The sequence below is a fragment of the Vibrio sp. MMH1-50 genome (genome assembly GCF_022347645.1).
In the GTDB taxonomy this organism is placed as follows: Bacteria; Pseudomonadota; Gammaproteobacteria; order Enterobacterales; family Vibrionaceae; genus Vibrio; species Vibrio harveyi.
Window position 1 is genome coordinate 57,672 of record NZ_JAKRGG010000001.1, and the last position, 57,671, is coordinate 115,342.

The 57,671-nt window shown below is 44.2% G+C and carries 56 protein-coding genes (2 of these 56 cut by a window edge); 29 read left to right on the top strand and 27 right to left on the bottom strand.

Going from position 1 to position 57,671, the window contains the following annotated elements:
• The 14 genes from MHO32_RS00250 to MHO32_RS00315 all read right to left on the bottom strand — a co-directional run.
• Window positions 1-888 carry the 5' portion of a uracil-xanthine permease family protein gene (locus MHO32_RS00250; RefSeq protein WP_050922472.1) on the bottom strand. 504 nt of this gene lie to the left of the window's left edge, so only the first 888 of its 1,392 coding nucleotides appear in the window; the start codon lies at window positions 886-888; the stop codon falls past the left edge of the window.
• 252 nt (window positions 889-1,140) lie between these two features.
• Window positions 1,141-3,102 carry a S9 family peptidase gene (locus MHO32_RS00255; protein WP_239210483.1) on the bottom strand — a complete coding sequence of 654 codons (1,962 nt, stop codon included), beginning with the start codon at window positions 3,100-3,102 and terminating at the stop codon, window positions 1,141-1,143.
• Between the two features lie 205 nt (window positions 3,103-3,307).
• Window positions 3,308-5,389 (bottom strand): ATP-dependent DNA helicase RecG, encoded by a 2,082-nt coding sequence (gene recG / locus MHO32_RS00260; protein ID WP_017189969.1) that lies wholly within the window; start codon window positions 5,387-5,389, stop codon window positions 3,308-3,310.
• 131 nt (window positions 5,390-5,520) lie between these two features.
• Entirely contained in the window at window positions 5,521-6,204 is a 684-nt protein-coding gene (gene trmH / locus MHO32_RS00265) for a tRNA (guanosine(18)-2'-O)-methyltransferase TrmH (RefSeq protein WP_005448464.1), read from the bottom strand.
• 53 nt (window positions 6,205-6,257) lie between these two features.
• Window positions 6,258-8,378: a bifunctional GTP diphosphokinase/guanosine-3',5'-bis pyrophosphate 3'-pyrophosphohydrolase gene (gene spoT, locus MHO32_RS00270; protein WP_239210484.1), complete on the bottom strand. Its 2,121-nt coding sequence runs from the start codon at window positions 8,376-8,378 to the stop codon at window positions 6,258-6,260.
• A 39-nt stretch (window positions 8,379-8,417) separates the two neighbouring features.
• On the bottom strand, window positions 8,418-8,690 hold the full coding sequence (gene rpoZ, locus MHO32_RS00275; RefSeq protein ID WP_005379346.1) for a DNA-directed RNA polymerase subunit omega: 273 nt from the start codon (window positions 8,688-8,690) through the stop codon (window positions 8,418-8,420).
• A gap of 163 nt (window positions 8,691-8,853) precedes the next feature.
• Complete coding sequence (gene gmk / locus MHO32_RS00280) at window positions 8,854-9,477, bottom strand: guanylate kinase (RefSeq protein WP_005430186.1); 624 nt, start codon at window positions 9,475-9,477, stop codon at window positions 8,854-8,856.
• 364 nt (window positions 9,478-9,841) lie between these two features.
• Window positions 9,842-11,056, bottom strand: coding sequence for a tetratricopeptide repeat protein (locus MHO32_RS00285; RefSeq protein WP_050907056.1), 1,215 nt, complete (start codon window positions 11,054-11,056; stop codon window positions 9,842-9,844).
• Window positions 11,057-11,067: 11 nt separating this feature from the next.
• Window positions 11,068-11,697 carry an energy transducer TonB gene (locus MHO32_RS00290; protein ID WP_005430078.1) on the bottom strand — a complete coding sequence of 210 codons (630 nt, stop codon included), beginning with the start codon at window positions 11,695-11,697 and terminating at the stop codon, window positions 11,068-11,070.
• Window positions 11,698-11,701: 4 nt separating this feature from the next.
• Window positions 11,702-12,109, bottom strand: a complete 408-nt coding sequence (locus tag MHO32_RS00295; RefSeq protein ID WP_005430119.1) for an ExbD/TolR family protein — start codon at window positions 12,107-12,109, stop codon at window positions 11,702-11,704.
• Between the two features lie 25 nt (window positions 12,110-12,134).
• Window positions 12,135-12,662, bottom strand: coding sequence for a MotA/TolQ/ExbB proton channel family protein (locus MHO32_RS00300; RefSeq protein ID WP_005448458.1), 528 nt, complete (start codon window positions 12,660-12,662; stop codon window positions 12,135-12,137).
• A 9-nt stretch (window positions 12,663-12,671) separates the two neighbouring features.
• Window positions 12,672-14,033, bottom strand: a complete 1,362-nt coding sequence (locus MHO32_RS00305) for a MotA/TolQ/ExbB proton channel family protein (protein WP_005448456.1) — start codon at window positions 14,031-14,033, stop codon at window positions 12,672-12,674.
• A 3-nt stretch (window positions 14,034-14,036) separates the two neighbouring features.
• Entirely contained in the window at window positions 14,037-14,801 is a 765-nt protein-coding gene (locus MHO32_RS00310) for a DUF3450 domain-containing protein (RefSeq protein WP_005448454.1), read from the bottom strand.
• A gap of 69 nt (window positions 14,802-14,870) precedes the next feature.
• Window positions 14,871-17,354: a TonB-dependent receptor gene (locus MHO32_RS00315; protein ID WP_005448453.1), complete on the bottom strand. Its 2,484-nt coding sequence runs from the start codon at window positions 17,352-17,354 to the stop codon at window positions 14,871-14,873.
• Window positions 17,355-18,175: 821 nt separating this feature from the next.
• Here MHO32_RS00315 and MHO32_RS00320 point away from each other — a divergent pair.
• From MHO32_RS00320 to MHO32_RS00355, 8 genes are all read left to right on the top strand, one after another.
• Window positions 18,176-19,201 (top strand): ABC transporter permease subunit, encoded by a 1,026-nt coding sequence (locus tag MHO32_RS00320; RefSeq protein WP_005434432.1) that lies wholly within the window; start codon window positions 18,176-18,178, stop codon window positions 19,199-19,201.
• Between the two features lies 1 nt (window position 19,202).
• Window positions 19,203-20,246 (top strand): ABC transporter permease, encoded by a 1,044-nt coding sequence (locus MHO32_RS00325; protein ID WP_005449386.1) that lies wholly within the window; start codon window positions 19,203-19,205, stop codon window positions 20,244-20,246.
• A gap of 38 nt (window positions 20,247-20,284) precedes the next feature.
• Complete coding sequence (locus MHO32_RS00330) at window positions 20,285-22,111, top strand: extracellular solute-binding protein (protein ID WP_239210485.1); 1,827 nt, start codon at window positions 20,285-20,287, stop codon at window positions 22,109-22,111.
• Between the two features lie 9 nt (window positions 22,112-22,120).
• Window positions 22,121-22,978: an ABC transporter ATP-binding protein gene (locus MHO32_RS00335; RefSeq protein ID WP_005449382.1), complete on the top strand. Its 858-nt coding sequence runs from the start codon at window positions 22,121-22,123 to the stop codon at window positions 22,976-22,978.
• A gap of 36 nt (window positions 22,979-23,014) precedes the next feature.
• Window positions 23,015-23,854 carry an ABC transporter ATP-binding protein gene (locus MHO32_RS00340; RefSeq protein ID WP_005449380.1) on the top strand — a complete coding sequence of 280 codons (840 nt, stop codon included), beginning with the start codon at window positions 23,015-23,017 and terminating at the stop codon, window positions 23,852-23,854.
• A gap of 162 nt (window positions 23,855-24,016) precedes the next feature.
• Window positions 24,017-24,442, top strand: coding sequence for a phosphate-starvation-inducible protein PsiE (locus MHO32_RS00345; protein ID WP_005449378.1), 426 nt, complete (start codon window positions 24,017-24,019; stop codon window positions 24,440-24,442).
• A gap of 174 nt (window positions 24,443-24,616) precedes the next feature.
• Complete coding sequence (locus MHO32_RS00350; protein ID WP_239210486.1) at window positions 24,617-24,988, top strand: hypothetical protein; 372 nt, start codon at window positions 24,617-24,619, stop codon at window positions 24,986-24,988.
• Between the two features lie 198 nt (window positions 24,989-25,186).
• Window positions 25,187-26,140 carry a DMT family transporter gene (locus tag MHO32_RS00355; RefSeq protein WP_239210487.1) on the top strand — a complete coding sequence of 318 codons (954 nt, stop codon included), beginning with the start codon at window positions 25,187-25,189 and terminating at the stop codon, window positions 26,138-26,140.
• A gap of 54 nt (window positions 26,141-26,194) precedes the next feature.
• On the opposite strand, the gene MHO32_RS00360 is transcribed toward MHO32_RS00355, so the two are convergent.
• The 3 genes from MHO32_RS00360 to MHO32_RS00370 all read right to left on the bottom strand — a co-directional run bounded on the left by MHO32_RS00360 (window position 26,195) and on the right by MHO32_RS00370 (window position 29,269).
• A complete protein-coding gene (locus MHO32_RS00360) occupies window positions 26,195-26,671 on the bottom strand; it encodes a hypothetical protein (protein ID WP_239210488.1) in 477 nt (158 codons plus the stop codon).
• Window positions 26,672-26,857: 186 nt separating this feature from the next.
• Window positions 26,858-28,276, bottom strand: coding sequence for a winged helix-turn-helix domain-containing protein (locus tag MHO32_RS00365; RefSeq protein ID WP_239210489.1), 1,419 nt, complete (start codon window positions 28,274-28,276; stop codon window positions 26,858-26,860).
• Window positions 28,277-28,402: 126 nt separating this feature from the next.
• Entirely contained in the window at window positions 28,403-29,269 is an 867-nt protein-coding gene (locus tag MHO32_RS00370) for a YicC/YloC family endoribonuclease (RefSeq protein ID WP_009698958.1), read from the bottom strand.
• Window positions 29,270-29,443: 174 nt separating this feature from the next.
• Between MHO32_RS00370 and rph the strand changes: the two genes are divergently transcribed.
• Window positions 29,444-30,160 carry a ribonuclease PH gene (gene rph / locus MHO32_RS00375; protein WP_005430192.1) on the top strand — a complete coding sequence of 239 codons (717 nt, stop codon included), beginning with the start codon at window positions 29,444-29,446 and terminating at the stop codon, window positions 30,158-30,160.
• 104 nt (window positions 30,161-30,264) lie between these two features.
• On the top strand, window positions 30,265-30,906 hold the full coding sequence (pyrE, locus tag MHO32_RS00380) for an orotate phosphoribosyltransferase (protein ID WP_005379384.1): 642 nt from the start codon (window positions 30,265-30,267) through the stop codon (window positions 30,904-30,906).
• 188 nt (window positions 30,907-31,094) lie between these two features.
• Here pyrE and MHO32_RS00385 read toward each other — a convergent pair whose 3' ends face one another.
• The 3 genes from MHO32_RS00385 to coaBC form a co-directional block, all read right to left on the bottom strand.
• Window positions 31,095-32,045, bottom strand: coding sequence for a Kdo(2)-lipid IV(A) acyltransferase (locus tag MHO32_RS00385; RefSeq protein WP_009701742.1), 951 nt, complete (start codon window positions 32,043-32,045; stop codon window positions 31,095-31,097).
• 5 nt (window positions 32,046-32,050) lie between these two features.
• Window positions 32,051-32,641 carry a nucleoid occlusion factor SlmA gene (gene slmA, locus MHO32_RS00390; RefSeq protein WP_005449362.1) on the bottom strand — a complete coding sequence of 197 codons (591 nt, stop codon included), beginning with the start codon at window positions 32,639-32,641 and terminating at the stop codon, window positions 32,051-32,053.
• Window positions 32,642-32,800: 159 nt separating this feature from the next.
• The gene (coaBC, locus tag MHO32_RS00395) at window positions 32,801-34,000 is read right to left on the bottom strand and encodes a bifunctional phosphopantothenoylcysteine decarboxylase/phosphopantothenate--cysteine ligase CoaBC (protein WP_009701743.1); all 1,200 of its coding nucleotides are present in this window, start codon (window positions 33,998-34,000) and stop codon (window positions 32,801-32,803) included.
• A 207-nt stretch (window positions 34,001-34,207) separates the two neighbouring features.
• On the opposite strand from coaBC, the gene MHO32_RS00400 reads away from it, so the two are divergent.
• The 9 genes from MHO32_RS00400 to MHO32_RS00440 all read left to right on the top strand — a co-directional run bounded on the left by MHO32_RS00400 (window position 34,208) and on the right by MHO32_RS00440 (window position 41,973).
• Window positions 34,208-35,881: a methyl-accepting chemotaxis protein gene (locus tag MHO32_RS00400; protein ID WP_239210490.1), complete on the top strand. Its 1,674-nt coding sequence runs from the start codon at window positions 34,208-34,210 to the stop codon at window positions 35,879-35,881.
• A gap of 113 nt (window positions 35,882-35,994) precedes the next feature.
• Window positions 35,995-36,669 (top strand): RadC family protein, encoded by a 675-nt coding sequence (gene radC / locus MHO32_RS00405; RefSeq protein WP_005449356.1) that lies wholly within the window; start codon window positions 35,995-35,997, stop codon window positions 36,667-36,669.
• A 303-nt stretch (window positions 36,670-36,972) separates the two neighbouring features.
• Window positions 36,973-37,209: a 50S ribosomal protein L28 gene (gene rpmB, locus MHO32_RS00410; protein WP_005384783.1), complete on the top strand. Its 237-nt coding sequence runs from the start codon at window positions 36,973-36,975 to the stop codon at window positions 37,207-37,209.
• Between the two features lie 13 nt (window positions 37,210-37,222).
• Window positions 37,223-37,393, top strand: coding sequence for a 50S ribosomal protein L33 (rpmG, locus tag MHO32_RS00415; protein WP_004410866.1), 171 nt, complete (start codon window positions 37,223-37,225; stop codon window positions 37,391-37,393).
• A gap of 87 nt (window positions 37,394-37,480) precedes the next feature.
• Window positions 37,481-39,013: a phosphoethanolamine transferase gene (locus MHO32_RS00420; RefSeq protein ID WP_239210491.1), complete on the top strand. Its 1,533-nt coding sequence runs from the start codon at window positions 37,481-37,483 to the stop codon at window positions 39,011-39,013.
• 69 nt (window positions 39,014-39,082) lie between these two features.
• A complete protein-coding gene (locus tag MHO32_RS00425) occupies window positions 39,083-39,559 on the top strand; it encodes a hypothetical protein (RefSeq protein WP_005449354.1) in 477 nt (158 codons plus the stop codon).
• A gap of 103 nt (window positions 39,560-39,662) precedes the next feature.
• Window positions 39,663-40,472, top strand: coding sequence for a bifunctional DNA-formamidopyrimidine glycosylase/DNA-(apurinic or apyrimidinic site) lyase (mutM, locus tag MHO32_RS00430; RefSeq protein WP_009698952.1), 810 nt, complete (start codon window positions 39,663-39,665; stop codon window positions 40,470-40,472).
• Between the two features lie 96 nt (window positions 40,473-40,568).
• Entirely contained in the window at window positions 40,569-41,051 is a 483-nt protein-coding gene (coaD, locus tag MHO32_RS00435; protein WP_005449352.1) for a pantetheine-phosphate adenylyltransferase, read from the top strand.
• Window positions 41,038-41,973 carry a glycosyl transferase family 90 gene (locus tag MHO32_RS00440; RefSeq protein ID WP_045490674.1) on the top strand — a complete coding sequence of 312 codons (936 nt, stop codon included), beginning with the start codon at window positions 41,038-41,040 and terminating at the stop codon, window positions 41,971-41,973. The genes coaD and MHO32_RS00440 overlap by 14 nt, the downstream gene beginning before the upstream one ends.
• A 48-nt stretch (window positions 41,974-42,021) precedes the next feature.
• Here the strand turns inward: MHO32_RS00440 and MHO32_RS00445 are convergent, their stop codons facing one another.
• Genes MHO32_RS00445 through MHO32_RS00455 form a run of 3 tightly spaced genes read right to left on the bottom strand, consistent with a single transcriptional unit; the run spans window position 42,022 to window position 44,698 of the window.
• Window positions 42,022-42,810 (bottom strand): glycosyltransferase family 2 protein, encoded by a 789-nt coding sequence (locus MHO32_RS00445; protein ID WP_005535598.1) that lies wholly within the window; start codon window positions 42,808-42,810, stop codon window positions 42,022-42,024.
• Window positions 42,807-43,574, bottom strand: coding sequence for a glycosyltransferase family 2 protein (locus MHO32_RS00450; protein ID WP_239210492.1), 768 nt, complete (start codon window positions 43,572-43,574; stop codon window positions 42,807-42,809). Before MHO32_RS00450 ends, MHO32_RS00445 begins: the two co-directional genes overlap by 4 nt.
• Before the next feature lie 38 nt (window positions 43,575-43,612).
• Window positions 43,613-44,698, bottom strand: coding sequence for a glycosyltransferase family 9 protein (locus MHO32_RS00455; protein WP_239210493.1), 1,086 nt, complete (start codon window positions 44,696-44,698; stop codon window positions 43,613-43,615).
• Window positions 44,699-44,802: 104 nt separating this feature from the next.
• Between MHO32_RS00455 and MHO32_RS00460 the strand changes: the two genes are divergently transcribed.
• The 8 genes from MHO32_RS00460 to MHO32_RS00495 all read left to right on the top strand — a co-directional run bounded on the left by MHO32_RS00460 (window position 44,803) and on the right by MHO32_RS00495 (window position 51,443).
• Complete coding sequence (locus MHO32_RS00460) at window positions 44,803-45,207, top strand: diacylglycerol kinase (protein WP_005449346.1); 405 nt, start codon at window positions 44,803-44,805, stop codon at window positions 45,205-45,207.
• Between the two features lie 24 nt (window positions 45,208-45,231).
• Window positions 45,232-45,942, top strand: a complete 711-nt coding sequence (locus MHO32_RS00465) for a 3-deoxy-D-manno-octulosonic acid kinase (protein ID WP_199449591.1) — start codon at window positions 45,232-45,234, stop codon at window positions 45,940-45,942.
• A gap of 146 nt (window positions 45,943-46,088) precedes the next feature.
• Window positions 46,089-47,153 (top strand): dTDP-glucose 4,6-dehydratase, encoded by a 1,065-nt coding sequence (gene rfbB, locus MHO32_RS00470; protein WP_239210494.1) that lies wholly within the window; start codon window positions 46,089-46,091, stop codon window positions 47,151-47,153.
• Window positions 47,153-48,019, top strand: a complete 867-nt coding sequence (rfbA, locus tag MHO32_RS00475; protein ID WP_009698946.1) for a glucose-1-phosphate thymidylyltransferase RfbA — start codon at window positions 47,153-47,155, stop codon at window positions 48,017-48,019. The genes rfbB and rfbA overlap by 1 nt, the downstream gene beginning before the upstream one ends.
• On the top strand, window positions 48,020-48,445 hold the full coding sequence (locus MHO32_RS00480) for a sugar 3,4-ketoisomerase (protein ID WP_009698945.1): 426 nt from the start codon (window positions 48,020-48,022) through the stop codon (window positions 48,443-48,445).
• Between the two features lie 127 nt (window positions 48,446-48,572).
• Window positions 48,573-49,412: a GNAT family N-acetyltransferase gene (locus MHO32_RS00485; protein ID WP_239210495.1), complete on the top strand. Its 840-nt coding sequence runs from the start codon at window positions 48,573-48,575 to the stop codon at window positions 49,410-49,412.
• Complete coding sequence (locus tag MHO32_RS00490) at window positions 49,405-50,511, top strand: DegT/DnrJ/EryC1/StrS family aminotransferase (protein WP_009698943.1); 1,107 nt, start codon at window positions 49,405-49,407, stop codon at window positions 50,509-50,511. Before MHO32_RS00485 ends, MHO32_RS00490 begins: the two co-directional genes overlap by 8 nt.
• Before the next feature lie 14 nt (window positions 50,512-50,525).
• Window positions 50,526-51,443, top strand: coding sequence for a glycosyltransferase (locus MHO32_RS00495; RefSeq protein ID WP_009698942.1), 918 nt, complete (start codon window positions 50,526-50,528; stop codon window positions 51,441-51,443).
• A gap of 3 nt (window positions 51,444-51,446) precedes the next feature.
• Here the strand turns inward: MHO32_RS00495 and MHO32_RS00500 are convergent, their stop codons facing one another.
• The gene (locus tag MHO32_RS00500; RefSeq protein WP_033008834.1) at window positions 51,447-52,703 is read right to left on the bottom strand and encodes a CDP-glycerol glycerophosphotransferase family protein; all 1,257 of its coding nucleotides are present in this window, start codon (window positions 52,701-52,703) and stop codon (window positions 51,447-51,449) included.
• Window positions 52,704-52,776: 73 nt separating this feature from the next.
• On the opposite strand from MHO32_RS00500, the gene MHO32_RS00505 reads away from it, so the two are divergent.
• Both MHO32_RS00505 and MHO32_RS00510 read left to right on the top strand, forming a co-directional pair.
• Entirely contained in the window at window positions 52,777-54,393 is a 1,617-nt protein-coding gene (locus MHO32_RS00505; protein ID WP_239210496.1) for an asparagine synthetase B family protein, read from the top strand.
• Complete coding sequence (locus MHO32_RS00510; protein WP_069218240.1) at window positions 54,390-54,818, top strand: adenylyltransferase/cytidyltransferase family protein; 429 nt, start codon at window positions 54,390-54,392, stop codon at window positions 54,816-54,818. The genes MHO32_RS00505 and MHO32_RS00510 overlap by 4 nt, the downstream gene beginning before the upstream one ends.
• Before the next feature lie 61 nt (window positions 54,819-54,879).
• On the opposite strand, the gene waaA is transcribed toward MHO32_RS00510, so the two are convergent.
• The 3 genes in view from waaA to MHO32_RS00525 are tightly spaced (each overlapping or abutting the next) and all read right to left on the bottom strand, a layout consistent with a single transcriptional unit that may run on beyond the window.
• Window positions 54,880-56,145 carry a lipid IV(A) 3-deoxy-D-manno-octulosonic acid transferase gene (waaA, locus tag MHO32_RS00515; RefSeq protein WP_239210497.1) on the bottom strand — a complete coding sequence of 422 codons (1,266 nt, stop codon included), beginning with the start codon at window positions 56,143-56,145 and terminating at the stop codon, window positions 54,880-54,882.
• Window positions 56,139-57,194 (bottom strand): lipopolysaccharide heptosyltransferase II, encoded by a 1,056-nt coding sequence (gene waaF, locus MHO32_RS00520; RefSeq protein ID WP_010645842.1) that lies wholly within the window; start codon window positions 57,192-57,194, stop codon window positions 56,139-56,141. The genes waaA and waaF overlap by 7 nt, the downstream gene beginning before the upstream one ends.
• Window positions 57,191-57,671, bottom strand: the 3' portion of a protein-coding gene (locus tag MHO32_RS00525; protein ID WP_172580328.1) for a glycosyltransferase family 25 protein. 242 nt of this gene lie beyond the right edge of the window; only the last 481 of its 723 coding nucleotides appear in the window; its start codon lies beyond the right edge, outside the window; its stop codon occupies window positions 57,191-57,193. The genes waaF and MHO32_RS00525 overlap by 4 nt, the downstream gene beginning before the upstream one ends.

Here is a 57,671-nt window from a genome sequence, read left to right on the forward strand (position 1 = left end):
GATGCGCTTCATGTAAACCGGACCTTTTACAGGCTCGCCGGAAACTTCAGACGTTGCGGTAATGTCACCAATTGCTTCTAGTGCCGTAATGAAGAAAATCAGAACCAGTGGAATAAACAGCGACCAGTCGAAGCTCAAGCCGTATTGCATTGGGATCGGCAGTGCGATGAGGTCAGTTTCGCCCAGTGTTGAGGTGTCGACCATGCCCATGAAGTACGCCATGACGTAGCCAACCAGCATTGCAATTACAATTGATGCAACACGTAGGTATGGGTTCTTTGAACGGTTAAGAATTACGATCAAGCCAAGTACTGTGCCAGCGAGTGCTAACTTGTCTAGGCTACCGAAAGAGCCATCGCCCATCGCCGCGTAGCCACCGCCCATTGAGACTAAGCCCACTTGGATAAGCGTCAGACCGATAAGCGTCACGACAATGCCAGACACCAATGGCGTGATGATGCGGCGTGCGTGTTCTAGGACGCGAGATAGCAGGATTTCAGCAAAAGACGCTACCAAGATAGTACCGAAAATCGCTGCCATCATGGTGCTAATGTCCGCGCCGCCGGCTTTAAGAGAAAGACCCGCACCAATGATTGGACCAAGGAAGTTGAAGCTGGTGCCTTGCACTGAAAGCAAGCCAGAGCCGATAGGACCAAAGGTACGAATTTGAATAAAGGAAGACACGCCAGATGCAAACAGCGACATGCTGATGATGGTGTTAGTTTGGTCAGCAGGCACACCCAAAGACTGACAAATGATCAGAGAAGGGGTGATAACGGCTACGAACATCGCCAATAAGTGCTGAAGTGCAGCAAAAATGGTCTGCGGTAGTGGTGGACGATCGTTTAACTGATAGACCAGTTCCGAAGTTCGGTTTGAAGTTGTCATGTTTGTCTCGCTAGTCGCAATAATTCTTGCCCCAGAGCTCGCTGAATGGGAGTGCTGGGTGGAGTTGACGTTATGACCTGTGATTGCTGTTAATCAGTGTCAACTCAGGTTGGTTTGATGTGACAAGGTGCACACCATAAATTTTGAGCGCGATTATAGAGGGATTTATTCAAAAAGCAAACGTTTGCTTTAGGCTAAAAAGAAAAGGCGATAACGGAATGGTTATCGCCTTTAAGGTTTTACGTTGGGAGGTTAGTTTTTTAAGTGTTTATCGAAGAACTCACCAATTTGAGTAAGGTACTTGGCTTGGTGCTCATCATTATAAAATCCGTGCCCTTCATCGCCGATCACCATTGTTTTGTGCGGATAATTGATCGCTTTGAGCGCTTCCACTAAGGCGTCAAATTGTTCAATTGGTGCTCGTTCATCTTTGGCTCCGTGGACCAACATAATGTCTGCTTTTAGCTTGTCGACATGATGAACGGGTGACATAGATTGAAGCTCTTTCTTATCACGACCGATCACTTCTTCTAGATAGTTAACGCCTGACTTGCGGTCTTTTACGTCGCCTTCAGTGTAAAGCATTTCAAGGTCATAGACGCCAAAGCTGCCTACTGCACACTGGAATAGATCCGGTTCGACGATGGCACTTTGAAGCGCGCTGTAGCCGCCAAAACTACCGCCAGAAATACAAATACGATCGGCATCGGCAATACCTTGCTTGATGATATGGCGAGTGGCATCAATGATGTCGTATTGAATATTGGTACCCCATTTACGGTATCCAAGTTCTTCAAAATTATCTCCAAAGCCACCACTACCACGGAAGTTGATTTGCAGAACAGCATAGCCCTTTTGAGCTAAGAACTGGTTCTCTGGATTGAATTCCCACCAGTCACGCGGTCCGTGAGGTCCACCGTGCGGGTTCACAATCAAAGGTAGGTCCTTTTCCGCTTTACCCGGTGGAAGTGTTAGCAAGGCATTGATTTCCTGCCCGTCTCTTGCCGTGAAAGCAAATGGACGAACTTCTGCCATTTTTTTCGGGTCGTGCCATTTCTGTGCAGAGAAGAGGTATCGACCTTCGACAGGATCGGTGTTGAATAGGTAATAATCGCCGGGATTACGGTCATTAAATGCCAGAGCAATGAATTTATCGCCATTTTCTGTTTGGCTAAGAATACGGACTTGATGACCTTCAAATGTCGCCAGTAGTTGCTTCAACTGCTTGCTCAGCGGGTGCTTGTCGTCCACGAAGGCATAGGTTGGATAGTCTTTTTCATATTCAATGGCGTACAGTTGCTTGGATTGCTGATCAAGCCAAAAGTTATGTGGTGAAACCTTTTCGCCAGCAACCACTTCTTTGTATTTTCCTGTTTTTAAATCAACATGGTAAATCGCTTGGGGTGAGCCGTCTTTACTTGCTGCGGCATAAATCGAATGGTTGTTTTCGGCGAAGGAAATGGGGGTTAGTTCTTCTAAATTGAGTTTGTCTAATGTCGCGATGGATCGCCACTTGTTGCCGTTGCGATAGAAAGACTTGAGTTTGAGATCATCACCAGAGCCCGTTACAAAGCCGACTTGGTTATCATGGTTAACTAGGAAATAGCTATTTCTGATAGGGGCGGACATCTGCTTGGTCGTGCGACCGTTGTAGATATTGACTTTGTAGACGTCTTTTTCCTCTTCCATGTCAAATGAGCGGTTGTATGGAATCGCAGCAATCAGCATGTGCTTTTCGTCATTTGGCATTGGGTCTAACATGATGCCGAAGGCGCGAGTTGCTTTGCCTCGTTTAGAAACGCTGCTGCCGCTTTGTGGTGGTTGAGGACCGAACAGGTAGGCGGTTTTAGAACCGTCGACATTCGCGGCAACAAATTCACCTGTGGGTGAGGGTTGAGTAAACCAGCCCGTGAAGGTTTCTTTTGAAGCGACAACGCGCTCATTGTTGACCCAGTAATAATCGGCGACTTGCTCGTTGTCTGGGAATCGAAGCATGTTGGTTGGCTTCATTGTTTGTGCGTCGAGAATAACCAGCGCATCTTTACCATCCACTTTGGATTCGACCCCAAGGTATTTACCATCAGGGGAGAGTTTTGGGTTAAAAAAGCTCGATCCTTTAGCGAACAATTTCGCCATATCTGAGGTGTCAGCAAATGCTGAACCACTACTTAGAATACAGGCTGAAGCCAACAGCCTAAGGCAGGTACTCTTCATTTCTACTCCTTGAAACGTATTTATTATCAGAGTGGAGGTTAGCAGTAGTGCTTAACTAACCTAGCCGATAGCACAACGCATCTGTGTGTTGTGTTAATAAAACGTTATTGATTTTACATATTTAAAATCAATAGAATAGGAATTTAGATGTGATTTAGTTATCGAATTGGTGAAAGAAACGTCTTACTACTAAGGCGCAGCCCGTTTACGCCTTAGAATAAATGTCACGCTCGCCTAACCAACGATCAATAATTGCGGTCGCATTTGTCGGGTAGTTGTCATGAATGTAACGTGCAATGCGTTGAACTTCCGGAATTAAGCGCTGATCTCGCACTAAGTCGGCAATTTTAAAATCTGCCAAGCCAGTTTGCTTGGTACCAAGAAGCTCACCCGGTCCACGAATCTCTAAGTCTTTCTGTGCAATCACGAAGCCGTCGTTGCTTTCTCGTAATACGCCTAAACGTTTTTGGGCGGTTTTTGATAGTGGCGAGTGATACAGCAACACACAATGGCTCGCCACTGAACCTCGACCAACACGACCTCTAAGCTGGTGCAACTGAGCTAAACCTAAACGCTCTGGGTTCTCGATGATCATCAGGCTGGAATTGGGTACGTCTACGCCTACTTCAATCACTGTCGTTGCGACCAGTAAATGCAGCTTGTTGTCTTTGAAATCCTGCATCACCGCTTGCTTCTCAGCTGGCTTCATTCGTCCGTGCACGAGACCAATTTTTACGTCAGGCAGTTTACGTTGCAGCTCTTCTGCAGTGTCGGCAGCAGCTTGAGCCTCCAAGACTTCGGACTCATCAATTAAGGTACATACCCAATACGCTTGTTTGCCTTCGTTTAAGCAGGCATTGCGCACTCGTTCGACGATATCATCGCGTTTGGTGTCTGGAATCGCGACGGTCTGGATTGGTGTTCGACCTGGCGGTAACTCATCAATCACCGACGTTTCTAAGTCGGCATAAGCAGTCATGGCTAATGTTCGCGGAATTGGCGTTGCTGTCATGATGAGCTGATGTGGATAAGCGCCTTGTTTTGCGCCTTTCTCGCGTAGCTCTAAGCGCTGGTGGACACCAAAGCGGTGCTGTTCATCAATAATGACCAAAGCAAGATGATGGAACTCAACATGTTCTTGGAAGAGGGCGTGAGTGCCCACGACCATTTGCGCTTCACCACTGGCAATACGCGCCAATTCGGCTTCTTTGGCTTTACCTTTTAATTTGCCCGCCAGCCAACCGACTTGAATGCCCATTTTCTCAAACCAATTAGCGAAGTTAATCGCGTGCTGTTCGGCGAGCAGCTCGGTCGGTGCCATTAAAGCGACTTGATAGCCGTGTTCAATGGCTCTGACGGCAGCAAGCGCAGCAACTAGAGTTTTCCCCGAGCCTACGTCACCTTGAACAAGGCGCATCATTGGGTGCGTTTTTTCTAAGTCAGCTTCAATTTCTTTAACGACTCGTGCTTGAGCATTGGTCGGCGAGAAGGGCAATTGAGCCAGTAGTTGCTTTTTCAGCGAGTCACACGACGCCAAAGGCAATGCAACGTCCTGTTGTCCTTTGCTGCGCACTGCCAACATAGAGAGGTTCTGCGCCAGTAATTCTTCCATGATCAAACGAATTTGAGCTGGGTGTTTACCTTCATCAAACTCATCCAAATTAATGGTTGGAGGCGGTCGATGAATCGTATGCAATGCTTGCGACATGGTGATCTGGTGATTGTACAAGCCAGAAGGCAGCAACTCTTGCACTGCGGCTTTATCGAGGAGTGATAAGGCTTGTTCCGTCAGGTTACGCAAAGTGATTTGACGTAACCCATCGGTGGTTGGATAAACGGGGGTTAAGCTTTGTTCCACATCCGGCTTTTGTTCACTTACATAAAACTTGTAGTCAGGGTGAACAATCTCTAAGCCCATACCACCACGCTTTATTTCACCGTAAGCGTGTACTAACTTACCATTCGAGAAATTGTTCTTCATCGCGGCAGTAAAGTTAAAAAAGCGTAGAGTAATGGTGCCATTGCCGTCGCTGATTTTTACTGTCAGCATTTTGCGTTTGCCGAAAGTAGTATCGACAGCCATGACTTTGCCCTGTACTGCCGCCCAGAGCCCGGCATGCAGCTTGGCTATTGGGTAAATGCGAGTGCGATCTTCGTAACGAAGAGGAAGGTGGAACAGTAGATCTTGAACGCTATGCAAGCCAACTTTGGCGAGTTTTTCTGCGACTTTGGCGCCAACTCCAGACAGAGAGGTTAAAGGAATAGCAGATAACATTTGGGCAGACATAGTGGGCTCAAGAAAATAGTTAACATAGCAGTATGTTAACCACGAAGCTGTGTTTTTGTACAGGGAAAAATACAGCTTCGTGAGGAGTTGAATTTCGCTCCTTCGTCGCTATTCAGGACAACAAAAGTTGATTATTTACTTTGCATCTCTTTCCACCACGATTCGTCAGCCACAATTTGGCCTTCGTCATCAAGTTGTGGATATTCTAGCCCTTTGCGTTTCGCTACTTTTGCTAAGACCGGATGTCCTCGCTCAAACAGAATGCGGTTGATGGTCTCTTTTGGCAGTGCGCTTTCATCACGTTCGTACATACCAGCGGCTTCACGCTGACGCTGCGCTTCATAAAGAATCACAGCACTGGCGACTGAGACATTTAAAGACTGCACCATACCGATCATTGGAATAATGATGTCTTGGTCTGCGAGTTTCTTCGCTTGCTCTGAAGCGCCAATTTTTTCGCTACCCAGAATGATTGCCGTTGGCTTGGTGTAGTCGATCTCACGAAAATCGACCGCGGTGTCCGAAAGGTTGGTGACCAGAACTTGCATGCCTTGTGCTTTGAGCTCGGTAATCGCAGTTTCAATCGAATCGTGAGTATCCACTTCAACCCAGTTGCGTGCCCCTGCTGAGGTGTGGGTCAGTGTGCGCATTTTGTCGGGCCAAATCGCATGAACTTTGTGTAAGCCTGTTGCGTCAGCGGTACGGATCACTGCAGAAACGTTGTTCGGCTTATGAACTTCTTCAAGGCACAGGGTGAGGTCGGTTTGGCGTGCTTTTAACACCTGATGGATGCGGTTGTAACGTTCTAAATTCATAATAAATAGAGATATAAAAAAATCGCCACCCAGAGTGTGGGTGGCGATAGAGTTTAGTTCTTTCTTCGTCTGACTCGAGTCGCCTGTGGCATGGTCTTAATCTTACGCATGATGCCAGCAAGGTGAACACGATCTTTGGTGGTTAGCAGAACGGTAACGGTGTACAAGCGACCGTCGCGTTCTTCGGTTGAAAGACCGTGAATGTTCGAACCGGTTTTCGAAATCACATTGGTCAATTCCGCTAACGCACCTTGGTTATTGAGCATATCGACTTTCAGTTCAGCAATGAACTCTTTGTCGTACTCTTCAGACCAAGCGACTGCCATGTATTTGTCCGGCTCTTTCTGGTATCCGCGAACGTTTGGACACGTTTCACGGTGAACCACAAGACCACGACCTGGCGATACGTGAGCGATAATGTGGTCATCCGGGATAGGGTGACAACAATTTGCGAAAGTCAGTAGCAGACCTTCTGCCCCACGGATTGGCAGTTTCTTGTTAGATTCGTTTGGAATTGAGCTTGTGGTGGTCAATTCATCAGTGTCACCCAATAAGCGACGTGCGATGACGATACTCATCAACTCACCCAAACCAATTGCTGCTAGCAGATCATCGATGCTTTCTAGGCGCAGATCAGTCAGCACTTCTTGGATGTTTTCTGGGTAGATTGAATCAATCGAATGACGACCTAAAGCGTGATTCAGTAGACGACGACCTAAGGTAATCGATTCTTCACGACGCATGGTCTTCAATACTTGACGAATCTTAGTGCGAGCGCGAGAAGTCACGACATAGTTTAACCAAGCCGCGTTTGGACGCGCACCTGGTGCACTGATGATTTCTACTGTCTGACCGTTCTTCAGTGCCTTACTTAGTGGGTAAGGGTTACGGTCAACACGAGCACCAACACAAGAGTTACCGACATCAGTATGTACGGCATAGGCAAAGTCGACAGCCGTTGCGCCTAATGGCAATTCAACGATACGACCTTTTGGTGTGAAGACGTAAATCTCATCTGGGAAAAGATCCGATTTTACGTTTTCAATGAATTCGAATGAGTTACCAGCGCTTTGTTGTAGCTCAAGCAGGCTTTGCATCCAACGCTGAGCTTTCACTTGCGCTGTTGTGCCAGATTTGTCGCCCTTGTCTTTGTATGACCAGTGCGCAGCGACACCTTTGTCCGCCATTTGATCCATATCTTCGGTACGGATCTGAACTTCAACTGGCACGCCATGTGGGCCAACCATAGAAGTATGTAGCGATTGGTAGCCGTTCGCTTTTGGTACCGCAATGTAATCTTTCATACGACCAGGACGTGGCTTATACAAGCTGTGCACTTGGCCTAGAACGCGATAACAAGTATCGGCAGTATCAACAACCACTCGGAAAGCGTAGATATCCATGATGGTGTGGAAACGCTGTTCTTTGGTTTTCATCTTGTTATAGATGGAGAACAGGTTTTTTTCACGACCTAACACGCGCGCATTCAAGCCAACATCTTCGAGTCGACCTTCAATTTCGCTGTGAATACGTTGGATCATCTCTTTACGATTACCACGTGCCGCTCTTACCACTTCTTTTAGAACGCGGTAGCGGTTCGGGTAAAGCGCTTCGAAGCCAAGCTCCTCAAGTTCCGTTTTGATATTGTGAATACCAAGACGGTGAGCCAGCGGCGCGTAGATTTCCAGTGTTTCGCGAGCAATACGGCGTTTTTTGTCGGGGCGCAGGGCACCTAACGTGCGCATGTTGTGCGTACGGTCAGCCAGTTTGATCAGGATAACGCGGATGTCTTGCACCATCGCCAGAACCATCTTACGGAAGTTCTCGGCTTGAGCCTCTTTCCTATCGCGGAATTTGAGTTTGTCCAGTTTAGATACACCATCAACCAGCTCAGCGACGGTATTGCCGAATTTCTCTTCGAGATCTTCTTTTGTAACGTCACAGTCTTCGATGACGTCATGCAGCAAAGCAGCTTGGAGGGTTTCGATATCGAGGCGCATTTCGGCCAAGATTCGAGCCACAGCGACTGGGTGGATGATGTATGGTTCACCGCTTGAGCGGGTTTGCCCTTCATGGGCATCTCTTGCTACCACATAAGATTGACGCAGAGCCTCAATTTGAGGCTCTGTTAGGTATTCTTGGGCAACGTCTTTGAGGCTATCGAATAGATACAAATTATAGGCCCGGGAGGTTGTTGAATTCTAAAGTCAGAATTAACGGTTGTGAGCGATGCTGCTTACTGCCGCTAGCTCTGCCGCTTCTTGCTCTTGCTGTTCTTGACGTTCACGAGCGTCTAGAACTTCTTTAGTAATTAAACCTTCTTCGATTTCGCGTAGAGCGATAACCGTTGGCTTATCGTTCTCTTCTGGCACTAGTGCATCTTTACCGCCAGTTTGCATTTGACGAGCGCGGCGAGCCGCAATCAGTACTAGGTCGAAACGGTTGCCAACTTTTTCAACAGCGTCTTGAACAGTTACGCGTGCCATGAGGACTCCAAATAGTTAACTAAATTTTGAATGACGAGAAAGTATACAGTCTCAGCGTAATATTTACTAGCGATAAGACGTGCAACAACAATGACTTTCTATATAAGCAATATAAGCTTCCTTACCGTAATAAAGAAGCGAAAATTTGTGTTTCAGTGCAGAATTACTCTGCTAGAAGCGCATCAAGCATACCTTTATATTTAGCAGCTTGCTTTTCTTCCTTCAATCTTTCCGCACGTAGGATGGCTTTAAAGTCCATTAATGCAGTATCGAAATCATCGTTTACGATTACGTAATCGTACTCGTTGTAGTGTGAGATTTCAGATTTTGCTTCTGCCATGCGTTTTGCGATCACTTCTTCGCTGTCTTGACCACGAGTGTTTAGACGGCGTTCTAGCTCACCATTTGATGGTGGCAGGATAAAGATGCTTTTCGCTTCTGACATTTGCTCACGGATTTGACGTGCACCTTGCCAGTCGATGTCTAGGAAAACGTCGATGCCTTTGTTTAGCGTTTCTTCAATCCATACGCGTGATGTGCCGTAATAGTTACCAAACACTTCTGCGTATTCTAGGAAGTCGCCTTGTGCAATCAGAGCTTCAAACTCTTCTTTTGCAACGAAATGGTAGTGGATACCGTTTTCTTCGCCAGGGCGCATGCCACGAGTAGTATGAGACACAGACACTTTCATTGCATATGTTGGGTTACGTTCCAACATTGCTGAGATCAAGCTAGATTTACCTGCGCCGCTAGGTGCAGATACGATATAGAGAGTACCTTTGCCCATTGTACTGTTCCACTTTTGGTTGGATTGAGTGAATGCCGAAAGAAGTCTCGACCTTGTTGTCATGCCAACGACGTTTATTCACGAGATTGGTATAACGATAGCACTGGCGTTGATGATTTCTTCATCAAACTGCTTGAGATTGGTGATAAACCCGCCAGAAAAATGGAGGCGAAGAGTATCATGATCTCCCAGATGTTGCTAGCCGATCTTTTGGATCTTTGAGGTGTGGTATGAATTCACCCTCTATATATAGAAGCGAAAAAAGGGGAAGCTTTCACTTCCCCAGGCGTGCGACTGACTCACACTTAATTTTCGGAGCAACCACAACCACTTTGGTTACTACTTTGCAGATGATGAGCGCCTATTAGCCTTGCGACTCTAGGTAGTTGATCCATGGACTCACTACTTGTCTCATCGAATCCGATTGTGCTGCTTTCTTCATTGATTTAAGCGCCTGAGTTGGCTGATTCAATTCAAAGAAAGCCATGCCGCGGATGTATTGCAATTCTGCGGCTTGCGAGCGCGATGCATCAGAGGCAGGCGTCGCAGCAAACTTAGAAGCAGCTTGGTATTGCTTCGCTTGAATCATCAAACGGGCAATTTTTAGCTGGCTTTTTGTCTTAGGAGCCAGTTGATAAGCGGTTTGATAGGTATCAATCGCATTATTAAGCTCTTTCGACTGCTGCCAAAATGACGCTAAACGCTCTAAGTTTTCTTGGTTTGTTTCGATATTACCGTTTGCCATTTCATCTTTTAGAATCTTCGCCGCGCGGTAAGGTATCTCTTGATAAGCAAGGAAGTTGACTAGACGTAAGTACTCTTTCTCTTCTTCAAACAAGCCCAGTTTGTACGCCATTTCTAAAGCAGAAAGTGCATTCTTGTCTTGGTTTAGCTCCATGTAAGTACCAGAAAGTTGCATCCAGTAGCGCTTTTTCTGTGGGTACTTAGTGGTTAGGATCTTAAGAACACTAGCAACGCTCTTCATTTGACCTAGCTCGTAATGAGAAGCCATCAGAAGCATGTACCACGATTCACTTGGATTCTTCGTCATTGCAATCGCTTTTTTAGTTGGTGCGATTGCTTTACGGTAGTCTTCCATTTGAACGTAAGCACTTGCTAGCGTGATGTAAGCGTGTGCTTGTGGTTTTTCTTTCGTTGTTTCAGCTACGGCAAACCACTTTTCCATGGTTTTAACCGATTTCTTAAACTGTTCTTCAGCAAGATATAACTGAGCAAGGCTGTAACGAACTTGTTGTGCAACGGGTACTGGAAGAGCATCCAGAGAAAGCGCTTCTGCAAAGTACTTAGATGCCTTTACATAGTCGTCTCTCATTGAGTACAAGAAGCCCATCTGTTGCAGCAGTACTGCACGGTCATACTTCTTTGAAGTTTTACCGAGTGCCTTGTTCAACCTTTCGATTGCATCAGAGTATTTCTCAGTCGCAATCAGTTCTTGAACTTTGTTAACGACTTTAAATGTTTTATCAGAAAGCTGTGGCGAATCTTTGGCAACAACAGGTGTGCTAAGCACACCCATTGTTAACGCAACAGAAGCCAGCAATGTCTTGAGTAATTTCATATTGTGACTCCCTAGTTGGTGGTGAACTCAATTTCTTGAGCCATGCGCGAGGCCACCGGTTGTCCATCAACCATCTTAGGTTTGAAAGTCCATTTCGATACGGTCTTTCTTGCTGCTTTACCTAAACCAAGTCGACGAGGTGTCTCTTTTACTACCTTGATGTCTTCAACCGCGCCGCGAGCGTTAACGGTGAATTCAATCAATACCACGCCTTTCTCTAGACCTGACTTCGCCGCTTTACGAGGCATTTGAGGTTGGAAAGTCGCCAATGGTACTGGACCACCCGATCCCGCAACTGAACCACCGCCCTGAGAGTAGTGACCAAGTACTGAGCCACCCGTAACATTAACTGGTAGATCAAGTTTCGGCATGTCCATCGGGATTTGATCCATCACCGGTTTGACCGTTGACGTCACCTTCATTTCAGGTGGCGGTGGCGGACGCTTCGGCGGTGGTGGTTTTGGTAGTTCGCGCTTTTTCTCCTGTATTTTTTCGTCCGGTTTAATGCGAATGAATTCAACCATACGTAGATCATCATTCGACACTAGCTCGTGGCGCTCTTTGTTTACTAGCTTGTCCATCCCCCAGAACAATCCGAGGGAGACAATGAGCGCCAGTGCAATTGAGGCCAGATACCGCATAGGCTTAATCCTTATTGGTTGCGGCAATGGAGATGCTTTCTACACCTGCCATCTTAATCTGGTCCATAACCTTCACGACTACACCAGCGTTAGCTTCAGTATCCGCTTGGATAACAACTGCACCATCTGGGCTTTCTGCACGTAGACGTTCGATGTTTGCACGTACGGCGTCTACTTCGATGCGACGTTTATCAACCCAAACGTCACCAGCGGCACCAATGGCAACCATGATGTTACCTTTCTTCACGGTTTGCGCTGAGCTAGCCGTTGGGCGATTTACTTCTAGACCAGCTTCTTTAACGAACGATGTTGTTACGATAAAGAAGATCAACATGATGAAGACGATGTCGAGCATCGGTGTCATATCGATAGCAGCTTCATCACTGCTGTCATTGCTATAGCGTCTCTTCATGACCTATACCTCTAATTCCGTTTACTCAGGCAATGTGCTTTAGCTTGTCTTCAAGCTTCTGCGTGGTGACTTTGGCTAAATGATCAAGACGAGTACTAAAGAACAGTCCTGATAGTGAAGCCACCATTCCCGCTAATGTTGGGATTGTTGCCTTTGAGATCCCCGAGGCCATTGCTCGAGGGCTTCCTGTACCTGTAACCGCTAAGATATCGAATACTTGAATCATGCCGACAACGGTGCCGAGTAGACCAAGTAGGGGACAAAGCGCAATCAGTACTTTAACGATTGGTAGTCCCTTTTTATTCTCAATATCCTGACGAGAAACGATTTCTTGTCGGATCATCTTAGCGTTCCAGCTTTTATGTTCTGAGCGCTCTTCCCAAAAGCCAACGGCTTTTTTCATTGCTTTTGGAGCGACGGCAGCGAAGTAAAACCAACGTTCTAGCAATACTGCCCACAACATGAAGCTGAGGATAAAGATGGCGACGAGTACATCACCACCCATTCCCAAGAAGCGTCTGATTGATTCAAGTTCTCCAACTAACCACCACATAACGCCTCCTTAGCTTTCGGCTTTATGCAGTTTTTCCTGATAGCGAGCGATGAAGCCTGCACTCTGTTCTTCAAGAGTTTGAACCAAACGACGACCTTTACTGTGTACGATGGTGTACAGGAACAGTAGAGGAATTGCGACAACCAGACCAAGCATCGTAGTAACAAGTGCTTCTGAGATACCGCCAGCCATTAGCTTAGGATCACCTGTACCAAATAGTGTGATTGCTTGGAACGTACCGATCATACCCATAACCGTACCCAGTAGACCTAGAAGTGGTGCTACAGAAGCGAACAGTTTGATTGAGCTGATAAAGCGTTCAATGCTCGGTGCGTTACGTAGGATGATTTCGTCCAGTTTCGCTTCAAGATCTTCAAGGTTGTCACCTTTGTGTTCTTGGTAAGCTTGGATAACTTCACCCAGAGGGTTGCCAGGAATAACAGTGTCTGATTTCGCTTGCTTACGCATTTTGCCACCGATAACGAGTAGGCGTAGGTAACAAACGAGTGCGATCAGTGCACCAATTGCACCCATAGCTAGGATTACGTAACCAACGATACCACCTTGGTCAATACGCTCCTGAACGGTAGGGCTTTGTACTAGTAGAGACAGAATCACACCACGAGATGGGTCGATAAATAGTGGTTCGTATGTGCCTTCTGCTGCCTCAAAACCGCCAACTAGGCGAGTGATGTTCTTGCTCGGTTGACGTGATAGCTCTTCGAACTTACCAGTTTGAGGTACGTAAGTTACGTATTTGCCATCTGCGATTGCGTTAAACTCACCCACTAGGGTTACGTCACGTACCGCTTCTTTACCTTCGCCGTATACAACGGTCGCTTGAGCTGTTGTTGTATCACCTGATGCGACTACTTGTTGTAGGATTGTGTGCCAAAACGCTTCAAGTTCTTGCGTAGATGGCAGTTCTTTACTTTCCGCTAGTTTAGAAAGTAGTACGTCACGCTCAGGGAAAAGAACGGCGTTTTGCGAAGCTGCAAATAGACCTTTAAATTCACCCGCATATTGGCGAACCACACCAAACATCTCACCTAAAGTACCTGAACGAACGCGAAGTGTTTCAGTTAGCTCAGTTAGCTGCTTGTCGTTTTCATCAAATGTTGCTTTTAGCTCATCACCAAGTGCTTGTTGGGCAGCTAGCTCGTCACGAGCTTGTTGTAGCAATGCAGCTTGCTTGTCGCGGTTGTTTTTGAACTCAGCTTCACGAGCTTTGTTCTCTTTTGATTCAACAATACTTTCTGATTTTACGTTTTTCAGTAGCTCAGATAGGTTTTTAGGTGCTTCAGCTTGCGCACCAGAAATCATGAATAAGCTCGCTAGCAAACCAGCGGCTAGAGTTTTGAATCCTTTCATTTCTTATTCCTCCCCAGCAAATACAGGCAGTTTGATCAGCGCTGGTGGCGCTTGTTTCTTAGCGATACGAAGGCCTTGCTGTACAGCGATACGGTAGTTTTCAGGTAGTGATTCCCATTGACGGGTTTGTTGATTCCACATGCCTGTTTCACCGCCATCCGGAGATTGGAATAGAAGCGCAGTACGACCAATACGTAGGAAGTCGTAAGTCACGGTTTCACCGTTGCGCTCTAGGCTAGCTTTGTAAGATTCAATGGAGCGAGAGAAGCCTTCTTCGATTTGATACGCTTCCATCACTTTACGGAATTTTTCTGAAGTCGTTACATCTGCACGATCCATTAGGTCACGCAGCTCAGTAACACGTTTGGTGCGCTCTTCTTTTTGAAATGGAAGATCAAGAGTAACGAACTCATCTAGGGCATCGATCATTTTAAGCGTTAGAGGTACAACTTCTGTCGCTGTTTGGTCGATTTGAGCAATCTGGTTGTTTAATGAATCCAACTCGCCTTGTTGCGATTGAACCATACGATTGATTTGCTCGTTGTAGACTTTCATGCTGTCGATTTGGCGAAGCAAGCCTTTGTATTCAGCTAGCATGCTTTCCGCGCTTTCAGCATATCCGTCGATTTTTTGTTGAGAAACTTGTGCAGAGGTGTTGGTTTTTGCTTGAGTAGAAATTACCGAACCTGAATCTGCCGCTATAGAACCAGCACTTACAGACAGCAGTGCAGCGGTAATAGCACTCACGCCAAATCTCTTTAACGTCATAGTAGCATCCTTGTCAGTGTATAAAGTCAGTCGATAAGGGCGCGGGAAAGCCCCGCGCCAAAAAGGTTTTTAGAAGCCGTATTCAAGTTGTAGGTAGTAGAAACGGCCTGTGTTGTCGTGGAATGCGAAGTGGTAGCCTTCTGCTTCATTGTAGAATGGCGCCAATTCGTCAGTTACGTTACGGATACCAACAGCAATCGTTGCATTTTCGATACCTGTGTACGCAAGCTGTGTATCCCAAGTTGTTAGAGCGTCAACTTCAGAGTGCTCTGCAGTCTCGTAACGAGTGTCGTAAGAGTGCGTGTAGTTCACGATGTTTGTGAATGCGAAGTCTTCGTAGCCGTAACCAAGCGTTGCTTTACCTTTGAAGCGAGGACCACCGAAGTAAGTACCAATGTAATCTTCTAGGTTGCCGTCTGAGTCACTTTGCTTGTACTCAATGTTGTAAGTACCAGCTAGTTTCACTAGGAAGTCACCGTAGCTATCAGTTGATAGGTCGTACTTCACTTCACTATCGATACCGCTTACTTGTTGCTTAGCAACGTTCACGTACTCATCTAGGATGTAGTCGATATCACCGTTCGCTTTACGAACAACATTAGGGCTGTTTTCGTCGATAAGCTTCTGTGCACCTAGTGTGTCGATCTTGTCATCGTTCACAATGTAGAAGTAATCAACTTTTACAGAGAGGTCTTCAAGCGGCTCGATTACAGTACCGATGTTGAATGACTGTGCTGTTTCCGCATCTAGGTCTTTGTTACCTTGGCTAACAACGCGGTATTGACCACGAGTGTCAGTTTGCGGGTCGTAAAGTGTTTGGTAGCTTGTAGATGCACCCGCGTTAACTTCTGGTAGAGTCGGTGCTTTGAAGCCGTGGCTGTATGATGCACGGAATAGCACTTCATCCATTGGTTGGTAACGAACTGCCACTTTCGGGCTGAATGCTGAACCAAAGTCGCTGTAGTGCTCTGCACGACCAGCAAGTTGTACTTCCACTTCTTCGATAACCGGTGCAACAAGTTCTACGTAACCTGCAAATACAGTACGGTCACCATCAGAGCTTGTGCCACCACTACCAACGATTTGGTTTGCTTCAACACTTGCGTCTGGCGTATCAGAACCTGCTTCGTAACGGAACTCACCACCCACAGCAACGTATGCGTCACCGCCTGATAACTCGAATACTGGGAAAGAAGCACCAGCATTGATGAAGCCAAGTTTAGATTCACCCTTACGTTTTGTTTCAACGCGAGCACCGTCTAGTGATGATGATGGGTTGTTCGTAACGAATGGGTTGTAAGCACCGCTGTCGATCGCCGCTTGGTAGCCTGCGATTGTTAGGTAGTTCTTACCTACGTTTTCGGTTTCTGTGTAGTGGTAACCAGCATCAGCTGTCCAGTCTACGTCAGTATCAAACCAGTTTGCGTAACCTTCTGCACCTGCCACAACGCGGATAGAATCTGTTGTGATTTCGTTGATACGGTTACCAGCTTCAAGAATACGGTGACGCATAGTGACGTCTTCACCGTACGTGTTGTTCGGGTTGTCTTTCGAGATAGTCACGTTTTGGAAGTCTGGCGTCGGTGCCGAGATAGTTGTTGACTCAACTCGGTTTAAACTTAACTCCGCAAACAGGTTGGTATCTTCGTTTAGTTGGTGGTTAAGGCTAGTTAGGAAGTTGTAACGATCACTTTCTGGGATCATTGCAATTTCTTCGTTGTAGTTGTAGTTACATTCTGCGCTACCACCAGTACATAGTGATTCCCATGTACCATCTTCTTTGTAAACACGACCTGGTGTACCTGCAGAGCTACGCCAGTCATAACCACCTTGAGAAGAGTGGTCAGCAGTTTTCGTGTTTGGACGATCTTTCATCATGATGTTGCCTTTTTGGACAACGTTTAGAGACGCCATGATGTTTGTTGCGTCATTGAATGTTTTACCGCCAGTTAGCGTAACATCTAGGTCTTCACCATCGCTGTAAGATGTTTGACCACCGTTTAGGCGAACATCAAAGCCTTCGTAGTCACGCTTAAGGATTACGTTTACTACACCACCGATAGCATCTGAACCGTAGATTGCTGATGCGCCATCTTTAAGAACGTCGATACGCTCAACAGCTGAAAGTGGGATTGAGTTTAGGTCAACGAAAGTGTCGTTTAGGTTTTGTGCAAACGCGTAGTTTGCTACACGGCGACCGTTAAGTAGAACTAGAGTACGGCTCGCACCAAGACCACGAAGAGAAACACCAGAAGTACCTGCAGCAAAACTGTTAGTAAATGAGCTGCCGTAGCTGCCTGCACCATTCTGTGTTAGTCCACGTAGAACATCATCTACGCTTACAGCACCCATCTTAGCGATGTCATCTGCTGTATATACGTCTACTGGGTTTGGACCTTCCATGTCCGTAGTGGAGATACGTGAACCTGTTACCTTCATCTTCTGAAGTTGTTCAACTTGCTGCTCTTCTGCCTGTGCTGCTAGAGGTGCCACTGCTGCGGTTCCCAGTGCAAGGCTGATCGCAACAGATAAAGCGGTTGTGTTTTTATACATCCTTGTTGCTCCGATTATTATTATTTCCTATGTCTGGCCATATAACGACCAATTGTGACGTTAATATTTCGTTAACGTTCGGAACATGTATACCTGAGATGAAAAAAGGAAGTCAAACCAGTGGTAAACAGAGATAAAGAAATGTAAAAAAGATGTAAAAAACCAAAAGTGACCTAAATCACAGAATAATTTACTGCATGACGTTTATAAATCGAGATCAAATCTTAATAAAACACCGTATTTTGTGTTTCTTGTAAACACTAATGACTTATATCGCCTATGGATTTTAAGTGGGCGATTAGCACTGAAAATGGATGTATATCTAGAGAATAATTCTGATCTATGCTTTTTACGGAATGGTAGGTATGTTAACTCGCTCGCACTGGATGGTATCAGAATATGATACCCACCGTTATCAAAGGGCTCACTCGTATTTTTGGGTCAAATATCGCTTAGGTGGTTTTGTCTATTTATTCTGGATATCTGCATGTTTATATAGGCTTTTGGCTCTAAAGTGCCTAGATTGATATTCTGTATGAATTGTTTTTGTGGTTTTTTATAATTATTTACAAAAACATTTCTGTTTTTCGACATCGGAAGAAGTTTGTCATGTTTTGGATTCAAACACTTGAAGCTTGCTCGGATTCAAGATAAATATGACGCTGAAATTATTGCAGTAGTGGAAAAAACTGACTTTTGAAACTCAGGGAGTGTGTTTCAACAGCTTTAGTTACTACGGGATAGAAATGCACCATTTTGGGCCGGATCTTTCCTCTCCAACCCCGCCTAATAATGGACAGTAGACAAGGAGCAAGTTGTATATGCTGTCGTACTTTTTACGTCGATTGGCGTTGGTGATTCCAACGTTTCTCGGAATTACCATTCTTATCTTTGCTATCACGCGATTCGTACCTGGTGGTCCGGTTGAGCGCATGCTTTCTCAAATGCAAGCGCAAGGTGATGGTGCCGCATCAATGACTTCTGCGGGTGGTAACACCGCTCTTTCCGATGACCAAATCGCGGAGCTTAATGCTTTCTACGGTTTAGATAAGCCAGTTATGGAAGCGTACGTTGAATGGCTGAGCCGCTTAGTGACGTTGGACCTAGGTGAGTCAACACGTTACTACGAGCCTGTATCAGACATGATTGCGGAGCGTCTACCTGTCTCCTTATTCTATGGTGGGATGACCTTCTTTATCAGTTACTTTATCTCTATCCCACTTGGTTACTATAAAGCGTTGAAGCACGGTTCCGTGTTTGACTCCGCGTCTTCTATTCTTATTTTCGTTGGTTACGCCTTGCCTGGGTATGTGGTAGGTGTCCTCCTTATTACCTTGTTCAGTTATCACCTAGAGTGGTTCCCGATGGGAGGCTTCGTTGGTGATGATTTTGATGACTATGAGACCTTTTTTGAGCGAGCGAAAGACATTATGTGGCACGCGGTGCTGCCTTTGATCTGTTATCTCATCGGTGATTTTGCAACGTTGACGATGACGATGAAGAACAACCTAATGGAAAACCTATCATCTGATTACATTCGTACTGCCATTGCGAAAGGTTTGCCATTTAAGAAAGCGGTACGTAAGCACGCACTACGCAATAGCTTAATTCCTATCGCCTCTCACTTCGGTAACTCTCTGTTGTTCTTTATGACAGGTGCATTCCTTATTGAAGTAATTTTCAACATTGATGGCATCGGTCTGCTTGGCTATGAGTCCATCATGGAGCGCGATTATCCTGTAGTAATGGGCATCGTAGCTATCAACGCGGTATTACTGCTGATCGGTAATATCATTTCAGATATCTGTGTTGCTTTAGTCGACCCACGTGTGAAGTTTGGAGCGTAATATGATTAAAGTTAGCCCGTTAACTCAAAAGAAAATCCGCCACTTTAAAGAAATCAAACGTGGTTACTGGTCATTTGTGATCTTATCGACCATGTTGATCCTTTCTCTATTTGCTGAGTTGTTGATCAACAGTAAAGCGCTTGTCGTCAAATACGACGGTAGCTTTTACTTTCCTGTGGTGAGTGATGTGCGTTTAGGCAGCGAGTTTGGTCAAGCGTCTTCCAGTGAAGCGGATTACCGCGAGCTGCAAAAAGTCTTCGAAGCGGAAGGTGGTGATAACTTCGTTATTCTGCCGATTGTGCCGTGGAACCCGTACGAGCAAGATTTTAGTGGTGACTTCCCGCCAACGGCTCCAGATGCTGAGAGTAAACACTACCTTGGTACGGACGTGATTGGCCGAGACATCTTAGCTCGATTGGTTTACGGCTTTCGAACGGCGATGGGGTTTGCCTTGCTGACAATGGCAATCTCGTATGCGATTGGTACTGCTGTTGGCTGTGCGATGGGCTTTTGGGGCGGTAAGTTTGACCTGTTTGTTCAACGTTTGATCGAAGTGTGGTCTATGGTGCCGTTTTTGTACGTCATCATGATTTTAGTTTCGATAGTTCAGCCCACGTTCACCTTATTCGTTGCCATCAACGTACTCTTTGGATGGATGGGGATGACGTGGTACATGCGTACCATGACTTATAAAGAATCAGCTCGTGAATACGTGATGGCTGCGCGCGCACTTGGTGCATCCACTGGACGTATTCTATTCAACCACATCTTGCCAAATACCATGGTTATGATTGTGACTCTTGCACCATTTACTATCGCTGCAAACATCACTGCACTGACGGCACTGGATTACCTAGGCCTTGGTTTGATGCCTCCAACGCCAAGTTGGGGTGAGTTGTTGCAACAAGGTAAGTCGAACCTAGACTCGCCATGGATCGTTGCATCAGTAGTGAGCTCGATTGTTCTGGTACTGGTTATGGTGACCTTTATCGGTGAAGCGATTCGAGCAGCATTCGACCCGAAAAAATTCACACGCTATGTTTAAGCATGCACTGTGAGCAAAACATAAAAAAGGGAAGTTTTATGAAAAAAATAATTTTAGCGTCCACGCTAAGCGCCCTAAGTTTTGGTGCGATGTCAGCGACGCTTCCGACTGACTTAAACTGGCAAACGAACTGGGATGAGCCGCAATATGGCTCTCCTGAAGCAAAGCGTGGTGGGACTTACCGCACTTATATGTCGAGCTTTCCCCAGACTCTACGCAGTGTTGGTCCTGATGCTAACTCTGGCTTACGCTCTTTCATCTTGGATGAAACTCCAGGGTTGGTGGTTCGCCACCCAGATACGCTTGAATTCATCCCAGAGCTAGCCAATGAGTGGGCATTAGCGGGTGACAATAAAACGGTTTATTTCAAACTGAACCCACAAGCTAAATGGTCGGATGGCAAGCCAGTCACGGCAGACGACTTTGTTTTTATGCTTAAGTTTTACCGCTCGAAAGACATTTTAGAGCCTTGGTACAACGACTATTACAACAAAACGGTTGCTGATGTTATCAAATTTGACGATCACACCTTCGCCGTGAAGGCTGCGAAAGAGCTCAACCCAGAAGAGTTGTTATTGAGAATGGGGGCGCTACGTCCTCGTCCTGCTCATTTCTATGCGAATCCGAAGAAAGACGCGAACGGTGACGGCATTCATGATGATTTTGTGCGCTACTACAACTTTAAAAGTGAACCAACGACCAGTGCTTATTACTTGGCGGATATCAAAAAAGGTAAAAGCGTTACCTTTAAGCATGTAGGAGAGGACTGGTGGGGTTACACCAACAAGTACTACGAGAATCGCTATAACGTCGACAAAATTCGTATCACGGTTATCCGCGATAGTGATATTGCGATGAAGCACTTTGAAAAAGGTAAGTTGGACGCATTTGCGTTGGTTTTACCAAGTCTATGGCATGATAAATCCAATACTGCCCCTTACCAAAAGGGTTACATTGAGAAGTTCTGGGGTTATAACCAATATCCCGTTGGTGCAGGTGGCGTGTGGATAAACACTGCTATGCCTCTACTTAATGATTTAAACATTCGCAAAGGGATCACTTACGCGACAGATTTCGACGGCATGATTGAGAATGTTATGCGTGGAGACTACAGCCGTAAACCCAACCCAACAGGCTTTGGGCATGGTAAGTACACTTTACCAGATGTGAAAGCGCCCAAGTTTGAACCAGAAAAAGCGGCGGCAGCGTTCGAAGCTGCAGGCTTCGATAAGATTGGTTCCGATGGTATTCGCGTGAATGATAAAGGTCAGCGTTTGAGCTTTGAATTGACGTACTCCTCTCCAGTTCATACACCGCGTATTGCTTTCTTACGTGAACAGGCAAAATTGGCAGGGTTGGACATTGAGCTGAAGCTGATTGATGGTTCATCGATGTTTAAGTATGTACGTGAGAAAAAACACGAACTTGCTTTCTTTGATATGGGTACTTCGGAAATCCCAACTTACTGGGAATACTTCCATTCCGTGAACGCCAACAAACCGCAAACGAACTCATTCACTAACTACAGCACGCCAGAGTTAGATGAAAAGATCATTGCGTATCGCTTTAACATGGACATGGATAAGAAGATCCAACTAGGTCATGAGATTCAGCGAGACATTATTGATGCGCACGTGATTGTTTCTGGCTACATGGTTCCTTACGTTCGTTATGGACACTGGCGTTGGTTGAAATTGCCAGAGAAACCAATGAATCGAATGACAGAAGCGTTGTTTAGTGGCGGAATTATCGGTGATGGCACGTATTGGATCGACAAAGACGTGAAGAAAGAAACCCAGAAAGCGATGAAGTCGGGTAAAACCTTTGAACCTGTTGTTGTCGTTGATGACACGTATAAGCTGTAAGGATGTGTTATGGAAAACGATGTAATCCTGAGTGTTAAAGACCTTGAGGTTGAGTTCACTACTGATGATGGTCCGGTAAAAGTGCTGCATGGTGTGAATTTTGATGTTCGCGCTGGTCGTACGCTGGGTCTAGTAGGTGAATCCGGTAGTGGTAAGAGTGTTACCTCCATGTCTATCATGGGGCTGTTGCCAAAACCTTATGGCAATATCGTCAATGGTGAGATTGACTACCGTGGTACTAATTTAGTTACCTTACCAGCAGAAGAGATGTATGCCATGCGTGGTGACCGCATCTCAATCATCTTTCAAGACCCAATGACAGCGTTGAATCCAGTTCATTCAATCGGTCGTCAGCTTTGTGAAGTGCTAGAGCTGCATCGACCTGAACTTGGTAAGAAAGAGCGTGAAGCTTACGCGATAGAAATGTTGGCGAAAGTGAAAATCCCGATGCCGGAAAAACGCTTGAATGAGTACCCGCATAATCTATCGGGTGGTATGCGTCAGCGTGTGATGATTGCGATGGCGTTGGCGTGTAAACCAGACATTCTTATCTGTGATGAGCCAACTACGGCATTGGATGTAACGGTACAGGCGTCTATTCTTGAACTAATGAATGAACTTCAAGAAGAAACGGGTATGGCGATGATCTTCATTACTCATGACCTTGGTGTTGTTGCGGAAGTGTGCGATGACGTGGCAGTCATGTATGGCGGTCGTATTGTCGAAAAAGCTGAAATTTTCGAACTGTTTGACAACCCGCAACACCCGTACACAGAGCGTTTGATGGGCTTGATGCCAAGTTTAGATAATGAACCTAAGCAGATGATCGACATTAAACCGATTGATGCCAGTATGTTTGCTAGCTAACTGGTGCAAAGTGAACAAGTCATAAAAGAGGATGTTATGGCAAAAGAAGTATTAAGAATTGAAAATCTTAAGCAGCACTTTGTATCTGGTAAAGGACTGTTTAAGAAGGGATATACCATTAAAGCTGTTGATGGTGTGTCGTTGTCAGTAGGTCAGGGCGAGACCCTTGGGCTCGTTGGTGAGTCTGGTTGTGGAAAAAGCACACTAGGTCGTACGATCCTAAAGCTGTACGAACCGACAGAAGGTAAGATTTTCTTTGAAGGTAAAGACATTACTAAGTTTTCCGTCAAAGAAATGCGTTCGTTACGTAAGGACATGCAGATTGTCTTTCAGGACCCAATGGAGTCACTCAATCAACGTCATACGATTGGTATGATTCTCGAAGAGCCGTATGTGATTCATAAGATTGGTACATCTGCAGAGCGAAAACAGTGGGTGAAGGAGTTGCTTGTAAAAGTCGGTTTACCTGAAACCGCTGTAAACCGTTATCCACACGAATTTTCTGGCGGTCAACGTCAGCGTATCGGTATTGCTCGTGCCATTGCGTTAAAACCTAAATTGCTCATCTGTGATGAGTCGGTCTCTGCATTGGATGTGTCTGTTCAGGCGCAGATCTTGAACTTGTTACTGCAACTTCAGCAAGAAATGAACCTTGCAATCATCTTTATCTCTCATGATTTGTCTGTGGTGAAACATGTGTCTGATAAAGTGGCGGTGATGTATTTTGGTAAAGTAGTGGAAGCAGGTAAGGCGAAGGAAATCTACGCAAACCCTCAAAATGATTACACCAAGAAACTCTTGTCCGCGATTCCGATTACACACCCGAAATATCGCAAGAAAAAGCGTTTAGCAGAAAAAAAGCAGCAAGTGGCGTAACGCCATCCGCTGAGTAAAATCATCATCGAAAAACGCTCCACTTGGTTGGAGCGTTTTTATTATGTGTGTTTTTTCTCGCTGAGAGAGAGCACGTCTTCAGCTTCTTGAAAAGAGCGTGCTACACTGCAAACTTATTCCTTTGATTTGTTTGGATAGTTGGCTATGCCGTCGCATTTACCTAAATCATTCAGTCGTCCATTTCTGAAAATCTTTCATGTGCTTGAAGCCGTGCTTCTGGTCGCCATTACTTTGGCAACTGTGTGGGCGATGGTGGAAGAGTTTATTCACATTTATGTACAAAAGCGTGTATCGCTCGATGACATCTTATTGATGTTTATCTATTTGGAAGTGCTCGCCATGGTCGGGCAGTTCGTGATGAATGGTAAGATACCCGTTCGTTACCCAATTTATATTGCCATGATGGCCATTGCTCGCTACATCACGCTTGGTATGAAAGAGCTCGACTCCGTGATGATAGTATGGCTCTCTTTAGCTGCGTTTATTCTGGCCGCGGCAACCTTGGTTATTCGAGTTGGTCACCATTATTGGCCGTATATAGATAATCAAACCGCCGAAAAAGACGAATGATGTTAAGCCTCGCTCAGTGCGAGGCTTTATTTTTGCGTGAAGGGAAATCACATCCAAATGGCTTGGGGGGTAAAAAAGTGTAAAGTCATCTCAAGCCATCTTGTTTCTTGCTCTATTGATGAGTATCTTCACACTAACCTTTTCTTTTTTCTGCCTGTTTGATGAGATATTGTGATGCTAGCGAAAAGCACATCGACAATTTACTTTCTGCTGAGTGTCTTGATTGCTTTTGCGCTTTCAAGCGGTATCGCTCGTGCAGAAATACCATCAACGGCGAATCACATTGCGATGGCTGATTCTCTGCATATTAGCTACTGTAATTTGACCTTTGGCTCGGTAGAAAAGAACGAGTCAGGTTGTTGTGAACCGGGCGGAGCATGCTTTGAAAAGCAGTGTTGTTCTCATGGTCACGCATCGGGTACGGCTGTTGTTGAAACTCAGCCAAGATCTTATGAAGCACCTTACAGAGATGAACTGGCGATAAGCAAAATCGCGCTCTATACCAGTGCAGACATGCACTCTCACTTTCGTCCTCCGATAGCTTAATTCCTATCTCGCAGCATTTCGCTGCCAACAATTTTACTGCACGTAATGTCGTGCGAATTTGTTACGCGTGTAAATAGCTTTCTATTTGCACCATCCTGTGATGGGAATGAAAAATGAAAACCAATCTAATTGCTCGTACTGAGCACCTTGCTGCGTGCCTACCAAACCTTGTTATCAACCGACAAGCGGGAGGTCGCCATGACGCATAAGCATCTACCAATTATCTTGTTTGTGTCTGTGTGCTTGATTTGGGGCACCACGTGGTTTGCGATGGAAGTGGCGGTGCAAACTATTCCGCCCATCTTTGCTACCGGTCTGCGCTTCCTGATCGCTGCGCCGCTATTAATCATGTTGGCGAAACACCTCAAACAACCTTTGTTCTTCCCTAAAGGGAAAGTGTTCTGGATGTTTGTGGTCGCGATTTTCTATTTCGCGATTCCGTTTACCTTGATGATTTTTGGTGAACAATATATTTCATCAGGCCTTGCCTCGATCATCTTCGCCAACATGCCGATTGCGGTGATGGTGACATCAAGCCTGTTCCTTGGACTTAGGTTGCGTAAATCTCAGATTGCTGGTCTTTTAGTCGCGGTGTTGAGCTTAGTTTTGATTCTAGCGAAAGAGATGAGTTTGGGTGGAGAGGATTACCTGCTGGGCTTTCTCGCTTTAGGTGGGGCGGTCGCGATTCATTCGGTGATGTATGTGTTTGTTGAAAAGTTCTGTAAAGGCATTCCAGTGCTGACTTACAACGCCTTTCCAAGCTTTGTTGCCTCAGCGTTGCTCTTTATCACCTCACTGATTGTCGAACAGCCGGCTCTTTCTCAGTTCTCGATGGATTCGATTACTGCTGTGATTTATCTCGGTATGTTTGCTAGCGTCGGTGGCATCGTGGCGTACTTTAAGCTTGGACAAGTGTCTACGCCGTTTACCGCCTCGATTTGTTTCCTGTTCTTCCCGTTGATAGCGCTGAGCCTTTCAACATGGATTGCGGGTAACAGTTTGTCGTTGGTTTCTGTCGCTCTGCTGCTGCCATTACTGGGCGGTATTTTTGTGACTAAAGCTGAGCCTACTTTCTGGCAGCGTTTTCGCCTCAAGTCTGCAGAGCAAAAGCCTGTGCTATGTGAGCATTGTATGAAGAACATCAACGCTTAACACCGACTAAACACCATGAAAAAGCCCCATTTGATTGGGGCTTTTGACGTAATGCTATTTACCTTGCTCGTTACGCAGATACATGATGGCAACCATGCTAAAGCCAATAAATTGCCATAGATATTGTCCATCACTTGCACCTGTAATGGTTTGGGTGAAAGCCATACAACCCGTTACGAACAGAGATGCAAAAGCCGCATAGAGTAGCCACGGACGTTCTTTACCTGCCATAAATTCGCCTGCCAGTACCGAGCGAATCACCAATAAAAACGGTAAGCATTGCAAAGCAATGAGAATCGGGAACATAAAGTCGAACGTTGGGCTCAGCAGTGCATGACCAACTTGGCTCTTATCCCACGTTCCAACGATATAACCTTTCCAGCCAGCCCAAGTATCACCTGCATAGGCGGTATCAGGCGTGATGATGCCAAGTAGCACACCCATCACTTTATCGATAAAGCCATTTTTGAACCAAAAGACGAACAGAAAGATCTGGGTTGGAATGATCTGAAAAGCAAACTTCTTCAACATGTGTGTATCCCAAGAAATGAATGATTTGGTTTACAAGTATGTGGAAGGTGCGTTTTTTACGCTTGATGCAAGGCAAGCGAGTTGAACTCCAAACAAAAATCAAACATCCAGAATACCCATCAGCATTGAGGAGGCTGACTTTACAATAGGCGAGAGCAGCGATTTTTCACTTCGCTTTATTTGAGGCTATTCTGCTGTTTGGAATAGGTTTGCTTTTTGTGAAGATTCAATAAGATCAAACAGTTGGCCGTTATGCTCTTTTTTCATCTCAGTATAGCGTTGGTAATTGTATTGCGAGCCTTTCGGGTTATCTGCGAGTTTGTCAGCCACGCTGAGTAAGTAAAAACTGATTGGGCTTGGCGTGCTTTCTGCTGCATAAAACAAGTAGGGGAAGGCTTGATTCGGGTGCTGGTTGATAAGTAAAGCAAGCCCCAAAGTGAGGTTGGCAATATCACAGCGTGGGTTCAGTTCGAACGCCTGCTTAGCTGAGTGAAGCGCCTGTTCGCGATCTTCTTGTTTGTGCTCGCGTAAGTAAGCTAAAGATTCAGAGTAAGACAACAAAGCGCTGACCAAATAGCTGTCTCGCCCTTGTTGTTGAATCGCATTAAGCTGCTGAGCAATATCCGAAAAAGCAGGACCACCTTTACCTTGATAGAAAAGAGAAATCCCTTCAGAGATCACTTTCCAATCGTCATAGTTACTGATGGAAGTCACGCGATGGCTAGCCACTTCGTAATCGGGGCTCATTGGTGCAATGATGGCTTTGATTTCTAAAATTACATCGCCGATAGCATCGAAGAAGTTATCTTGGTTAAACGTCTTCTCTACCTTTTGGCTCTGGTTGGGTTGATGGTTGTTTTGCACCAAGACGCTAAGCACATAATTGCTATCTACTTTCTTAATCCAGCTTTTGAGCTCAACACCGTGGTTGGCAAGAGACTGCTTACTTTGTTGGGATAACTGAGAATAGTGATAACCGGATAGGTTTTTGGCTGAATTTAGCCCATAGAAGAGATAGTTATATACGCTTTCTGCCATTTCAAAGTTGCTGGTGGAATCAAGCGTAATATCATGAATATAAACGGGCACTACGTCACTTTGTTGTGCTGTTATCACCGTTGTGTCATCAGTGGTGTCACCATTTTGTACTGCCCAAGCCACAATAAGCCCAACCGTTAGGATTGCCGCTACAGCTAAAACCATACGCTTATTTTTAGGCTTGGCGGTACGAGTAAGAGGAGTAGATTCTTCAGGGATTGGAGAGTGCTTTATGCTTGGCTCAGTCACTTCGATATCAAATAAGTAACCTTGCTTAGGAATGGTCTGAATGATGCGATATGGACGAGTTTTGTCCTGAAGCTGACTTCGCAGTAGACTAATCACTTGTCTCACCAAGTTGTCGGAAACCTGCTTTCTTTGCCAGACATCATCGGCGATTTGCTGGGTACTCAGTACTTTCCCACGGTTCTCGATAAAGTAGCTCAGCAGTTTTGCTTGCAATGGTTCTAAATGAATCTCCTCATTATCAATCATCAACTGATTTTTATCAGGATAGAAAGAAATAGGGGAGTCATGTTGCAGGATGAAGCAATGCGAGCGAGTCATAGCGATTCAATGGTTTAGAAGTAACCACACAAGACTATTGGTTTTATAAATAGGAAGCAAGTTCAGCATCAGCAAATAAAAAGCCCCGCAGTGCGAGGCTTTTTGATATCTCATCAAGGTCTTTTATTACTCGATGTTCTGGATCTGTTCGCGCATTTGCTCAATCAGAACTTTAAGTTCAACACCTGATGCGGTGATGTCTGTGCTGATAGATTTTGACGCTAGTGTGTTCGATTCACGGTTGAACTCTTGCATCATGAAGTCTAGACGACGACCGACTGCGCCACCTTTTTTCAAGATGTTTGTGGTCTCTTTCACGTGAGAGTCAAGACGGTCTAGCTCTTCTGCTACGTCTGATTTTTGCGCCAGAAGGATAAGTTCTTGTTCAACGCGAGATGGGTCTAGCTCTACTTTTGCATCTTCAAACTTCGAGAACAGACGCTCACGTTGCCACTCTAGGATTTCTGGCATGCGTGCGCGAACTTTTACAACTTCTGCAGTGATCGCTTCTAGGCGTTGCTCGATAAGCGCTTTCATATTGTCGCCTTCACGACCACGCGCGTCGATGAACTCGTTGATTGCTTCGTCAAAAGCAGCAAGCAGTTCTTTGTTTACTTCATCCATGTTTTGCTCTGGTGTTTCCATCACACCTGGCCATTGCATTACTTGGAATGGGTTAATGCGGCTTAGCTCGCCAGTCATGTGCATCACTTGCTCAGCGGCTTTGATCACTTGGTTTGCCAGTGCTTCATTGATGCTTAGTTCAGCTTTTGCTGCTGGGTTAGCTTCAAAACGCAGGCTACATTCTACTTTGCCGCGTGCTAGGCGCTTACGAAAACGCTCGCGCAGTACTGGCTCAAGAGCACGGAACTGCTCTGGCATACGGAAATAAGTTTCTAGGTAGCGTTGGTTTACACTGCGGATTTCCCACACTGCGCTACCCCAATCGCCTTTCACTTCTTTACGCGCGTACGCTGTCATACTGTAAATCATTGAATTTTCCTGTCTTCTAATTTGCTGAAAATTACCCCGCAATAGTAGCACAGCCAGATGGCAGTGGCTTTGCTATTCTGAGTCGAGATTGTCCAGATAGCTTTATTTAATCGATTCCGTTATAATCTGCGCCCAACCAAATCGTCTTCTCCTCATTACTTAAGGTAGATGCCCATGCGTCCAAACGATCGCAAGGCGGACCAAGTTCGCCCAATCAAAATTACTCGTAACTACACAGCTTACGCTGAAGGCTCAGTGTTAGTTGAATTTGGTAACACCAAAGTGTTGTGTAATGCGACCGTTGAAGAATCTGTGCCTCGTTGGCTAAAAGGTCAAGGTAAAGGCTGGGTAACGGCTGAATACGGCATGCTACCTCGTGCAACTCACTCGCGTACTCGTCGTGAAGCGGCAAACGGTAAGCAAGGTGGTCGTACGATGGAAATCCAACGCTTGATCGCACGTAGCCTGCGCGCTGTGGTTGATCTACAAGCGATGGGTGAGTTCATGATCACGGTTGACTGTGATGTTATCCAAGCAGACGGCGGTACTCGCACTGCATCTATCAGCGGCGCAAGCGTTGCAATGGCAGACGCGTTTCAACACCTAGTGGATAGCGGCAAGCTAAAAGCAAACCCAATGAAAGGTCACGTAGCGGCAGTTTCAGTTGGTTTGCTAGGCGATGATGTTCTGTGTGACCTTGAGTACGTTGAAGATTCAGCGGCAGACACAGACATGAACGTTGTGATGACAGAAGAAGGCAAGATGATTGAAATTCAGGGCACCGCAGAAGGTGAACCGTTTAGTCATGAGCAACTGATGGCTCTGTTAGAGTCGGCGAAAGTCGGCATTACGGAAATTGTCGCAGCGCAGAAGGCGGCGTTAGCCAATTGATTTAGATAGCTCCCATTATGGGGGCTATTTTTTTATCTCGACAATAGAGAAATGAATGGTTGTCGAGAAGATCCACAAGAAACCAAGGACATAGAGAGAAAATAATGAAAGCATACCAGCGTGAATTTATTGAGTTTGCACTTGAGAAAGAAGTTCTTAAGTTTGGTGAGTTTACTTTGAAATCTGGCCGTAAAAGCCCGTACTTCTTTAACGCTGGTCTTTTCAATACTGGTCGTGACCTAGCGCGTCTTGGTCGTTTTTATGCCGCAGCGCTTGCGGATTCAGGCATTGAGTTTGATGTGCTGTTTGGTCCAGCGTACAAAGGTATTCCAATCGCCACGACAACAGCAGTAGCGCTAGCGGATCACCACGATATCGACACGCCTTACTGCTTCAACCGTAAAGAAGCGAAAGACCACGGCGAAGGCGGTAATCTTGTAGGCTCGGCGCTTGAAGGTCGTATTATGCTAGTGGATGACGTAATCACAGCAGGTACTGCGATTCGTGAATCGATGGAAATCATTCAAGCAAATGGCGCAGACCTTGCTGGTGTGTTGGTTGCGATTGACCGCCAAGAAAAAGGCAAAGGTGAGCTGTCTGCGATTCAAGAAGTGGAGCGTGACTTTGGTTGTGCAATCATCTCAATCGTTAGCCTGACTGACCTTGTGACTTTCCTTGAAGAGAAAGGTACAGACAAAGAACATCTAGAAGCAGTCAAAGCGTACCGCGCAGAATACGGCATTTAATTCTGAATTTGGAAAGCGAGATTTCCTATCGCGTTTGCTCCTCACTGTAGGAAATGACGTTAATGAGATTGTTCATTGTTCATCGTCATTTTCAAGAGGAAGAACGATGAATTGGGAGTCTGGTTTGACCTGAAAGAAAAAGGGGCTGGTGGTTATCCATCAGCCCCTTTTTAATCTGTCGACGTCACCTATTTGTAGCGAATACCTTTCGGCGTGCTTTCGTCAGGCATTGTTTTATAGCGTTTGTGTAGCCACATCCATTGCTCTGGTGCGCGCAGAATCACTTCTTCTACAAAGGTGTTCATATAAGCCGCTGCTGCGACTTCATCCTTTTTCGGATAGTCGGCTTCAATGCACTTATCAGCAATGATTTCATACTTGCCATCTTTATTGCGGAAACCAGAACCCGGAATAATCGAGCACTTAGATGTGTAAGCCAAAATACTAGTGCCAGTTGTGGTGCATGCATCTTCGACCGCAAAGAACGGCACAAATACAGATTTGTTGCGGCCGTAATCGTGGTCTGGCAGGTAGAACAAGCGCTCACCGCTGCGTAGGACGCGAATCATCTGCTTAACGTCTTTACGGTCAATCAGTTTGTTGCCGTTATGTGTGCGCCCCCAATACTGGATGAAGTTGTACGCAGGGTTGTCATGTGGACGGAACGCACCGTACCCAGCCACGCCAAGAACCGCAAAAGCGCGTGCTGTGATCTCAAGGTTAAGAGCATGAACACAGCACAGTAGGACACCTTTGCCTTCTGCGGCTTTTTCACGAAGTGCGACTAGGTCTTTCTCAATGATCAGCGTTTTGAAACGCCACGTTGGCCAAAACCAAGTGATGCCCGTTTCAATTAACGCCATACCGGTGTTTTTGAAGTTCTCTTCAACAATATGTTGAATCTCTTCTGCTGGCTTATCTGGAAATGCCAACTCTAGGTTACGCGTTGCAACATGCACACGCTTTTTACCATAGCGCATGCCGATGTGACCGAGCGTACGACCTAACGATAGCAGCATGCGGTATGGAAGAATATTAACTACGATAGCCAAAAAGCCAAAGCCGAGCCAAACGCCCCAGTTGCGAGGGTGGAGAAGGGAAAGAGAAAACTCCGGCTTAGTGAATTTGTCTTTACTCATAATCTCTACTTAATTTGTGCGCTAAGAAGTGCCCAGTACTCGTCAAAGTTTGCCGTTGGTTGGTATTTGAAGTCACTGCGAACAAAGCGGTTCAAGCTACCTTCAACTTGCCCTAGGATCTGAGCGGCTAAAATGCGCTCTTCAACGGGGAAAGATTTACCTTCACGGATCTTACGTTCACGCAGGATTTGACGAAGTTGCGTTTCGATGCGCTCAAACAACTGGTTGATGCGATCGCGTAGGCGCTCATTTTCAAACATTAGAGCATGACCAGAAAGAATGCGTGTCAAACCTGGGTTACGTTCTGAGAATGCCAAGATAAGATGCATAACCAAGCGAATGCGTTCTAGCGTGTCTTTCTCATCATCCAAAATACGGTTGATACGTGTCATGAGTGCTTCTTCAATGAACTCAATCAAGCCTTCAAACATGCGAGCTTTACTTGGGAAGTGACGGTAAAGTGCTGCTTCTGAAACACCGACTTGCTTAGCCAATTTTGCCGTAGTAATGCGTGAAGCGCCTTCTGTAGATTCAAGCATCTGTGCGAGAGCTTGCAAGATTTCTTCACGACGATTGGATTTTTTACTGCCGGCCATTAGTTACTTCCTTTCAAAATACAAAGTTGAGCGGAGGGGATTATAAGACGCTATTTGGCATCAAACTAGACTAGCGAGGGTGTAATGGGAGCTTTAACACCCTCAGTTGTCATGTTTGTACCAAATTTGTGCCAGTTTTCGATGAAAACGAAAGGGTTATTACATTAAATCATGCATCTTTTCTAAGATTTTGAAGCTCAATGCTTCTTTTGATTCCAATGCTAACGCCAGTTCGCCTTGCGACCAGAACAGGGTGATGGCGTTGTCGTTACTGTTAAAGCCTTGACCTTCAACTGATACATCGTTCGCACAAATCATGTCGAGGTTCTTCTTCACCAGTTTGCCACGAGCGTAAGTAGCGACATCGTTGGTTTCGGCTGCGAAGCCAACCGTGAATGGACGTTGCTCAGTCATATTGGCAACGGTCGCTACGATATCAGGGTTTTTCACCATATTGATGGTCATCTGGTCGTTGTTTTCAGTCTTTTTTAACTTTTGAGACGCTACATTTTCTGGGCGGTAATCCGCCACTGCCGCACAGCTAATGAAAGCATCGTGGTTAGGCGCGTGAGTTGTCACAGCAGCATGCATCTCTTGAGCACTCGCAACGTTGATACGCTCAACACCTGCTGGCGTATTCAAGCTTACAGGTCCGCTGATAAGCGTTACTTTGGCTCCCAACTGTGCTGCGGCATTCGCTAATGCAAAGCCCATTTTTCCTGAGCTGTGGTTAGAGATGTATCGCACTGGGTCAATCGCTTCACGAGTTGGACCCGCGGTGATCAGTACTGATTTTCCTGCTAACAGTTTTGGTTGGAAGAACTGTTCACACAAACCGACAAGTTGCATTGGCTCTAGCATACGACCAGGACCAATGTCACCACATGCTTGTTCACCTGCCGCAGGTCCCCAGATATGCATACCACGGCGTGCCAGTGTTGCGATATTTTCTTGGGTTGCGACGTTACGGTACATCTGCTGATTCATTGCTGGTGAAACAGCGATAGGAGAATCTGTCGCAAGTACTAACGTGGTGAGCAAATCATTGCCCATGCCTGCCGACATACGTGCAATCAAATCTGCAGTTGCAGGTGCAAGAAGAACCAAATCTGCCCATTTTGCCAGTTCAATATGACCCATTGATGCTTCTGCCGCAGGGTCTAACAAGCTGTCCGACACCGGACGCCCAGAGACTGCCTGCATGGTTAAGGGAGTAATGAACTCCTTCGCCGCTTTGGTCATCACTACTTGAACTTGTGCGCCTCTTTCTATTAGGCGACGGGTTAGCTCCGCACATTTATACGCGGCAATACCGCCACTGATGCCGAGTAGAATTTTCTTTCCTGCTAGTGTTTGCATGTGAGATCTCCAATTTTTCTGGCGACGAGTTTAGCACAACTGAATCTCTCACCGCCCACGCAAATCTAATCAGAAGCTAATCCATATCAAACTACCGAATATTAATTGCTGAGCCTTATATAAAACTTTTGCTTACTTCACAGACAATCTCTGTCTGCTCTGCAAGATAGAAAGGGAAAAATAACAATAATGAGGTAGTGGAATAAGATGGTGTTGAAAAGTCGAAGTAAATTGCTGCTGGTGACTCTGATCCCTTTGTTGTTGATCACCACATTGATCTCGGTGGTGTATTACATCAATGGTTGTAATAGCTTAGAAGCGGAATTAGCTCGAGATAGACAAGAGCTGATTGATACACGTAAAAAAGAGCTGCAAGCCTACATGATGATGGGTGTTACAGCGATAAAGCCGCTTTACGATACGGACGTAAACGGCAATAACAAAGAAGCGGCAAAAGAAATTCTCAAAGCAATGCGTTTTGAAAGCGACGGTTATTTCTTTGCTTATGATTCGAAAGGGGTCAACACGCTGCATGCGATTAAGCCATCCCTAGAAGGTAAAAACCTTATCGGCTTGAAAGATGAAAATGGCGTAGCAGTGATTGGCGGACTGATTGATGCATCTAAGAACGGAGATGGTTTCCTTTATTTCTCTTGGCATAAACCAACTATTGATGCGCAAGCTCCAAAATTAGGTTATGCCGAATACTTGTCTAAGTGGGACTGGGTGCTTGGTACGGGCATCTATATTGATGATATTGATCAGCAAGTGGCAATGCAGCGTGAACTGCGTACACAAGAGTTGAATGAACATACGATCTCAGCGGTAACAATCTCGGTTATCGGGCTCATTATTACTAGCATACTTACCAGCATCATCGTCTCCAAAGGTATTCTTCCGTTGCAACACATTGCCGCTTCTTTACAAGACGTGGCTGCCGGTGGCGGCGACTTGACGGCTCGTCTGAAAATTGAAAGTAAAGATGAAGTCGGTGAGGTGGCATCGGCATTTAATGAGTTTATGGATAAGCTTCATCCGCTAATGCAGGACATTCAGCGCTCTGCCAATACAGTACAAAGCGTCTCTGGACAATTGGATCAGCAAACGTCTCAAGCCAGTGCTCAAATGCAAAACCACTGCCTCGAAACTGATAAGGTGGTAACTGCAGTAACACAAATGAGCATGACGGCAAAAGAGGTCGCAAGTAACACTAATGCTACTGCTCAGGCGATTGACGATGCGAACGAACAAGTGACCGAGGCGCAGCGCGAAGTCGATCAAGCGATTGATGGCATTAGCAAGCTGGTCGATGAAGTGAACAGTACTTCTGATGCGATTGCAGAACTGAGCCAACAAACTGAGCAGATTACTAAGGTGCTCGATGTTATTGGTGAAATTGCCGAGCAGACCAACTTACTCGCATTGAATGCTGCGATTGAAGCTGCACGTGCTGGAGAGCAAGGGCGAGGTTTTGCTGTGGTGGCTGATGAGGTTCGCTCGTTAGCCAGTCGAACGCAAAACAGCACCCATGAAATTGGCGATATGCTCAAGCAACTACAAACTGGTGTTTCGAGAGCGGTGACCACTATGTCGGCTAGCCAAGAGCGCGGCGCGAAGACCGTTGAAGAGTCGTCAATGATTCAGCAATCGCTGTCCGGCGTGCACCATTCTATCGGAACAATTCGAGATATGGGCATTCAAACCGCTTCTGCGGCTGAAGAGCAAAGTGCTGTTGCTGAAGACATCAACCAGAATCTAGTGGCGATTCAGCAAATCGTGAATCGTATTAATGACACACTTCAGCATGCGGAAGGCATCAGTACTCAGTTGTCACAGTCAGGATCTGAAATTCACGATCTGGTTGGAAATTTCAAGCTTTGATGGATCACTTGATTACATAGAAAAGCAGTGGCTAACGAAAAAAGCGAAAGTCAGGTTCGATTTTCGCTTTTTATTTTGTGCAATAGGCGCTCACTCATCAATCGAGCCGACTAATGACACTGAAAACCTTGCCTAACGAGTCCATGCCAAGAGAGAAATTGCTGCAACGCGGTCCGCAAGCGCTATCGGATGCGGAGTTACTTGCAATTTTCCTACGTACAGGCACGCAAGGCATGAACGTGATAGAGCTTTCTGACTTTCTTATTCAAGACTTTGGATCACTGCGCCAGTTGTTTTCGGCTTCAGAGAAAGAGTTTTGCCAGCATAAAGGGTTAGGGCAAGCCAAGTATGTGCAGTTGCAAGCTGTTTTGGAAATGACACAACGCTATTTAGCCGAGACATTAAAGCGTGGTGATGCGTTAACCAGTCCAGAACAAACCAAACTTTACCTTTCCTCTATATTAAGAGACCGTCAAAGAGAGGCTTTTTACATTCTTTTCTTAGATAACCAGCATCGAGTGATAAAAGATGAGATTTTATTTGAAGGCACACTCGATGCGGCGTCAGTATATCCAAGAGAAGTGGTCAAACGCGCCTTGCACCACAATGCCGCTGCGTTAATTCTGGCACACAACCATCCATCTGGTGTAGCGGAGCCGAGCCAAGCAGACAGAAGGATTACGCGGCGTTTAGTTGATGCATTAGCACTGGTGGATATTCGGATTTTGGACCATTTCGTTATCGGAGATGGGGAAAGCGTCTCTTTTGCCGAAAGAGGTTGGATATAACTGTGCGTTTTTTAGGTTGTTAGTTGCTAAAAATCTGCTATCATCCTCGCCACTAAATTTTTAACTGAATTCAGCTTGGACTGCTAGAAAAAACCTGCTGTCTAAAAAAAGATCACGAAAACCTGTAAAAAGGATCTGTTCGGGTCTTGAGCAATGCATATCAAGTTAGTATAATGCGCGACCTTTGATAGCCTTGTATGGATTTTCCATAGCGGTTCTTAACCTCTAACTTCTTTCCAAGAAATAGAGAGGTTCGGCCACCAAGGTTGATATCGAGCTGAAACGATTTTGGAGAAGACATTCATGTCACGAGTATGCCAAGTAACTGGTAAGCGTCCAGTAACGGGTAACAACCGTTCACACGCACGAAATGCTACTAAGCGTCGTTTTCTGCCGAACCTACAAACTCATCGTTTCTGGGTAGAGAGCGAAAAACGTTTTGTTAAACTACGCCTATCTGCAAAAGGTATGCGTATCATCGACAAGAAGGGTATTGATACTGTTCTTGCTGATATGCGTGCACGTGGCGAAAACGTTTAAGAGGAAATAGGCAATGGCAAAGAAAGGCGTTCGTGAGAAAATCCGTCTAGTATCTTCAGCAGGTACAGGCCACTTCTACACAACTGATAAGAACAAGCGTAACATGCCAGGCAAATTTGAGATCAAGAAATTTGATCCAGTTGTACGCCAGCACGTTATGTACAAAGAAGCGAAAATCAAATAATTGATTTTGTCTCTTTGACGATTTAAAAAACCCAGCTCTCGAGCTGGGTTTTTTATTATTTGCTGTAGTTATAGGAGTAAAGTAAGTATGCATTTAGGGTTACAAGCCTTGAAGTTTGTTGCATTAATTATCTTAGCTGTGATGTTTAGTGCCGCACTGGGTTATGAAATAAAAGCGGACTGTCTTATCTTAATGTCGATTACGATTGCTTTTCTTAAAGCTCATCGTATTGGTCACTGGGTATATGCCTTGTTAGCTGTGACTGCGACTTTCTATATTCCTGTTTCTTGGAATTATGGTCATCCTAATTTGACCATCATTTCTTCACTGATTGAGACCAACCCTTCAGAAGCGCTTGAGTTCTTTAATGACTTGGAGCTCAAAACGTTGGCAGTCGTGGCACTTTTCGCTGCAGCGTCCTTTTATCTGTTCAAATGGGTACCACAACTTAAAGGTCGTAAAACATCAGTGTTCTGTCTGATCTTGTTTTCGTTCTTACTCTTAGATAAGCCTATTCGCACCATTAAAGACCGTAATGTTGATAGCGACTACACGCATGCATTGCTCTCTTACATGCGTTACCCACCAGTTCGATTTATCTTTGATTGGTTTGATTCGTACAACATGTACCATCAATACAATGCAGAGATCATGGCTCAACGTGAAATCCCAGCCTCTTGGCAAATTACTAAAACACCGAGCGAGGCTAAGAACACCATTTTTGTGATTGGTGAAAGCGTACGAAAAGACTACATGAATGCGTATGGTCTGCCGATGGAAAACACGCCGTTTATGTCGACGGCCAAAGGGCAGCTTTGGACAAACTTTTTGTCCCCAGGTCCGAACACGTTCACTTCGGTAATGCGCTACGTCACAATGAATGATGGTCTTGATATTGAGCTGAATAACAACATCAACACCTTAGCGCAAATGGCTGGTGTGGAAACCTATTGGATTTCTAACCAGGGTCGAATGGGAGAATTCGATACCGGGATCAGTTCAATTGCTAACTATGCTGAGCATGTTTCCTTTACACGCAGCGGTAGCTTTAGAGACTCGAACGTTTATGACAGCACACTGCTGCCAAGCATTCAAAAAGCGCTGTCGAGTGACGATAAATCAAAATTGATTGTGATCCACTTAATTGGCTCACACCCAGGTTTCTGTGATCGTGTGGAAGGTGATGTTGAGTTTGACTTCAATGGCAGCAAGATCTCTTGTTACATTGAGTCGATAAAGCAAACAGACACAATGCTAGAGAAAATTAACCAACTTGCTGGGAAGCAGTCGCTGCCATACAACTTGATTTATGTTTCCGATCACGGACTTGGGCATCGCAATAGTGGTGAAAACTTGCGTCATGATCCATCGGTAAAACAATCTTACGAAGTGCCTTTGTTTGTCATTGGTTCGGACTTCAATGAACGAAAAGTAGTTGATTATCCACGTAATGGCTTCACAATGATCAAAGCAATCTCTGAATTGATGGGTGTCTCCAGTCAGAGGTTGGATGCGTTACCTTCTTTCTTCTCTTCACATGCGGATGTGCCGGAAGTGAATAATGGAGAAGGTAAATTGGTTCCGCTAAGTGCGTTAAAAGATGATCCGATTCAATCATAGTTTAATGTAGATTCTCTAAATAGCAGCAGCTTGGTTAAGCTGCTGCTGATTTACGCGATGAGGTGAATTATGTCTAAAAAGGTGCACCGCCGCCGTCGTTGGAACAATATTCTAATCTTAGGCATCATCGTGTTCATGGTGATCCTTAATGCGCCAACTTGGATCAAAACCTACCTTATCGATGAACAAGTGGATCCGTATCCAAACTTGTTGCGCTCCGATCATGATGTCAGTGCCATTTACTATGCTGGTTGGGAATTAGACAAGCAAAATGGACAGTGGCAATCCAACATTAAAGCCAATATCCCCGTACAAGAAATAGTGACTCGCTGGCAATCACTTGAAGGCACAGAACTCAACTCTCAGCAGTATGAACAGTTAAAGCCTCGTCTTTCATCGCCGGAAAGCATCGAAGTCTGGTATCAAGGTTTGGAAGAGCCACAACGTATCACCTTTTACCGCCTTGACGATTTTTGGCTATTTAAAAATTGGCAAGACAAGTGGATCGCCATTTCTGTTGATGGTAACTACATCATGCCTAAGTAAAAGTTGCGTAATAACCTTTCGCTGAAACTGTGTTTGTCATGCTGCTTTTCTATTATGCTAAGCGCTCACTAATGTTGTTTCTGACGCTGTTAAGGAGAGTCAAATGCCTGAATTACCAGAAGTTGAAGTAAGCCGAATGGGGATCAGCCCTCATATGATTGGGCAGACGATCAAGGCATTTGTTTTTCGTACTCCGAAGCTACGTTGGGATATTCCTCAAGAGCTTAAGCTTTTGGAAGGGCAGGTTATTCGTAATATTCGTCGTCGTGCCAAGTACTTATTGATTGATACTGACCAAGGTACAGCGATTGTTCACCTTGGCATGTCTGGCTCATTGCGTGTACTCGACGCTGATTTCCCTGCGGCAAAGCACGATCATGTTGACCTTAAACTCACCAATGGCAAAGTGCTACGCTACAACGACCCGCGTCGTTTTGGTGCTTGGCTTTGGAGCGCTCCTAATGAGTCTCACACCGTGTTAGATCATATGGGACCTGAGCCTTTAACCGAGGAGTTCAACGCTGAATATATGGCAGACAAAGCCAAAGGTAAGCGTGTTGCGGTTAAACAGTTCATTATGGACAATAAAGTGGTGGTTGGCGTTGGGAATATCTACGCCAATGAGTCTTTATTTAAAACCCGCATTCACCCAACTCGCCCAGCAGGAAAACTAACTAAGAAAGAGTGGCGATTACTGGTGGAGAACATCAAAGCTACGTTAGAAATCGCGATTCAGCAAGGTGGAACTACACTTAAAGACTTCGCCCAAGCGGACGGCAAACCTGGTTACTTTGCACAAGAGTTATTAGTTTACGGAAAAGCCGGAGAGCCATGTCCAGAATGCGGTGAAGTGCTCCAAGAGCAGAAAATAGGGCAACGTAATACCTTCTTTTGCAATGTGTGTCAGCAGTAGAAATAAGATCGTCTCAGGTGTATTTCTATCAAGCAGTTGTAATCGCCGACCTTTCCTTCAATAATTCATACAGTTTTGAATAAATCAGTACATCCTATGAAAGTCATTTACCCAGGAACATTTGACCCAGTTACCAATGGTCACTTAAATCTTATCGAGCGCACCCATGAAATGTTCGATGAAGTCGTTATCGGAGTCGCAGCAAGCCCTTCAAAGAATACGATGTTCACATTGGAAGAACGCGTTGCTTTGATGGAAGAGGTAGTGGCGCATTTACCTGGTGTAACAGTGAAAGGCTTTTCTGGGTTACTGGTGGATTTTGCTCGTCAAGAGCAGGCTAAAGTATTGATTCGTGGGTTAAGAACGACGGTCGATTTTGAGTATGAATTTGGCTTGACCAACATGTATCGCAAGTTATTGCCTGGGATTGAGAGTGTATTTTTGACCCCTGAAGAAGAGTTTGCTTTTTTATCGTCGACCATCGTACGTGAGGTTGCCATCCATGGTGGCAGTATTGAGCAATTTGTTCCTGCGGCAGTGGCTAAGGCTATCGAGAAGAAAGTAAATGAAAGACAGTAAGTTTCCTTATTATTTCTCAAACGCTCTCTCGATGCTGATCCCTCGTTTTGTCTATCGAGAGCAAGCAAAACGTTTACTTTCGACTCTGACTGAAGCGGAGAAGCAGTACTGTCTTGAGCGAGTGAATTATTACAACAAGTGTGAACAGTTGTTTTCGGTCGATAGCCGAGAGCAGAGTTACGCTAAGATTGGTGAGTTCAAAAAAACAAAAGGTTGGACTTATTTTTTCGATACGCGCCAAGTTATACGCTATTTCCCATCTGAGTTTACGTTTAACTACATCAATGGTGATGTGACGCATATTCCTAATGTGCCGAGCTTTATTAAAAGTCGTCCTATCCATGGTGACAATCAGAATTCTATCGTTTTAAAGCTGAATCAAATTCGTCACTTTAAATTTGTGGATGACGAAATGAGCTACCGAGATAAGAAAGACATGGTAGCGTGGCGAGGCGTCGGTTTTCAGCCTCACCGTCAAACGGTAATTCATGCTTTCTACGATCATCCGCAGTGCAATATTGGTCAGACTCGACCACAAGAAGGACAGCCTTGGGAAAAAGGCTTTATGAGTATTGAGGAGCAGCTTCAATACAAGTTCTTGTTGTGTATTGAAGGCAATGATGTTGCAACCAACCTGAAGTGGGCAATGTCCTCGAACTCATTGGTTATTATGTCAAAGCCTAAGTACGAAACATGGTTTATGGAAGGTAAGCTAGAAGCTGGCATCCACTATGTTGAAGTGAAGGATGATTATTCGGATTTGCCTGAAAAGATGGACTATTACTTAGCGAATGAGCAAGAAGCATTAGCGATCATTGAGAATGCGCACCAATGGGTTGAGCAGTTTAAAGATAAACGTAAAGAGCGTTTGATCTCATTGATGGTTGCCGATAAGTACTTCACCTTATCTCAACAACAATAAAAAAGGGGCGAAACGCCCCTTTCATATTTTTATAAGCTTCTAAAGTTTTTACGCTTCTAGAAATTGGTCAACACCGTTTTCGCAACGCTTAAGTTTGTTTTTAATGGTGTTATCTAAGATCTCATCGTTTTGACCCAATGACGCACGAGAGTTTTCTACGTGATATAAGTGGTAACCCACACCGGCGAATTTTAGGTAAAGACGTGACTTGTTTGAGTTAAGCATGCGATGAACAAATTCGCTGTCTTCACGTCCCCAACCGACAAAATCTTGGTTGAAGCCATTCACCTCGATAACATCTTGTCGCCAAAACGCCATATTACAGCCGCGAGTCGCCTTATCGTTGTTGCGTTCGTATGAGAACCAGTTCGATAGCAGTGAGTTCGTGATACAGTTCTTGCGGTTGCGGATCCCTTTGCTAAATACAGAAGGAACCAATCCGTTTTCCATAATTTCACGGCTGCACGCTTCGTCAGTCAGAACTCGACCACCTTGAACAAACCAATTTGGTTTTGCCACGCGTTTGTGGGACTCAATAAAGGTTTGTGACAATACCATGTCGCCATCGATCATGATTAGGTAATCGCCTGATGCTTTAGCGATTGCACGGTTTCGACTCATAGAAAGCTGGAAGCCATTGTCTTCATGCCAACTGTGTACCAGTGGAACCGGAAAACCTTCACGCATTTGGTCAATCATTGCTTTGGTATCTTCACGAGAACCATCATCTGCCACAATAACTTCATCAGGCAAAACGGTTTGGCGCTTTACACTTTCTAACACGGATTTTAAGGCTTCTTTCCAGTTATAAGTGGTAATAATTAAAGTCGTTTTCATTGTTTTTTCGCCTGTTCGCGTAAGTATAAGTCGATGTATTTAACGAAGGTAGAATGCATGCTTAACCACGCAAGGATGAAGCCATGCTTACCATCAAGAAAACCACGCTTAAGAATGTACATCTTCAAAAAACTGGCTAATGCATGGATGATTGCCGTGCTGAGACCAGATTTTTTCCTGCCTTCTCGCTCGTCTGTCCAAGCTTTGAGGTAACCTGTGGTTTTGTTGATGTAATGATGGAGGTGTTCGTACGTATAGTGGTGTAATCTGCCATCCAGTTTCTTGATTGAAAAGCCTTTATCTTCGACTTTTTCATGCACTAAAGCATCATTGTAGTGGGTATAACTGGTGCGGTAGAGACGAACGATCCAATCTGGTGACCACCCTGAGTGGTAGATAAACTTACCAAACGCGGCACTCAGACGATTCACTTTGTACAGTGTGTTTGGCTCGTCATTCTCAACGGCTTTTAAAATGCTTTCTTTCAGCTCTGGCGTGACTTGTTCGTCGGCATCCAACCAAAGCACATAATCTGCGGTTACGTATTGCTGAGCAAGTTGGCGCTGTTTGCCAAATCCTGGCCACTCCAAGTTGGTGTAAAACTTGTCGGTATATTGTCTGGCGATTTCTTCAGTGCGATCAGTACTGCCTGAATCAAGAAGGACAATCTCATCAGCCCAATCTTTCACTGTGTCTAGACAAGCTTGTAGGTGCTTCTCTTCATTTTTCACGATTAAGGCAACGGCTAAAGTGGGTTTAGACAAGTTGGTTTCCTTCTTAAACAATCTTATATAGGGGGAGTTTACTGATATTGGGGATACAAATCTTCTACGACTTGATCAAACATAACCATGACACGATCACTCGTGATACGGTTCATCGCTTTTTCATCTTTTGCTCGCGTTCGCCAGCTTAGCTCTTGGCTGGTTTTTCCAGTCTCTGCAAAAATGGTCTCTTCATACACTGAAACGGCGTATTTCAAATAGTTATAAGGACCAACACGGACAGGGTTATGGTGAGCATACAAGCCAATAATCGGGGTTTGCATTGCACTTGCCATATGAGCAGGACCAGTATCTGGTGCAATCACCATCTCAACCTTATCAATCAGTGCTAGCATTTGCATGATGGAGCTTTCGCCTACTAAGTTTAAGCAAGGCTCTGTAAGTAAAGATTGAATGCGCTCAGCTAAGTCGACCTCTACTTTCGCTGGGCTACCCGCTAAGATGACATTCCAGCCTTTCTCTCGCGCATGGTTGATAACATCAACATAACCTTCTGCGTTCCAGTTCTTATAAGCTTTGCTTGCCCCCGGGACCAACAATAGATTCGGCTTATCAGCTTGGCGCTGAGTTTTCGAGAGTTTAGTTTCTGAGACCTTAGTTTCTGCCCAGAGAGCATCTTGCTCTGAGTACGACAATGACCAAGTAAGTTCTGACTGAGGCACACCAATTTGATGGGCAAACGCCATTAAACCATCCGCAACATGCAAAGATCTTGGTGAAGGAACTTTGACATTGGTGAACAAAGTTTGAAAGTCTTGGCTACGGTCAGAAGAGAACCCAAGTTTGTACTTCGCTTTAATACCTAACGTCGCCACGCTCGCTCGAATGGCATATTGCATATGAAGCAAAGCATCGAACTTGCGTCCTTTGAGCTGCTTCCACAATGACTTATAACCATCAAGACCTGCTTTTTTATCAAAAACAATCACTTCAACACCATCTATCGCTTGCAGCAATTGAGCTTCAAGCTTGCCAGTAATCCAAGTGATATGGGTATCAGGCCATTGTTTTTGAATCGCTTGAACCGTCGCGATGGTATTACAAACGTCGCCGATGGCGGATAAACGCAATATACAGAGTGAAGAAGGGGCAGAAGTGAACATAGTTATTGTCTGATAAGATAAATAGATGCAGGTAAATTATGCAGACATCCCCAATAAATGTAAAATACACCGCTTCTATAATGAGTACTGACGAGCCCCTCTTAATGTCAAAGACAAAACAACACCAATCATTGAACTCAGGTAAACCTGGAAACACGGGTTTGACGCGCGTCATCAAAGCGGCTGGATATTCTGCAAAAGGGCTGAAAGCAGCGTTTAAACATGAAGCAGCCATCAGGCAAGAATTAGCCATGCTGGTACTTGCGATTGCATTGGTGTGTGTATTTGATTTAAGTGTTGTAGAACGCATTCTCATGTTAGGCGTTGTAGTGTTAGTGTTTATCGTTGAACTGATTAACTCTGCCATTGAAGCCGTTGTTGATAGAATTGGTGTCGAGCATCATGAACTGAGTGGGCGAGCAAAAGACATTGGCTCAGCCGCAGTGATGGTTGCGCTATTTTTTGCTGGCTTTACATGGCTGTATATTCTTATCAGCCACTACTTTTAATAAAACCTAACGGCAACTTTCGACATGACTCAGAGTTATCAACAAGGCAATAGCATGGTGTGGTTTGATGATGAAATCATCACTGACCTAAGCCAAGCGTTGTTTGATGCCCAATATTGGCAAGAGCAAGATAAAGTGGTGGGTAGCGCATCCGGACGTGGAACCACATGGTTTGTTCAACTTGAGACTATGCAAGCTGCTTTGCGTCATTACCGCCGTGGTGGTTTATTTGGCAAGTTGGTTGAAGATCACTATTGGTTTACTGGATGGGAGCAGACTCGTAGCCTACAAGAGTTTAACCTACTCAGAGTGCTGATTGAGTCTGGTGTGAATGTCCCTCGACCGATTGCTGCGCGCGCAGTTAAAACTGGCTTAACTTACCAAGCGGATCTTTTGAGCGAAAGAATTCCCAATGCCAAAGACTTGGTCAGTATTTTGCAAGAAAACCCATTACCGGAAGCGATGTACCAGAAGGTAGGGCAAGAAATTGCCAAGATGCACAACGTCAACGTGAACCATACCGATCTGAACATTCACAACATCTTAATTGATGAGCAAGAAAAGGTATGGATCATCGATTTTGATAAATGCTCTCAGCAACCGGATGGTGATTGGAAGCAAGGCAACTTAGAGCGTTTGAAGCGCTCGTTTCTGAAAGAGCTGAACAAACGTCAAATACATTGGCAAGAAAGCGACTTCGCTGTGCTTGAAAAGGCGTACTCTTTAAGTCGTTAGGTGCCAACGACGAACAATCAAAAATTTAGACTTGGCTATCTTATTAAGGTAAGCCAAGTGGCGTAGTTTAAGCGCACATTTAACTACAATTAAACAAGATTTCTCGTGCTTTACGTGAGCACAATATTAAGCAGGTAACGTTCATAATGAAAATACTAGTAACTGGTGGTGCTGGTTTTATTGGCTCTGCAGTCATAAGACACATCATTCGTGATACCCAAGATACCGTCATTAACCTAGATAAATTGACTTACGCTGGCAATTTAGAGTCCTTAGCGGAAGTATCGGATAGTGAACGTTACCATTTTGAGCATGTTGATATCTGTCAACGTGACGAGCTTGATCGCGTATTTGCAAAGCATCAACCTGATCTCGTGATGCACCTTGCGGCTGAATCTCACGTAGACCGTTCCATTGATGGACCTGCGGCATTTATTGAAACCAATGTCATGGGGACGTATCACCTTCTTGAATCGGCTCGTCAATATTGGTCGACACTGGATGAGACTCGCAAAGCCGCTTTCCGTTTCCATCATATTTCTACCGACGAAGTGTATGGTGACCTAGAAGGTACGGATGATTTGTTTACTGAAACTACATCCTATGCGCCAAGTAGCCCGTACTCCGCTTCTAAAGCGTCCAGCGATCATCTTGTTCGAGCGTGGCAACGCACTTACGGTTTTCCTACGTTGGTGACCAACTGCTCGAACAACTATGGACCTTACCATTTCCCAGAGAAACTGATCCCACTGATGATTTTGAATGCCTTGGATGGCAAGCCGTTGCCTGTGTACGGTGATGGTATGCAAATCCGTGATTGGTTGTTCGTCGAAGATCATGCTCGCGCACTCTACAAAGTCGTGACAGAAGGTGAAATTGGCGAGACATACAACATCGGTGGTCACAATGAAAAAGCGAATATTGAAGTCGTGAAAACCATTTGCTCGCTACTTGAAGAATTTCGACCAAACAAACCTGCAGGTGTTGAATCTTATGAATCGTTGATCACGTATGTGAAAGATCGACCAGGTCATGATGTACGCTATGCAATTGATGCAACAAAAATTGCTCGAGAGCTGAACTGGACGCCTGAAGAAACATTTGAAAGTGGCATTCGAAAAACCGTTGAATGGTATCTAAACAACCAGCAATGGTGGCAACGTGTGCTTGATGGCTCATACACTCTTGAACGATTAGGAGCGGGTGAATAATGAAAGGTATTATTCTTGCTGGTGGTTCTGGTACGCGTTTATACCCAATCACACGAGGCGTTTCTAAGCAGTTACTGCCTGTATACGATAAGCCAATGATCTACTACCCACTGTCAGTACTTATGCTTGCTGGTATTCGTGAGATTTTGGTGATTACCACTCCTGAAGACCAAGAAGGTTTTCAGCGCTTGCTTGGTGATGGCTCTGACTTTGGTATCGAACTGCAATACGCAATCCAACCCACGCCAGATGGTCTAGCTCAAGCATTCATTATTGGTGAAGAGTTTATCGGTGATGACTCTGTGTGTTTGGTTCTAGGCGACAATATCTTTTATGGGCAGGGTTTTTCGCCAAAACTTCAGCAAGCAGCGGCTTTAAGTGAAGGAGCAACTGTTTTTGGTTATAAAGTAAAAGATGCTGAGCGTTTTGGTGTCGTTGAATTTGATGATCAAATGCGAGCTCTTTCAATTGAAGAAAAGCCAGTTGAACCGAAATCAAACTATGCGGTGACAGGCTTATATTTTTACGACAATGATGTCGTTAAAATCGCAAAGACCATTGAGCCTTCTCACCGAGGAGAGCTTGAGATTACAAGTATCAACCAAGCTTATCTAGAGAAAGGAAAGTTAACCGTCGATATTTTAGGGCGAGGCTTTGCGTGGTTAGATACCGGGACACATGGCAGTTTGCTTGAAGCTTCGCACTTTGTTGAAACGATCGAAAAACGTCAAGGCTATAAAGTGGCATGTCTTGAAGAAATTGCCTATCGCCATGGGTGGTTAACGAAAGAGCAAATCCAGAAAGCGGGTAAAGCGTTGTCCAAAAATGATTATGGGCGCTACCTTCTAGAGTTATTGGAAGAATAAATGTCTAATATACAGCTGATTTCTTTCCAAAAAATGGGTGATGAGCGAGGCTCTTTGATCTCATTAGAGCAAAATAAAAACATTCCGTTTGATATCAAGCGTATTTACTACATTTTTGATACTCAAAGTGGGTTATCAAGAGGTTTTCACGCTCACTACGATTTAGAGCAAGTCGCAATTTGTATGAAAGGTAGTGTTACGTTCTTGATTGATGACGGAACAACGAAGGAGCGGGTGACGTTATCTTCTCCGGATGTCGGTCTGCATATCAAAGGGCTTAAATGGCGAGAGATGCACGACTTTTCAGAAGATTGTGTGTTGATGGTTGTTGCAAGCGACTTCTATGATGAAGCCGATTATATTCGAAATTATAGTGATTTTTTGTTAGCAGTTGAAAACGTTAACAATATTAGAGTTTCAGATTGATTTTAACAGTGTTTAAACCAGGTCATTTTCGATGAGAGTTACAAGATATTCAGATGAGTTTAAGAGCGATTGGGATTTATACTTATCTAAATGTAGAAATAAACACTTCATGTTTAATAGAGATTACATGGAGTATCACAAGGATAGATTCAATGATCATTCATTGATGATATTTGATGATAAAAATAGAATTATATCTTTGCTTCCAGCAAATGAATCTGGCACTACTATTTTCACTCATCAAGGCTTAACTTTTGGTGGTTTTTTGAGTTGTGGGTTAATGACAACGGAGAAAATGTTGGAAGTTTTTTCTGTCGTTCTCGAGTACTACAAGTCTCAAGGAATGGATAAGTTAATCTACAAAAAGATGCCATACATATATTCAGATAATGCTTGTGAAGAAGATTTGTACGCACTTTTTAGAATCAATGCTGAGTTATACCGAAGAGATGTAAGTTCAACTATCTTTATGAGCAACAGGTTGCCATACCATAGAAGTCGTAGCTTCAAAAAAGCAATCAAAAATGGTGTAACCATTAAAGAAGTTGGTAGCTTTGATGCATACTGGAAGTTGCTAAATGATGTATTGTCGAAACAACATGGTGTAAATCCAGTTCATACTTTGGATGAAATTACCCATCTTGGTTCTATTTTTAAAGATAATATTAAATGTTACTTAGCTTATCATGAAGATGAAGTTCTGGCTGGTTCAGTCGTATTTGAGAATGAAAATATCGTTCACTGTCAATATCTTGCATCAAATGATCTAGGACGAAAACTAGGTGCGTTGGATTTGGTTATTCATCACTTGATTACTGAAGTGTATCCAGAAAAAAGCTATTTTGATTTTGGTAACTCCAACGAAGACAATGGTAAGTATTTAAATACAGGTCTTATTTTTCAAAAAGAAGCTTTTGGTGCAAGAGCTGTTGTTCATGACTTTTATGAGATTAATATAAATGGTTAATTTTCTCGACCTTAAAACACTAAACGATGAATATAAGCAAGAGCTTAAAGAGGCTTGCAACAGGGTCATCGATTCTGGTTGGTATATTCTTGGTTCTGAGACGGAAAGTTTTGAAAGTGAATTTGCGAAGTTCTGTGGTGTTAAGCACTGTATTGGAGTAGCAAATGGGCTTGATGCATTAACTTTAACCTTGAAAGCATGGCGAGAGCTAGGAAAAATCAAGGATGGTGATGAAGTTATCGTTCCAGCAAATACATATATTGCCTCTGTTCTAGCAATTACTGAAGCTCGACTAACTCCTGTATTTGTTGAACCGGATGAGAAGACTCACAATATCTGCCCACTTGCAATTGAAGCAGCGATTACGGATAAGACCAAAGTTATTTTGCCAGTCCACTTATATGGTCAATTAGCGGATATGCCAGTAATTCTTGATATCGCTAAAAAGTACGACTTACTCGTGTTAGAAGATAGTGCTCAATCTCATGGTGCAAGCTTAGAAGATACTCGATCTGGAGCATTTGGTGATGCATCCGGTTTTAGCTTTTATCCAGGAAAAAATCTAGGAGCATTAGGTGATGGTGGTGCTATCACAACCAATGACGATACGCTTGCAGATACCTTGAAAGCTCTAAGAAACTATGGCTCTCATGTTAAGTATCAAAACATCTATCCTGGGCAAAATAGCCGCCTTGATGAAATCCAAGCAGCGATGCTCCGGGTTAAGTTGAAATATTTGGAAAAACAAACGCAAGCAAGACGTAATCTAGCTGAGTTTTATTTGTCAAATATGACGAATCCTCTCATCGAATTACCATTAATCGATGAACCAGAATCTCATGTTTGGCACTTGTTCGTTATACGAACGAAATACCGCGATGAGTTAGTAGCTCACCTTGCGGATAACGGAATTCAAACGCAAGTACATTACCCTATAGCACCTCATAAGCAGCAGGCGTACAAACAATACAACCATCTTGTTTTGCCTATTACTGAGAAATTGCAGACCGAAGTATTATCATTGCCGATGTCTCCGTGTTTGACTGACGAAGAAAAAGCACTTGTTGTCGATGCAATCAATAGCTTTCAAATCGATTGATGAGGAAAGGTAATGTGAAGATTCTAGATGATGTTGTTTATGTATTATTTTGCTATAAGCAAGAAGAGTATATAAGAGAGAGTCTAAGATCGATATTCAACCAAACAGCTTGGCCAGGCTTGGTTTTAGTATTAGATGATTGCTCTCCCGATAAGAGTCACGATCTTATACTTCAAGAGATCGATGCTGCGCCAGAAGGCTTGAATGTCGAATATCGACACAATGAGAAAAATATTGGTCTTGTTAGCCAAATTAATTCCCTGAGAGGAAAGTTTTCCGAAAAGCTGATAATTGTTCAAGCTGGTGACGACATTGCTTATCCGGAGAGAGTAGAGCAAACATACTCTGCTTGGGTCAACAATAATAAACCGTCTTTGATTATTGGTGGCTTTGAGAAAATCTCTGAGTGTGGCGAAGTTATCGAAAGCTTTAAATCAGAAGGCGTTTCTATTAAACCGTACTCCCTAGACAACATAATCAATAGAAAGTGCATAGTTAATGGTTGTTGTGCCGCGTATAGCGCAGAAATTTTGGACTTGTTTGAGCCGTATGATTTTGGTTTGATAAACGAAGACAGAATTAATGTCATTCGAGCTTTTCTTTTAAATGGAACCCATTATGAACACAAGCTATGGTTGAAGTACCGAGTCGGTGGGGTTTCTGATTTTAGTAAGACAACATACGAAGATAAGTATAGAAATATAGTTGTCAATGCTGAAAGAGAACTGAAAGACCTCGAAATGAATTTAGTCGATGTTAACAGTAAGCCAAATGCACAAGTAGTAAGCGCAATAGAAAAAAGAGTGAAGATAGCTAAGTTTATGATGGGAATTCCATACAATAAGTCAAAGCTATATATATATACTCTGACTTACCTTTTGAAAACTGGTGATTTTCACAATGCATTTAAAGTGTTGCGAAGAATGAAGTAGCCCCTAATTGGGGCTATCCATTAGTTTTTCTTTTATGTGAGATATTATTTTTTGAGTTGGTGTCTTGTCAGCAAAGTGAACCAAAATATCATTTTCTAAAAATGTATTATCAACTTTTGCTGTTCCATCAATAACTTCACTTATAAATTGATTGATATCCTTTTCAGAATGACCTTTTGTACAACAATCGTAGGCTTTGTTACCAAACGCATTTTGATAATTTCGAATGTCTTCACTAAGAGATAAGTATAATACAGGTTTTTTAACATAGAGATACTCTGCCAAGAAAGAGCCACTATCATGAATCATTGCATCTGAAGATTTAAATAGATCGTAATAATCCCCTTCTTCCAGTTGACAGTGCTGGGAGTTTTTCCAGTAATCATAATATTCGTCGGTTTTTTCTTTGCCCCAATCAGTATGATGGTACAGTTTTTCTTTTAATAATGGGTGTGGTTTAAAAGCCCATTGAATATCATCTTTGTGCTTTTCAGAAAGCTCTTTAATAACATCAGAAAACTTGATGAAAGTACTATATGGAAGTTCAGGTGTGTCGATAGTGTGATGTGGAGCAAAGATAACTTTTCGTTTTGTATTCTCTTGTTGCTTCCAAGGGCTCTCGTTAGGCTGGTTATCTTCAAGCAAAGGCTCCATGGAAGGGTAACCTGTCACAATGACGTTTTTTCCTTTTTGAATAGCGTATTCTTTGAATATATCCATGTCATCGAAGTGAGGTGCATAGATAGCCCACATCATATTGTGAAAATCTTGATTGTACTGTGATTTATAATTATTGTATTTAGATACTTGGTGGGCGTAAGGAATATAAACTGATAGGTATTTACTATATGCTTTTGCGTAGTATTCTTTTTTAGTTAGTTTATGAGGGTTAGAGAAAAATATAAGATCAATACCTAATGAATCTATATCTACCCAGTTCGAACTATTTTCATCATAAGAACTTACGACAGGATATCCTTTCTTTTCAAAAAAGCTAACATTCGTTTTTATATCTTCGATCGCTTGATTATCTTCAATATTATTTACAGGGCAGATGAAAATAAATGGTTCGAAATAATCATCTTCTAACATTGCTTTGAAAACTGGGTCACTTTTCCATACACTATGATGTAAAACAAAAAATCCAACTTTGATCTTGTCTTTTCTCTTTATTCTTTTGACCCGTTGGTTGTCTTGGATAATCTTTTTTTGATACTTAATCTGTTTTTTTAGCGTCTTGAAAAGTGTTTTTAATGACATGTTGTGAACCTTGAAGTCTTTTACCGCAGAAAGCAGCCCCATTCTATAACCTTGAGTCGTTCTAGTGTAAACTATGGAGCAATATTTAGGCTCTAGCCGAGATGGTGGGATCATAGAGGATGATGGCATCTCGGTACAGCCAAATCTACCTCAATTTGAAGTAAGGCATAACATGTGCGGTATTTTTATCTCTAATGAACCTCAAGTAACGCAAGAGCATAGTAAGATCATTGAAGATTGCTTGCGTTTTAGAGGGCCTGATTGTTCTTCTGGTTTAGTAGAGCACTCTGGCTGGAAAGCTTATCACTCTCGACTCTCTATCATTGAACTTGGCTCAGGCAGTAACCAGCCAGTCATTGATGGAAAGGGTGGAATGTTAGTTTTTAATGGTGAGATTCTTAACTACAAAGAGTTAGGTTTTAAGTACTTTGAACGAGAGTATACGAGTGATACTACGCTTTTAAGTGATCTTATCGTTTCAGGTAAGCTTCTAGAGAATGAACTAGATGGTTTTTTTGCATTTGTATATGTCAACCCTGAAGGTACTCTCCAACATGCATGTAGAGACAAGTTTGGTGTAAAACCACTTTTTTACTTTGAATCAGATGATGGCATATCTTTTTCTTCGGAACCTAATGTTCTCAAAGAGCTCTTTGACTTACCTGTTAACCCTCAAGCAGTTGAAGAATATCATGCTGCTCGAGCTCCCATTTTCAGTGGCTCATATTTTGACGGTGTTTCTGTTGTTGAACCGGGCTCATGTTTTGTTAACGGATGCTATTTTGAAAGCTTAGATTATTTTCAAAAGTACACAGAAGTATCGCAAGATGAACTGGAAAGGCATGTCAAAGATGGTATCAACAGCCGACTGGTTGCTGATGCCAAAGTCGGTCTTTTGATGAGCAGAGGGATCGACAGTAATCTAATACATCAACTCTCTGATATCGAAAAGCTATACACAATTGGTTTTAAAGGCGATGAGGATATTACTTTTCTTAAGTCTCAAAATATTCCCAACCTTACTATCTATGAATGTGACCCCGCTGAGTACAAACAGTGTTTTGACGAGCTAATCGCTTTACGTGGTGAGCCAATGTCAGTGCCAAATGAAGTCCTTTTATACAGGATCTCAAAAGTTGCCGCTTCAGATGGCGTGAAAGTACTTCTCTCTGGTGAAGGTGCTGATGAGTTCTTTGGTGGTTATGACAGAGTGTTCAATTGGGCAGCAACTTGTGATTCGTTTGATCTTGATACATTCTTGAATTTCTATTGCTACAAAGTGCCAGATAAAGGCACAAAAACTTACAAGCACTTTTCGATGTTATTTGATGAGCTAGAGCATCTTTCTCCATTTGAGAAGGTTCGCTACTTCTTTATCAAGTATCACATGCCAGTGCTTTTCAGGCGCTTAGATTTCGCATTAATGGCTGCGGGAATTGAAGGTCGAGATCCGATTGCCAACCATCACGTATTTGAGGCAGCAATTAAATTTAGTGCTAGTCAATTGATGAATGGTTCCTTAGGTAAGTTACCGTTACGTGGTTTGATCGCACCATTAAAAGGTGATGAGTTTGCCTATGAGAAAAAAGTTGGTTTTCCAGTTGATCTAACAAAAGTATTTGATAACCCGCGATCGTTATCATCATATGAATTGTGGTTTGAAGAAAATTTAAAGGTTCTATTGAAATGATTATTGGTTACACGAGCGGTGTTTTCGACCTCTTCCATGTTGGTCACGTTAACCTTCTGCGTAATGCTAAAGCTATGTGCGATAAACTAGTCGTAGGTGTTACAGTGGATGAACTGGTTTCTTATAAAGGAAAACAATCAGTAATCCCTTACCATGAGCGTATTGAAGTTGTACGCTCTTGCAAATATGTTGATGTTGCTATTCCTCAAAAGAACATGGACAAAGCTGCGGCTGCGAAAAAGAACCACGCAAGCTACTTATTCGTAGGTGATGACTGGTATGAAACGCCAAAATGGCAAGAGCATGAGAAAGATTTAGAAGCTGTTGGGTGTAAGGTAATTTACTTTCCGTACACGGAAGGTACATCGAGCACTTTAATCAACGAAACTTTAGTTTCTCTACGAAGCGATCAGACAGAAGAGTAATTCTGACCTAATCAGCTTCGTTGTTATGTAAAAGCCAGCAATTATGCTGGCTTTTTTAGAGCTAGATTGTCACGTGCTTAATCGTCCGGGCTAATGCCCCCTGATTTTTAACGGCATATTCGTAGGCATTTTGACCATAAACATGTTGTGATTGTGGTTCAGAAATAAGATGTGTCAGGTGATTCCCAATGCCAGCAGAATCTTTGGATACTAACATCCCATTTGCCTGTATCAGATCATTTACTATGTCTTTAAAGTTGAAATAGCTAGGGCCGGTGATGACGACTTTTTTTAGTATTGCAGGCTCCAATACATTGTGTCCACCAACCTTATCTCCAACCAAGCTGCCACCCATAAAGCAGATATCTGCAGCCCCTAACAATAGAAGCATTTCTCCCATTGTATCGCCGAGATAGACTTGAGTTGAATTAGCCACGTTCTCTTGTGTGGTTCTACGTACGGTTTCAAAGCCTTGCTGTTGACAGAGATCGTACATATCATCAAAACGTTCTGGGTGACGAGGTACAAGGATCAAAAGTGCATCTGGGTGTGACTCTAACACTCTTTTATGTGCTGCCAAGACTTGTTCGTCTTCGCCCTTATGAGTACTTGCTGCAATCCACACAGGGCGATTTTGACCTAGCTCTTGCCTTAGTATTTTGCTCTTTTCTTTCACATCACCCGAGATTTGAATATCAAACTTAATAGAGCCAGTGACTTTCAGTTTGTTTTTATCAACCCCCAGTCGTTCAAAACGGTTTGCGTCTGACTCTGTCTGACAAAGAACCTGAGTTAGGCATGGCAACATCAGGTTAAACAAAGGCTGAATTTTGGCGTAGTTGCTACATGATTTTTCCGATAAGCGGGCATTGACCACGCTGATAGGAATACCGGTTTTATGGACCTCGTTTAACGTATTTGGCCACAGCTCCGTTTCGATGATCAGCATTTTCTTCGGTTGTGTTGTCTTCAGGAAGCGTTTTACCGCAAAGGCGAAGTCAATTGGCATATAGCGGTGCTCAACTAAATCACCCAGCTTAGCAATCTGTTCCGCTCCGGTACTCGTCGTGGTCGTAACCAGAATAGGCTGCTCAGGGTTTTGCTCTTTAAGCGCCTTAATAAAAGGCGTAGCAGCAATGCTTTCGCCGACAGAGACTGCATGTATCCAAATCGGCTTTTCGTCGCTTGTTAATTTCGGAGTAATACCAAAGTGCTCTTTCCAACGTTGACCAAATTTGGGTTTGTTTGGCTTACTTTTGTATAAGCCAAACAATAGGAAAGGCGATGCGATTGTGAGCAAGAGAGTATAGAGAATACGAATTAACATGAGCCAACAGCGATCGCTTCTAGTTTTTGAATACTATCCAAAACTTGCTTTGGCGATAACTCAGTTAAGCACTTCAAATGCTTAAACTGACACTCGCGCTTAAAGCATGGACGGCAGTCAATGTCCGTATGAACAATCTCTACCTTCTCTGCAAGTGGTGGCGTGTATTTCGGTGAGGTGGAGCCATAGACCGCCACGACATTACAGCCAACGGCCGCTGCCACGTGCATCAGACCTGAGTCGTTCGCAACAACGGTCTGGCAAGCCGCCAGAAGATCAACCGCTTCAATCAGGCTTGTTTGCCCTGCTAGAACGTGAATCTGATGCTGATGTTCTTGAGGTACTAATTGCTTGATGTTGTTGCAGGTTTCGAGATCTTTTTGAGAGCCAAACAGCCATACCTGATGCCCTGATTTCGCCATTTGAATTGCCACTTCTGCATAGTGCGCTTCGGGCCATTTTTTCGCGGGACCGAATTCCGCTCCTGGGCATAGACCAACAACAGGAGATTCTTGGTTGAGATTAAACTTAGAAATCGTAGCGCTTTGTTCTTGTTTATCTATAAACAGGCTAGGGCGAGGCAATGTTTCTAAGCCGCCCAGAGAAGAAGAGTCGATCATCTCCGCTTGTGAATAGGCTAATGCAACATAGCGCTCAACCATAAACTGGAAAGATTTCATATTTGGACGCAAGTCATTGAGTAGACCGTAGCGCATTTCACCTTTCCAACCAGTGCGAAGTGGGATATTAGCAAACCAAGGAATCAGTGCTGACTTTGCAGACTTCGGTAGGATGTAGGCGCGGTCGTACTGTTTTTCTCGTAATGATTTACCAATTTCTCGACGACCCAATAAGTTGAACTCACCATGACCAATAGGCATTTCAATGGCTTGGTGGATCTCTGGCATGCGCTCAAGAATTGGTTTACACCAACCTGGTGCAATTACATCAATTTGGCTTTCTGGATGAAGTTGCTTTAAAACGATGTACAGTGACTGTGACATCACCATATCACCAACCCAAGATGGTCCGATGATGAGTATTTTCATGCTTTGTTCTTCCAGTACATAAACTTAAGAATGGATTCGTAGGTTCTGAAGAGTTCTGCGTAGATCTTATTAGGTACGGTCATCTTCGACTTGTCTTTTCTTTTAGCGCCAATCGTTGAAGCGATTTGAGCTCTAGTGAAAAGATCTGGGGCAACACTGTAAGTCTGAACATTATGACGCCATGGTTTTTCCATGTAGTCATCTACCGGTTCGATAAACTCTTGAGCATGCTTAACAAACTTAGAGGCTGCTTTCGGTGTGACAATATAAGCGGTGGTACCACAAGTCCCAGCAGAGTAGCCTCCTAGCATATGACTATCATCAATCGGTATGATCGGAGTGAATGCACGCTTCTGAGTGGCAGACAGCTTGATATAGTCATAAGTAGAAGTCAGCGGAAGGGTATGCGTGAGTACTTGCTTTAATCCTTCTACAGGGTCGACGTTATCTTCTAAGATAATGATCGGTTCATCGAGC

Bases quoted from the DNA above. Each gene is read 5' to 3' on its own strand.
- waaA (WP_239210497.1), bottom strand. From the start codon at position 56,145: ATGTTAATTCGTATTCTCTATACTCTCTTGCTCACAATCGCATCGCCT.
- MHO32_RS00385 (WP_009701742.1), bottom strand. From the start codon at position 32,045: ATGAGTAAAGACAAATTCACTAAGCCGGAGTTTTCTCTTTCCCTTCTC.
- MHO32_RS00370 (WP_009698958.1), bottom strand. From the start codon at position 29,269: ATGATTTACAGTATGACAGCGTACGCGCGTAAAGAAGTGAAAGGCGAT.
- MHO32_RS00345 (WP_005449378.1), top strand. From the start codon at position 24,017: ATGCCGTCGCATTTACCTAAATCATTCAGTCGTCCATTTCTGAAAATC.
- MHO32_RS00465 (WP_199449591.1), top strand. From the start codon at position 45,232: ATGACTCAGAGTTATCAACAAGGCAATAGCATGGTGTGGTTTGATGAT.
- MHO32_RS00440 (WP_045490674.1), top strand. From the start codon at position 41,038: ATGAAAGACAGTAAGTTTCCTTATTATTTCTCAAACGCTCTCTCGATG.
- MHO32_RS00455 (WP_239210493.1), bottom strand. From the start codon at position 44,698: ATGTTCACTTCTGCCCCTTCTTCACTCTGTATATTGCGTTTATCCGCC.
- rfbA (WP_009698946.1), top strand. From the start codon at position 47,153: ATGAAAGGTATTATTCTTGCTGGTGGTTCTGGTACGCGTTTATACCCA.
- MHO32_RS00330 (WP_239210485.1), top strand. From the start codon at position 20,285: ATGAAAAAAATAATTTTAGCGTCCACGCTAAGCGCCCTAAGTTTTGGT.
- MHO32_RS00490 (WP_009698943.1), top strand. From the start codon at position 49,405: ATGGTTAATTTTCTCGACCTTAAAACACTAAACGATGAATATAAGCAA.
- MHO32_RS00420 (WP_239210491.1), top strand. From the start codon at position 37,481: ATGCATTTAGGGTTACAAGCCTTGAAGTTTGTTGCATTAATTATCTTA.
- MHO32_RS00485 (WP_239210495.1), top strand. From the start codon at position 48,573: ATGGAGTATCACAAGGATAGATTCAATGATCATTCATTGATGATATTT.
- MHO32_RS00335 (WP_005449382.1), top strand. From the start codon at position 22,121: ATGGAAAACGATGTAATCCTGAGTGTTAAAGACCTTGAGGTTGAGTTC.
- MHO32_RS00355 (WP_239210487.1), top strand. From the start codon at position 25,187: ATGACGCATAAGCATCTACCAATTATCTTGTTTGTGTCTGTGTGCTTG.
- MHO32_RS00295 (WP_005430119.1), bottom strand. From the start codon at position 12,109: ATGAAGAGACGCTATAGCAATGACAGCAGTGATGAAGCTGCTATCGAT.
- MHO32_RS00320 (WP_005434432.1), top strand. From the start codon at position 18,176: ATGCTGTCGTACTTTTTACGTCGATTGGCGTTGGTGATTCCAACGTTT.
- MHO32_RS00310 (WP_005448454.1), bottom strand. From the start codon at position 14,801: ATGACGTTAAAGAGATTTGGCGTGAGTGCTATTACCGCTGCACTGCTG.
- MHO32_RS00300 (WP_005448458.1), bottom strand. From the start codon at position 12,662: ATGTGGTGGTTAGTTGGAGAACTTGAATCAATCAGACGCTTCTTGGGA.
- MHO32_RS00305 (WP_005448456.1), bottom strand. From the start codon at position 14,033: ATGAAAGGATTCAAAACTCTAGCCGCTGGTTTGCTAGCGAGCTTATTC.
- MHO32_RS00290 (WP_005430078.1), bottom strand. From the start codon at position 11,697: ATGCGGTATCTGGCCTCAATTGCACTGGCGCTCATTGTCTCCCTCGGA.
- rpoZ (WP_005379346.1), bottom strand. From the start codon at position 8,690: ATGGCACGCGTAACTGTTCAAGACGCTGTTGAAAAAGTTGGCAACCGT.
- MHO32_RS00400 (WP_239210490.1), top strand. From the start codon at position 34,208: ATGGTGTTGAAAAGTCGAAGTAAATTGCTGCTGGTGACTCTGATCCCT.
- radC (WP_005449356.1), top strand. From the start codon at position 35,995: ATGACACTGAAAACCTTGCCTAACGAGTCCATGCCAAGAGAGAAATTG.
- MHO32_RS00285 (WP_050907056.1), bottom strand. From the start codon at position 11,056: ATGAAATTACTCAAGACATTGCTGGCTTCTGTTGCGTTAACAATGGGT.
- MHO32_RS00365 (WP_239210489.1), bottom strand. From the start codon at position 28,276: ATGACTCGCTCGCATTGCTTCATCCTGCAACATGACTCCCCTATTTCT.
- MHO32_RS00500 (WP_033008834.1), bottom strand. From the start codon at position 52,703: ATGTCATTAAAAACACTTTTCAAGACGCTAAAAAAACAGATTAAGTAT.
- MHO32_RS00340 (WP_005449380.1), top strand. From the start codon at position 23,015: ATGGCAAAAGAAGTATTAAGAATTGAAAATCTTAAGCAGCACTTTGTA.
- recG (WP_017189969.1), bottom strand. From the start codon at position 5,389: ATGTCTGCCCAAATGTTATCTGCTATTCCTTTAACCTCTCTGTCTGGA.
- gmk (WP_005430186.1), bottom strand. From the start codon at position 9,477: ATGGGCAAAGGTACTCTCTATATCGTATCTGCACCTAGCGGCGCAGGT.
- MHO32_RS00350 (WP_239210486.1), top strand. From the start codon at position 24,617: ATGCTAGCGAAAAGCACATCGACAATTTACTTTCTGCTGAGTGTCTTG.
- MHO32_RS00360 (WP_239210488.1), bottom strand. From the start codon at position 26,671: ATGTTGAAGAAGTTTGCTTTTCAGATCATTCCAACCCAGATCTTTCTG.
- rfbB (WP_239210494.1), top strand. From the start codon at position 46,089: ATGAAAATACTAGTAACTGGTGGTGCTGGTTTTATTGGCTCTGCAGTC.
- coaBC (WP_009701743.1), bottom strand. From the start codon at position 34,000: ATGCAAACACTAGCAGGAAAGAAAATTCTACTCGGCATCAGTGGCGGT.
- MHO32_RS00425 (WP_005449354.1), top strand. From the start codon at position 39,083: ATGTCTAAAAAGGTGCACCGCCGCCGTCGTTGGAACAATATTCTAATC.
- mutM (WP_009698952.1), top strand. From the start codon at position 39,663: ATGCCTGAATTACCAGAAGTTGAAGTAAGCCGAATGGGGATCAGCCCT.
- MHO32_RS00325 (WP_005449386.1), top strand. From the start codon at position 19,203: ATGATTAAAGTTAGCCCGTTAACTCAAAAGAAAATCCGCCACTTTAAA.
- coaD (WP_005449352.1), top strand. From the start codon at position 40,569: ATGAAAGTCATTTACCCAGGAACATTTGACCCAGTTACCAATGGTCAC.
- pyrE (WP_005379384.1), top strand. From the start codon at position 30,265: ATGAAAGCATACCAGCGTGAATTTATTGAGTTTGCACTTGAGAAAGAA.
- MHO32_RS00445 (WP_005535598.1), bottom strand. From the start codon at position 42,810: ATGAAAACGACTTTAATTATTACCACTTATAACTGGAAAGAAGCCTTA.
- MHO32_RS00510 (WP_069218240.1), top strand. From the start codon at position 54,390: ATGATTATTGGTTACACGAGCGGTGTTTTCGACCTCTTCCATGTTGGT.
- MHO32_RS00505 (WP_239210496.1), top strand. From the start codon at position 52,777: ATGGAGCAATATTTAGGCTCTAGCCGAGATGGTGGGATCATAGAGGAT.
- slmA (WP_005449362.1), bottom strand. From the start codon at position 32,641: ATGGCCGGCAGTAAAAAATCCAATCGTCGTGAAGAAATCTTGCAAGCT.
- rpmB (WP_005384783.1), top strand. From the start codon at position 36,973: ATGTCACGAGTATGCCAAGTAACTGGTAAGCGTCCAGTAACGGGTAAC.
- trmH (WP_005448464.1), bottom strand. From the start codon at position 6,204: ATGAATTTAGAACGTTACAACCGCATCCATCAGGTGTTAAAAGCACGC.
- MHO32_RS00255 (WP_239210483.1), bottom strand. From the start codon at position 3,102: ATGAAGAGTACCTGCCTTAGGCTGTTGGCTTCAGCCTGTATTCTAAGT.
- rpmG (WP_004410866.1), top strand. From the start codon at position 37,223: ATGGCAAAGAAAGGCGTTCGTGAGAAAATCCGTCTAGTATCTTCAGCA.
- waaF (WP_010645842.1), bottom strand. From the start codon at position 57,194: ATGAAAATACTCATCATCGGACCATCTTGGGTTGGTGATATGGTGATG.
- MHO32_RS00460 (WP_005449346.1), top strand. From the start codon at position 44,803: ATGTCAAAGACAAAACAACACCAATCATTGAACTCAGGTAAACCTGGA.
- MHO32_RS00315 (WP_005448453.1), bottom strand. From the start codon at position 17,354: ATGTATAAAAACACAACCGCTTTATCTGTTGCGATCAGCCTTGCACTG.
- MHO32_RS00480 (WP_009698945.1), top strand. From the start codon at position 48,020: ATGTCTAATATACAGCTGATTTCTTTCCAAAAAATGGGTGATGAGCGA.
- rph (WP_005430192.1), top strand. From the start codon at position 29,444: ATGCGTCCAAACGATCGCAAGGCGGACCAAGTTCGCCCAATCAAAATT.